At 42.3% G+C, this 57671-nt stretch carries 44 protein-coding genes and 2 tRNA genes (2 of these 46 cut by a window edge); 11 read left to right on the top strand and 35 right to left on the bottom strand.

All coding sequences use genetic code 11. The annotated features are described in order from the left end of the window. From CVU62_12435 to CVU62_12345, 19 genes are all read right to left on the bottom strand, one after another. Window positions 1-1775 carry the 5' portion of an acyl-phosphate glycerol 3-phosphate acyltransferase gene (locus CVU62_12435; GenBank protein ID PKN37042.1) on the bottom strand. 1024 nt of this gene lie to the left of the window's left edge, so the window shows 1775 of its 2799 coding nt (coding positions 1-1775); the start codon lies at window positions 1773-1775; its stop codon lies off the left edge, out of view. A gap of 43 nt (window positions 1776-1818) precedes the next feature. Continuing rightward, complete coding sequence (locus CVU62_12430) at window positions 1819-3144, bottom strand: MFS transporter (protein PKN37041.1); 1326 nt, start codon at window positions 3142-3144, stop codon at window positions 1819-1821. A gap of 512 nt (window positions 3145-3656) precedes the next feature. Continuing rightward, the gene (locus CVU62_12425; protein PKN36899.1) at window positions 3657-5018 is read right to left on the bottom strand and encodes a replicative DNA helicase; all 1362 of its coding nucleotides are present in this window, start codon (window positions 5016-5018) and stop codon (window positions 3657-3659) included. A gap of 2 nt (window positions 5019-5020) precedes the next feature. Then, a complete protein-coding gene (locus CVU62_12420; GenBank protein PKN36898.1) occupies window positions 5021-5470 on the bottom strand; it encodes a 50S ribosomal protein L9 in 450 nt (149 codons plus the stop codon). Between the two features lie 34 nt (window positions 5471-5504). After that, window positions 5505-6470, bottom strand: coding sequence for a hypothetical protein (locus CVU62_12415; protein ID PKN36897.1), 966 nt, complete (start codon window positions 6468-6470; stop codon window positions 5505-5507). 436 nt (window positions 6471-6906) lie between these two features. Then, entirely contained in the window at window positions 6907-7176 is a 270-nt protein-coding gene (gene rpsR, locus CVU62_12410; protein PKN36896.1) for a 30S ribosomal protein S18, read from the bottom strand. A 3-nt stretch (window positions 7177-7179) separates the two neighbouring features. Then, window positions 7180-7656: a 30S ribosomal protein S6 gene (gene rpsF, locus CVU62_12405; protein ID PKN36895.1), complete on the bottom strand. Its 477-nt coding sequence runs from the start codon at window positions 7654-7656 to the stop codon at window positions 7180-7182. Between the two features lie 239 nt (window positions 7657-7895). Then, complete coding sequence (locus CVU62_12400) at window positions 7896-8888, bottom strand: hypothetical protein (protein PKN36894.1); 993 nt, start codon at window positions 8886-8888, stop codon at window positions 7896-7898. 21 nt (window positions 8889-8909) lie between these two features. Beyond that, entirely contained in the window at window positions 8910-10331 is a 1422-nt protein-coding gene (locus CVU62_12395; protein ID PKN36893.1) for a hypothetical protein, read from the bottom strand. A 492-nt stretch (window positions 10332-10823) separates the two neighbouring features. Then, a complete protein-coding gene (locus tag CVU62_12390; protein ID PKN36892.1) occupies window positions 10824-11462 on the bottom strand; it encodes a hemolysin in 639 nt (212 codons plus the stop codon). Between the two features lie 102 nt (window positions 11463-11564). Continuing rightward, entirely contained in the window at window positions 11565-17846 is a 6282-nt protein-coding gene (locus tag CVU62_12385; GenBank protein PKN36891.1) for a hypothetical protein, read from the bottom strand. Between the two features lie 36 nt (window positions 17847-17882). Then, the gene (locus CVU62_12380) at window positions 17883-19763 is read right to left on the bottom strand and encodes a hypothetical protein (protein PKN36890.1); all 1881 of its coding nucleotides are present in this window, start codon (window positions 19761-19763) and stop codon (window positions 17883-17885) included. 70 nt (window positions 19764-19833) lie between these two features. Then, window positions 19834-20358 carry a hypothetical protein gene (locus CVU62_12375; GenBank protein ID PKN36889.1) on the bottom strand — a complete coding sequence of 175 codons (525 nt, stop codon included), beginning with the start codon at window positions 20356-20358 and terminating at the stop codon, window positions 19834-19836. Window positions 20359-20424: 66 nt separating this feature from the next. After that, the gene (locus CVU62_12370; protein ID PKN36888.1) at window positions 20425-21573 is read right to left on the bottom strand and encodes a hypothetical protein; all 1149 of its coding nucleotides are present in this window, start codon (window positions 21571-21573) and stop codon (window positions 20425-20427) included. Window positions 21574-21633: 60 nt separating this feature from the next. Then, window positions 21634-21903, bottom strand: a complete 270-nt coding sequence (locus tag CVU62_12365) for a hypothetical protein (protein PKN36887.1) — start codon at window positions 21901-21903, stop codon at window positions 21634-21636. Between the two features lie 90 nt (window positions 21904-21993). Continuing rightward, entirely contained in the window at window positions 21994-22395 is a 402-nt protein-coding gene (locus CVU62_12360; protein PKN36886.1) for a transcriptional repressor, read from the bottom strand. Between the two features lie 225 nt (window positions 22396-22620). Further along, on the bottom strand, window positions 22621-23544 hold the full coding sequence (locus CVU62_12355) for a hypothetical protein (protein ID PKN36885.1): 924 nt from the start codon (window positions 23542-23544) through the stop codon (window positions 22621-22623). Between the two features lie 52 nt (window positions 23545-23596). Then, window positions 23597-23673 (bottom strand) — tRNA-Arg (locus tag CVU62_12350). A 100-nt stretch (window positions 23674-23773) separates the two neighbouring features. Beyond that, window positions 23774-25327, bottom strand: a complete 1554-nt coding sequence (locus CVU62_12345; protein PKN36884.1) for a methylenetetrahydrofolate reductase — start codon at window positions 25325-25327, stop codon at window positions 23774-23776. A gap of 123 nt (window positions 25328-25450) precedes the next feature. On the opposite strand from CVU62_12345, the gene CVU62_12340 reads away from it, so the two are divergent. Together CVU62_12340 and CVU62_12335 are read left to right on the top strand one after the other, a co-directional pair. Further along, a complete protein-coding gene (locus CVU62_12340) occupies window positions 25451-27007 on the top strand; it encodes a hypothetical protein (protein PKN36883.1) in 1557 nt (518 codons plus the stop codon). Next, window positions 27007-27489 (top strand): hypothetical protein, encoded by a 483-nt coding sequence (locus CVU62_12335; protein PKN36882.1) that lies wholly within the window; start codon window positions 27007-27009, stop codon window positions 27487-27489. Before CVU62_12340 ends, CVU62_12335 begins: the two co-directional genes overlap by 1 nt. Window positions 27490-27520: 31 nt before the next feature. Here the strand turns inward: CVU62_12335 and CVU62_12330 are convergent, their stop codons facing one another. The 3 genes from CVU62_12330 to CVU62_12320 form a co-directional block, all read right to left on the bottom strand. After that, window positions 27521-28339 carry a short-chain dehydrogenase gene (locus CVU62_12330; protein ID PKN36881.1) on the bottom strand — a complete coding sequence of 273 codons (819 nt, stop codon included), beginning with the start codon at window positions 28337-28339 and terminating at the stop codon, window positions 27521-27523. 162 nt (window positions 28340-28501) lie between these two features. After that, window positions 28502-29323 carry a glutaconate CoA-transferase gene (locus tag CVU62_12325; protein ID PKN36880.1) on the bottom strand — a complete coding sequence of 274 codons (822 nt, stop codon included), beginning with the start codon at window positions 29321-29323 and terminating at the stop codon, window positions 28502-28504. Beyond that, entirely contained in the window at window positions 29316-30362 is a 1047-nt protein-coding gene (locus CVU62_12320; protein ID PKN36879.1) for a hypothetical protein, read from the bottom strand. Before CVU62_12320 ends, CVU62_12325 begins: the two co-directional genes overlap by 8 nt. 267 nt (window positions 30363-30629) lie before the next feature. On the opposite strand from CVU62_12320, the gene glyQ reads away from it, so the two are divergent. The 3 genes from glyQ (at window position 30630) to CVU62_12305 (ending at window position 35996) form a co-directional block, all read left to right on the top strand. Then, on the top strand, window positions 30630-31499 hold the full coding sequence (gene glyQ, locus CVU62_12315; protein ID PKN36878.1) for a glycine--tRNA ligase subunit alpha: 870 nt from the start codon (window positions 30630-30632) through the stop codon (window positions 31497-31499). A gap of 19 nt (window positions 31500-31518) precedes the next feature. Then, window positions 31519-33591, top strand: a complete 2073-nt coding sequence (locus CVU62_12310; GenBank protein PKN36877.1) for a glycine--tRNA ligase subunit beta — start codon at window positions 31519-31521, stop codon at window positions 33589-33591. A gap of 107 nt (window positions 33592-33698) precedes the next feature. Further along, the gene (locus tag CVU62_12305) at window positions 33699-35996 is read left to right on the top strand and encodes a pilus assembly protein (GenBank protein PKN36876.1); all 2298 of its coding nucleotides are present in this window, start codon (window positions 33699-33701) and stop codon (window positions 35994-35996) included. A 54-nt stretch (window positions 35997-36050) separates the two neighbouring features. Here CVU62_12305 and CVU62_12300 read toward each other — a convergent pair whose 3' ends face one another. The 5 genes from CVU62_12300 to CVU62_12280 all read right to left on the bottom strand — a co-directional run bounded on the left by CVU62_12300 (window position 36051) and on the right by CVU62_12280 (window position 41131). Next, entirely contained in the window at window positions 36051-36665 is a 615-nt protein-coding gene (locus CVU62_12300) for a hypothetical protein (protein ID PKN36875.1), read from the bottom strand. Between the two features lie 49 nt (window positions 36666-36714). After that, window positions 36715-37263 (bottom strand): AMMECR1 domain-containing protein, encoded by a 549-nt coding sequence (locus CVU62_12295; protein PKN36874.1) that lies wholly within the window; start codon window positions 37261-37263, stop codon window positions 36715-36717. A gap of 110 nt (window positions 37264-37373) precedes the next feature. Then, window positions 37374-38195 carry an AmmeMemoRadiSam system protein B gene (gene amrB / locus CVU62_12290; protein PKN36873.1) on the bottom strand — a complete coding sequence of 274 codons (822 nt, stop codon included), beginning with the start codon at window positions 38193-38195 and terminating at the stop codon, window positions 37374-37376. A gap of 7 nt (window positions 38196-38202) precedes the next feature. After that, on the bottom strand, window positions 38203-40521 hold the full coding sequence (locus CVU62_12285) for a cysteine--tRNA ligase (protein PKN36872.1): 2319 nt from the start codon (window positions 40519-40521) through the stop codon (window positions 38203-38205). 130 nt (window positions 40522-40651) lie between these two features. Next, entirely contained in the window at window positions 40652-41131 is a 480-nt protein-coding gene (locus CVU62_12280) for a DUF1178 domain-containing protein (protein ID PKN36871.1), read from the bottom strand. Between the two features lie 233 nt (window positions 41132-41364). Between CVU62_12280 and CVU62_12275 the strand changes: the two genes are divergently transcribed. Then, window positions 41365-41441 (top strand) — tRNA-Pro (locus tag CVU62_12275). A 166-nt stretch (window positions 41442-41607) separates the two neighbouring features. Here the strand turns inward: CVU62_12275 and CVU62_12270 are convergent. From CVU62_12270 to rfaE1, 8 genes are all read right to left on the bottom strand, one after another. After that, window positions 41608-42816, bottom strand: coding sequence for a pilus assembly protein PilC (locus CVU62_12270; protein PKN36870.1), 1209 nt, complete (start codon window positions 42814-42816; stop codon window positions 41608-41610). Window positions 42817-42936: 120 nt separating this feature from the next. Beyond that, a complete protein-coding gene (locus CVU62_12265) occupies window positions 42937-43683 on the bottom strand; it encodes a 23S rRNA (guanosine(2251)-2'-O)-methyltransferase RlmB (GenBank protein PKN36869.1) in 747 nt (248 codons plus the stop codon). Between the two features lie 27 nt (window positions 43684-43710). Further along, window positions 43711-44460, bottom strand: a complete 750-nt coding sequence (locus CVU62_12260) for an orotidine-5'-phosphate decarboxylase (protein ID PKN36868.1) — start codon at window positions 44458-44460, stop codon at window positions 43711-43713. After that, on the bottom strand, window positions 44441-44710 hold the full coding sequence (locus CVU62_12255) for a DNA-directed RNA polymerase subunit omega (GenBank protein PKN36867.1): 270 nt from the start codon (window positions 44708-44710) through the stop codon (window positions 44441-44443). Before CVU62_12255 ends, CVU62_12260 begins: the two co-directional genes overlap by 20 nt. A 15-nt stretch (window positions 44711-44725) precedes the next feature. Next, a complete protein-coding gene (locus CVU62_12250) occupies window positions 44726-45343 on the bottom strand; it encodes a guanylate kinase (protein ID PKN36866.1) in 618 nt (205 codons plus the stop codon). A gap of 5 nt (window positions 45344-45348) precedes the next feature. Next, window positions 45349-46227: a YicC family protein gene (locus CVU62_12245; protein PKN36865.1), complete on the bottom strand. Its 879-nt coding sequence runs from the start codon at window positions 46225-46227 to the stop codon at window positions 45349-45351. 151 nt (window positions 46228-46378) lie between these two features. After that, complete coding sequence (locus tag CVU62_12240; protein ID PKN36864.1) at window positions 46379-46924, bottom strand: DUF4416 domain-containing protein; 546 nt, start codon at window positions 46922-46924, stop codon at window positions 46379-46381. Beyond that, window positions 46921-47898, bottom strand: coding sequence for a D-glycero-beta-D-manno-heptose-7-phosphate kinase (gene rfaE1 / locus CVU62_12235; protein ID PKN36863.1), 978 nt, complete (start codon window positions 47896-47898; stop codon window positions 46921-46923). The genes CVU62_12240 and rfaE1 overlap by 4 nt, the downstream gene beginning before the upstream one ends. Before the next feature lie 283 nt (window positions 47899-48181). Between rfaE1 and CVU62_12230 the strand changes: the two genes are divergently transcribed. The 5 genes from CVU62_12230 to CVU62_12210 form a co-directional block, all read left to right on the top strand. Next, entirely contained in the window at window positions 48182-48883 is a 702-nt protein-coding gene (locus CVU62_12230) for a hydroxyacylglutathione hydrolase (protein PKN36862.1), read from the top strand. Between the two features lie 123 nt (window positions 48884-49006). Further along, window positions 49007-51277 carry a hypothetical protein gene (locus tag CVU62_12225; protein ID PKN36861.1) on the top strand — a complete coding sequence of 757 codons (2271 nt, stop codon included), beginning with the start codon at window positions 49007-49009 and terminating at the stop codon, window positions 51275-51277. A gap of 289 nt (window positions 51278-51566) precedes the next feature. Continuing rightward, entirely contained in the window at window positions 51567-52319 is a 753-nt protein-coding gene (locus tag CVU62_12220; protein PKN36860.1) for a 1-acyl-sn-glycerol-3-phosphate acyltransferase, read from the top strand. Beyond that, window positions 52316-53131 (top strand): undecaprenyl-diphosphatase, encoded by an 816-nt coding sequence (locus CVU62_12215; GenBank protein PKN36859.1) that lies wholly within the window; start codon window positions 52316-52318, stop codon window positions 53129-53131. Before CVU62_12220 ends, CVU62_12215 begins: the two co-directional genes overlap by 4 nt. A gap of 238 nt (window positions 53132-53369) precedes the next feature. Further along, window positions 53370-57671 carry the 5' portion of a hypothetical protein gene (locus CVU62_12210; GenBank protein PKN36858.1) on the top strand. Its footprint extends 747 nt past the window's final position, so 4302 of the gene's 5049 nt are visible here — the first part of the coding sequence; the start codon lies at window positions 53370-53372; its stop codon lies off the right edge, out of view.

Below are 57671 nucleotides of genomic sequence, written 5' to 3'. Positions count from 1 at the left end.
AGTTTTTCCGTTTGATTGACGGTATCCTTCGCGGCAAAAACAACCACATTGCCTTTTCTGATACCCGCAACCTTTCCTACTGCTTCTTCAAGTTCCTGAGGATAGATGTTTCGTCCCGCGCGGATGATAATGTCTTTTTTGCGTCCTGTAATAAATATGTCACCGCCTGCGATATAAGCCATATCGCCGGAATCCAACCAAGCACCGTCAAAGAGCTTCCTGGTATCTTCGATATTGTGATAGTATCCGCTTGTTGCCGAAGGTCCGCGAAAATGAAGTTTCCCTTCGTATCGTTCAGGCAATTCCCGACCGGCGTTATCTACAATACGTACCTCATGGCCGGGCAACGGACGACCGCAGGCAACAAATCGCAAAACCCGATCGTCAACTTCAGTAGACGGGATGGCATGGCCAGTATTGACAAAAACTTCTCTATTAATTTTATCAATGAGCGGACCGCGATCAAGGGGCGGCAGGGCAAGTCCGACCGAACATTCCGCCAGACCGTATACAGGCATTAATGTCTCGCGTTTAAAGCCATACTTGCTAAAATGCCGGCAGAAATTTTCCACTGTTTCAGGACTTACCGGTTCGGCACCGTTACAGGCAACTCTCCAGGAAGACAGATCAAGTCCTTGAAGATCATCATCCGTTAATCTTTTCAGACATAATTCATAGGCAAAATTAGGAGCAGCTGAAATGGTACCCCGATAGCGATGAATAGCCCACAGCCAGCGCTGCGGCCGCGAAATAAAATTGAGCGGCGACATGACTACAAGCATGGCGGCATAATAAAGACTGGAAAGCCATGTTCCGATCAAGCCCATGTCATGATAGAGCGGCAGCCAACTTACGATAACATCCGTGGATTTCACCTGCACGACTTCACCCAGCGCGTGGACATTGGCCAGCAGATTGGCATGGGTCAGCATCACGCCCTTGGGATTACCGGTACTGCCGGACGTATATTGAAGAAAGGCAGTATCGTTTGCCGCCGAAGTGAATTTATTATACTTGGCCGTGCCGGAAGTTAATTCTTCTATAGTCGCCAGGGTGTGCATACTTTCCACCTGCGCCTTGAGAACCTGGGCAAAGCGCTTGGCCTCCGGAATGATGACCATCATCTTTGCGCCGCAGTTTTTGAGAATGGCGCTGTGCCGTCGCAAATGATCTTCAAGCTGGTTCATGCGAAATGGCGGATAGATGGGAACGGGTATACCGCCCGCCAGTAAAATTCCCATAAAAGTAAAAAAGTATTCCCTACTCGTGGGCAGCATGATGGAAACGGAATCTCCCGGCAGCAGGCCTTTTTCCTGAAGACCGGCGGCTACCGCCCGCGCCCCTTCACCCAACTTTCCATATGTAATGATTTCTCCATCGTCTTCATCGTTGTATAAACGAATGTGGGGTCTGTCCGGATGATTCTCCACATGCCAGTTCAGTACTTCCACTAGTGTTTGGGCATCGAAGGGCAAGTCATGTGTTTCGCCTATTTCCACCTTACTGATTTCCATTGCGGCAACAGGCGTTAAGGAAGGACCGGCATTGATGATTGCCTGCCACAGATTGCGTGGTGTTTCGGCATCGATAAATATTTTCTCTTCAAGTGTTACACCAAAATTTCTTTCGATGCGGGCAAGCAGTTCCACACGCGCCAGGCTGTCCAGTCCCAGGTCCTGTGACAGTAAACTGTCCGGCAATATTTTCCTGGTTTCCGGCCAGGATGGATGAAGCTCCACAACAAGTTCTTTAATGGCCTGAAGCAAAACATTCATCGATTTATCGGAATTAATATTTATTCGACTACTGACCACCTATCTATTCTCCGGCATGTTCACGCGCAATCATCTTGCCCCGTTCTTCATTGACGAAAAGAACGATAACTAATGACATTAAAAAAAATACCAGACAAACAAGTATCGCCTTTTGCAGACCAAAAAGCGTTTGCAATAATCCCAAACCCATCAGTCCGACAATAGCCGAAAGACGACCGGTAAAACTCCATAAGCCGAAAAACTCTCCGGCCTTTGTATCCGGTGAGAAAAGACCGACCATGGCACGGCAGGCGGATTGGGTTGATCCCAGGCCTAATCCGGCTATGAAACCGACAACAAGGAAAACATGCGCCTCTTGCAGAGCAAGGCCCGTCACGCTGTTTACAAAAGCTGTAACTTCAATGACCTCGTAAATCAGGCTTACGGAAACCAGCCAGAGCACAAGCGTCAGAATAAATGCCGGTTTAGCTTTCCATCTGTCCTGAATGACTCCAAAAAGAAATGCGCCTGCCGCTGCTGTAAACTGCGTTATAACGAACATTAATATCTGTATGCTGCTTGACCATTTTATGATCTGGTCTCCGTAAATAAAGGCAAAGGCGATCACTATGGAGAGCCCCGCATAAGCGAAAAAGAATGATGCTAAAAGGATTATCAAATCTTTGTAATCCCGAATATCCAGAAAAGTTTTTTTCAATCGTTTCAACCCGATAGTAATATAATTGTCATTCTGGGAGAGAGGTCTGGGAGCCGTCCGTTCCTTGACCCACAAAAATGTCGGAATGGCGGCTATCAAAAAAAACAAACCTGTCACCGGTCCCACCAGCCGCAGATTTTGGAAATTTTCCATTGTATATACACCGGCACTCAGACCAAATATTACTACTGCTACAGATAAGAGACCGCCAAAATATCCCAGTCCCCAGGCATAGCCAGAAATCTTACCCAGATCTTCAGGCGGACCAAGATCCGGAAGAAAACTGGAGACAAAAGATTCGCTGTAGGAAAAACCGACATTGGATAGAATAATAAGCAGCATTCCCAAAATGATATCTCCAGGACCAACGAAATAAAGAGCCGCGGTAGCAATTACCGTGAGGATGTAGCTCCCAAAGAGAAACTTCTTTTTTAATCCGGTGTAGTCCATGATTGCGCCGAAGAGCGGTGCCGTAAGAAGCACAATCAGATAGCTTATGGACAGGGAAGTACTCCACAGAAGATTACCCAGCCTGTATTCCGGCCCATCTCCGACAATGATTTTGGGGAATATAATACAAAAAACTACTGTGATGATAACAGTCGTATAGGACGAGTTGGCAAAATCAAACATTGCCCAGCCAAACAGTTCTTTTTTTGAAGCCCTTTTAATATCTGCCATAGAATAACCTGCTATACCAATTCTAAATCAAAGCGCTATTTTTGTTGGTCCCGATTCATCGGGATTGTCGGCTTCCTCAACGTATGTAAAAAATACGCCTCGTCGCCTCCGCCTAGCCGCCGCAATATCACCTTTGATTTAAAAATGGTATTATATATTCTTTTATCATATGTAAATTTTGAGTTCAGTCTTTTTTTGATTATTTACAATTGAAGGGTTGTCTATCCATCGAGACTAATGATTTGAGAATTACAAAAAATATTTCATGACTCTTGTTCTATCAATGGATAACGGCCTCTTGCCAAATTACCCCGGCGGAGAACATTTGAGTGTCATTCCCGTCGCGCATGCGCGGGATTCTACTCCGGTGGGAATCTAGGAATTATTGGTTGCCTAAAATCCATTACTGGTGAAAATTTGCGAGATTCTTTAGTGGCAATTGTCAAGAGTAAAGGCGCGCTGATTCTTGCTATTCCTAATCCGGCAATTCTCGGCATGGAATTCTAATTTTCGGGCGTTTCTACATGGGCAAGGTTTTGGAAACTTGTATACTTGTCCACAAAAGCAAGTTTAACAGTTCCGGTGGGGCCGTTTCTTTGTTTGGCGATGATTATTTCCGCAATTCCTTTGTTAATATTATCGTCCGATTTGTCATAAACTTCATCACGGTAAATAAAAGCAATAACGTCGGCGTCCTGTTCGATAGCACCGGATTCTCTTAAATCCGCCATTTGCGGACGGCGGTTAGTGCGGTCTTCCACTTTGCGGTTGAGCTGCGAGAGCGCGACAACGGGCACTCTGAGTTCTTTAGCCAGAGCCTTCAAAGAACGGCTGATTTCCGATATTTCCTGCTCGCGGGATTCGCGGTAACTGCCGGAACGCATCAGCTGGATGTAGTCTACGACGATCAATCCCAGCCCCTGATCGGCTTTGAGCCGGCGTGATTTGGCCTTCATTTCCAAAACGGTAATGGCCGGGGTATCATCAATGAAGAGTGGCGCATCGGAAAGCCGGCCGGCGGCTGTCGTCAGTTTCGGCCAATCGGTTTCTCCCAGAATGCCTTTTCTCAGGCGCTGTGAATCAACTCTGCCCTCGGACGCAAGTAGACGAAAAGCAAGCTGCTCCTTGGACATTTCCAGCGAAAAAATAGCGGCGGGCGTCTGCGCTTCCATAGCCGCGAATAATGCGATATTCAAGGCAAACGCTGTCTTGCCCATGCTGGGACGTCCGGCAATGATTATCAGTTCCGATTTCTGCAAGCCGGAAGTTAAATCATCAATTTTTTCAAAACCGGTAGGAACGCCGGTAATCAGTTCTTTACGGGAATAAAGATCTTCAATCGACCGGAAGCTGTCCTTGACAATATCTCGAATCGGGAAAAAAGCGGGACGCACTTTATTCTCGGAAATTTCGAAAATACTGTGTTCTGCTTTATCCAGAACCTGATCAACATCGGAACCGGTTTCATAGCAACTATTGATAATCTCCGTTGCCGAACCGATTAATCCGCGGAGAATCGCCTTTTCCTTAACAATTTTGGAGTAATTCGCAACGTTAGCCGCAGACGGAACGTTATCGACCAGAGAAGCAAGATATGTTGTACCACCCACTGAATCCAAAAGGTTTTTATCTTTCAGGGCGTTGCTTAAAGTAATAATATCAACCGGCTCGTTTCTTTCGGAAATCTCAATGATAACGCCAAAAATCTTCCGGTGAGCTTCGTTATAAAAATCACCCGGGGATGATATAATTTCCAGCACGCTGTTGATAGCACTGTTTTCCAGCAAAATACTACCGAGGATAGACTGTTCGGCCTCGATATTTTGCGGTGGAAGCTTATATAAAGATGAATCGATATCTCTCATTATTACTCGCCGGTAACGATTAATTTGATTTCGGTTTCTACATCGGCTGTCAACTTTATTTTTACTTTAAATTCACCCAGCGACTTTATATGTTCACCATGTTCATGGACAATCATTTTTCGATTAATGTCGTAACCCTTTTCTTTAAGCGCTGATTCTATGTCCTTGGTTGTTACTGAACCAAAGATTTTATCCTGATCACCGAGTTTACGGGCTATTGTTATAGTTACATTAGACAAAGCATCCGCCAGATCCTGAGCGGACTTGTGCTCCTTAGCCGCTTTCTTCAGGATATTTGTTTTATCATGCTCAAAGAGTTTGATGTTTTTTTCATTGGCCTCGGTAGCCAATCCTTTAGGAATCAAAAAATTGCGGGCATAACCATCATTAACTTTAATTAAAGCCCCCGCCTTACCTAAAGAAGGCACGCTTTGCTTCAAAATTACTTTCATAAAAACCCTCCGTTTTGTAAGAATACTGATGAAATCAAGTGGTTGCCTGATCTTTTTGAAAAAATTTCCTAAAATCAACCCAGATATCGAATAATCCGATGGCTACTATAGGTATCATAAGAATTTGCTGAACTGCAATTAAAAAATAAAAAAGATAGCGGAAAAAGAAAGGTACGTTTTTCTTTTGAAAAAAGAAGCTAACGATCGCAAGGCCTTGCAGTAAATATACAAAACACGTTACCAGAAATATGTTGGAGCTGAAAAAGGTTATGTCTTTATTCTGCACAAAGAAAAGACCGCCGGAAACGATAAAAATCCAGATAATGAATTCAGGAACCTTCCATCGATTTAATGCGGTAAGATTTGGTAAAACGATACCGGCTTTACCGAGAATTCGTTTTCCCAGAAGAATATTTGCCCAAACAATTAATGTCGCGGTTATGACAACCAGTGCCGGAAACATCCGGGTCAAAACATTGGTAATGTCCCGCTTGTTATCTTTAAAGAAATTAATATCTTCTGCTCTGAAAGACAACTGGCTGTAGAGTTTTATATTTTCTTCAACCGCTGCGGCTATATGTCTTTCCACAAGCTGCCACGGATTTATAGAAAGAACCGAACCACCGTAAATGAAATAGATACAAATTGCGGCAATAATAAAAATAGACGGATAAATAACTGTTTTTTCAATTGATCCATTTCGTGCTGCAATCTGGGCAATTAATAAGCCGGCCATCCCCATGGTAAAAATGGCAACAGTAGGTAAATTTTGCTGCAATAAAGCTGATAGAAAAAAAAGAATCAAAAAAGAAATTAAGAAAGCGGCGTTGGTCTTAACTTTGCCATTAACTATACCATTAAAAAATAAAATCACTGGTAACAGAATAAGAGCAACAGAACCGATAACAGGAATAAAAGCTATTGCAAAAATAAAAGCAGAAACAAAAAATAAAAGTTTTAAAAAAGGAATATTGAAAAAGGTTGTTCTGAATCTTTCCAAGGATGATAACCTGCTAACAACAAAATTTTATATAACTACATTTCTCTTGTGAATTACTGCCAACCAGAACGCAATTGCCGGTAATCAAATCAAGAATTTACTTTGAAAAAAGGTAACGCCATATAATATGGGCGTTACCTTATCGATAATCTACGCAGGAGTGATTTGATTTAACTTAAATTTATATAAAATTTCCCCGAAAAATAAAAGCAGCCGGTTTTATTCTTCATAAAAAGAGAAGAACAAATCAGTATATCACGGGCATTCTGCCCTCCGCTTTGCGGGATAATTCGACTAACGCTTTAATGAGCCCTGATTTTTCAAAACGCAGTATATGAAAAATCTTAGAGCGAATTATCCCTTCACCTTTAGGTGATAGGGACAAACTTCATCCCGACAAGTCGGGACTCTTTTTCAGCGAGTCTCATTAAAAAATCTATCTTCCTTCACCGGTAACAAAAGGCATAATTGCAATCATTCGGGAGCGTTTTATTGCTAACGCCAATTCTCTCTGATGGCTGGCACAATTACCGGTAATTCTGCGCGGCATAATCTTGCCTCGCTCTGTTATGAAATTATTCAGGACCATAGGATTTTTATAATCAATTTTCACATTAGAATCTGTGCAAAAACGGCAAAATTTCTTTTTATGAAAAAACTTTTTCTGGGGATATCGATTTGGTTTATCTCCGTTTGGTATGGCCATTGCTTATTCCCCCCTCGTTGAAATTTCTTCTTTATTATAAAGTTTTTTAGGTAAAGGCTTCGTTTCGCCGGAGGCTTTTTCTATCTGATGGACAATTTTTCCTTCCGCTCCCGCTTCTCCTTCTGCCTTCGCCTGGGTACGTTTTGCCTCCGCCGCGGCAATTTCCTGTTCAATGCCTTCGGGGGTGGTTGCACCCTCTTTTTTTACCGTCATGAACTTCAGGATACGGTCATCAATTTTATAATTTCTTTCAATTTCCGCAACAATGGCTCCGTTGCCGGCAAAGTCGATAAGAAAATAATAACCGTCTTTTTGTTTTTTGATTTCATAGGCAAGATGTCTTTTTCCCCATTTGTCGATCTTGGCGACGACACCTTTGCGGTCGGTAATGATTTTTTGGCTGCGTTCGATTAATGCGGTAATGTCTTCGTCACTTAAATTAGCTAAAACTATAGCTATAACTTCGTATCTCTGCAAAATTTTCTCCTTTCGGCTCTAAAGCCTGATTTAACAGGCAAGGAGTCTTAAAAAATTAGTAGGTGTGGCTTTTATATCAAACTATAACAGAAAGCAAGGGTTATTTATCACTGGTTAAAATATTATAATTATTGATGTCTTTTCCTTCTTAAGATTAAGAAAGCCTCCGAAAAAGATTTTCCGCCAGCCGCAAAGACAGCACTGTGATTTAAAATCTGTGCTGTATGAATCAGTTTCCCAGCCTATATACTTACATCCCTGAAAAGCCTTAAACATATATCCACAACATTTGGATCATACTTGGATTCACGATAGCGCTTTATTTCATCAAGAGCATGATTCAAAGGAAGGGCATTCCGGAATGACTTATGAGAAGTCAAGTCTTCAAGGGCATGCGCTACGGCCAGAATCCTGGCTTCGATAAGGATATCATCCTTCTTTATTCCTTTAGGGAATCCGGATCCATCGTAACATTCGCAATGTTGCAGAACAATATCAGCAACGGGCCAGGGGAAATCTATTTTTTCCAAAACGTCGTAACTCGTTTTCGGATAGTTGCGATACAAATCCAGCTTAAGTCCTGTCAACTGTCCGGAATCCTGAATTACACTGAGAGGTACACTCACAAGGCCGATGTCATAAACAAATGCTGCCAAACAAGTCCCATCTATAGAAAAATCGGAAAGTCCCATTTTCCTGGCTATGGCATGTGCAAATTCAGCAACCCTCCGGTGATGACCGGCAGCATAAGGCCCGCGCAATTCAATTGCTTCCGAAACACTTTCAACCGTCCCTCTGTAACATTTTACCAGGCGTTCCAGATACTCTTTGATTTCTTTATCTAACCGGTGTTTATGAAGAGCCATTTCGATATTGGCATACAGTTCCCCCTGCTTAAAAGGTTTGATCAGATAACCGAAAGGCTTTGTCTGCTTTGCACGTTCGATATATTCCTGATTCGTATAAGCAGTCAGATAAATGACAGGTATATTGAACTGTGAAGTGATCTGTTCGGCAGCTTCAATGCCATCCATTTTATTCTTTAAAACAATATCCATCAGGATCAGATCCGGTTTATCCTCTTTCACGTTACTGATAGCTTCATCTCCTGTCGATGCCGTCGAACAAACCATGTACCCAAGATCCTTCAGATTATTGCAAAGCTGATCGGCGACAATCCATTCGTCTTCCACGACCATAATTTTATCACTTTTTCTACTGTTAACACTGTTCATAACTATATCTCCTCCCTCAAATTATAAAGGAAATTTCATACTTATTTCTGTTCCGGCGGCACGTCTAAATTCTATTTGGCCGTCAAGCTGGTTCTTTACCAGCCCGTTCACCAAATGCAACCCCACAGACAGCGGTTGGTGAACATCAACATCGCCTGATAAGCCTAAGCCATTATCCCGGACAACGATTTCTATCTCTGTGTTTTTCGTTTGGCTTATTATAATCGTTAACTCACCATGTCTATTTCCGGGGAAAGCGTGTTTAAGCGCATTGGAAATTAATTCGTTCAAAATCAAGCCGCAGGGAATTGCCTTGTTAATATCTACATAAACATTTCCGTCGGTTTGAACGATCAGATCTATTTTCCCTGGATTGACTTTGTATGATTGAAATAAATCCTGTGACATAGTTCTCACATAACCAGCCAGATCGATTCTTGTGAAATCCTTTGAACCGTAGAGTTTTTCATGTACCAGTGACATGGCCTGGATCCTGTTCTGGCTCTCACGGAACATTTTCCTCCGTTCCTGATTTCCGCTTAACGCTGCCGGAAGATCGAGAAGGCCGGATATCACCTGCATGTTGTTCTTCACCCGGTGATGAACTTCCTTGAGAAGAATATCTTTTTCCCGAAGGGAGGTAAGAAATCTTTCTTCCGCTTGCTTGCGGTCGGTAATGTCGCTATATAAAACTTGAACCTGCTTTTCGCCATTCCATAATACATCTTTGCGTAAGACATGGATATAGCGTACTTCACCGTTTTTCCTTACAATGCCTATATCGTATTCGGAGGGGGTATCATCTTCTCGTTTTCTTTTTTCTCTTCTTATCTGGTACTCGGCAAAACTCTCCGGAGTGTAGCGATTTTCTACAGGAGTTGTTTTTAATTCTTCAATGCTATCGTAACCATAGATATCCAGAATGGCCTTATTGGCATAGAGAGTCTCTCCATCCACGGTCACGATGCGTACACCCAGCGGCAAATCTTCCAGAGAACGGCGGAAGTTCTCCTCCGCCTGCTTTTGCCTGTTTCTATTTACCGCTTCTTCTAATTCTCTGGCTATGGCCGGACAAAGACGGGATAAGTTCCCCTTCATGATATAATCCTGTGCTCCCAGCCGCATACATTCTACGGCAGCATCTTCGCCAATACTTCCGGATACAATAATAATAGGAATATCTATATCGGTTTTCTTTAGAAGAGCAATGGCCGACGGAGCGTTGAACTTCGGCATTGTATAGTCGCAAAGAATAATATCCCATTGTTTATCTTTGATGATTTCTTCCATGGCGATGGCGGTTTCCACCCTTTCATAAGAGGGATTGTATCCGCCTTTTTGCAGTTCACGAAGTATAAGAAGTACGTCGTTTTCCGAATTATCAACCATCAATGTCCGGAGTGATTTCGGATTGCTGATTTCAGATGAAGAATTTTCTTTCATACATCTATCTCTTTGCAATTTTTATACTGGCAACGAAAATAGGTACTAATTTTTTAAATCTTCACTAAAATTAAAGAACAAATAAATTTTTATTATTTGTATTCCATCCCTTTTCCTATTGTCCCAACTTCTTAACCACTTGCCTTAAGGAAGCAATTTTCTGAATAGGGACAAGTCTTGTTTTTGATTAATATTATTTCATCGGGCTGACCCGGTGTCGAATAATCTCGTTAGATAGGAGGGGCAATAAATAATGGGCTACGCGAATTGAATATCCCTCAGCAAAACTACCGGAAATAAAAAACGCTAAATTAGTTTTTTGTCAAGTAATTTTTTTTTGAACCGAAGTTTATTTCAGAGAATAACGAACTTGCCGCGCTCATTATTTAGACGCCAAGCCGGGAATCACGGGTATGCACCCTCCGCTTTGTCCCGACAGCGTCGGGATTCAACTTACCAATTCCGCTACGCTTCGCTTTCGGAATTGGAGTTTCAACAATAAATTCTGTAAATCATTGCATAATGCAGGACTCCGCCAATCAGAACCATGATGTGAAAGAGTTCATGGAAACTGAAGATACCGGTAAACATTCTTGGCTTTTTTACGGCATAAATAATACCCCCCACTGTATAAGCGATTCCACCGGAAAACAGAAGGACTCCCTGGCTTAAAGGCATATTGGCAAGGACCTGTTTAATAACGAAAAGCCCTGACCAGCCCATTGATATGTATATAGCCGCGTATAATTTGCGTGGAGCTTTTGGGAAAAAAATCTGGGACATTAAACCAAAACCCACAAGACTCCATTGGAAGGCAATCATCGACCATCTATATGCACCATCCAGATAAAAATAACACACAGGAGTAAATGTTCCGGCGATCATAAAAAAAATTGCCAGTTTATCCATTCTTCTCCAGAAGGATATCTCATTTTCTTCCTTTTTGAAGGCATGATATAGAGAACTTGCTGCAAAAAGAAAAACTGCAGAGAATCCATAAATAAGAGCCGTAACAAAACCGGACGCCGAATGACTGGCAACAATTAACAGAAAGACGGTTCCGATGACAGCAGCGATCATTCCGGCAAGGTGTGAATAAAAATTAAAAAGCTCCTGGGTTTTGACTTTCATAATTATATCCTTTGAGGGAAAAAATATTTCTCATTTGAGAAGCTTGTTATAAATCTATTTTTTTGACAAGTATTGAATATGCGATATTTGTCCATAAAGAGATTAGCGGCTATTTACTGCGGATGATTTAATTTTCCGCAGAGTTGTTTCGTCAAACTTGAATCGGAGTTTTAAATAGGGTCCTTCGCCATAATAACTGTCACCGGTCAAATCTTCATCAAACCGGTCGAAACAATAACCGAGAGAGAGCCAGAGTTGATCAATAACCCTGTAGCCAACTTCGGCAGAACCGCCATGGAGTCTGGTATTGGTCAAATGAGACGTCAGCATACGGTATTCCACTCCAACATCAAACCTGTCTGTTAAATCATAAAGTATTCTGGCTGCAACTAAATCCGTATAAGAGTTAAAGCTGTCATCTATCTCCAGTTTGCCCGCATATTTACCCATTAGTTGTATTTTCGGATTGAACTGATAAACTCCTTCCGTGGAAACAATAAACGAATTTATTGTATAATTGGGCGATGAAGCCGATTGCCTGTTATATTTATATTCTATCTTGCCCAGAGCGTTGAAACGATCATTGTCAAGCGGACGATAGGCCAAGCCTACGAGGAAACGTGATGTGTGATTATCACTACTACCGTTCTTTTCCAGGAAATACCGTTCACGTAAAAGCAGCGAATAATCGGGGTTAAGCTTGTAAGCAGATGAAATTTCCGCCAGATACGAACTCTTGTCACCGTCAATCTCGTTTCTATGTTCCAATCTGCCGGTGAGTTTGAAATCTTCCTTGGGTAGATATTCCAGTCCTACGGCAGCAGCATAGGCATCCGGCTGATTCGGATTTTTCTGACCGCTCAATGTTGTCAGATATTCCCCGGCAATATTAGCAGTGACTCCTTCCATAACCTGCAATTTATTTTTCAACCCAATGACCTGCTCATTACGGTAACCGGCGGAACCATCGGCCAGACGGTATTCCGTATAAGCTGTGGTATTCTTGACAACCTGCGATTCTGCACCGATTAACGTGCGGGTCTGTGTGCCATCCTGATATTTCGCATATTCTTCACGAATATATAATTTATTCGATTTGTTTAACTGATAATTCAGTCCACCCTGACTTAAGAAATAACCATTCCCGCCAATATCCTGTTTGTGACTGAGAGAAAGAGATAGATCTTTTAGAAGTTCTCTTTCTATCGCAAGTTTTAGGAATGTCGCGCGCTCCGGTGTCTCATAGGAATTAAAGAAAGGAACTCCGTTGAGCAGTCCCCCTGGAGTATACGGAATTTGCGCCGGCGTATCGGTTAGATTGTCGGCAGTTTCATGAGCCAGTTCCGCGCTGACCATGGTTTTAGTAAATTTCTTAGTCGCACCAACTGAAGCCAGCAAGTGCGATGAATTGTTAATCCTGTCTTTTTCATCCAGATATTTGGCCTTCATCGTTAATGTCGGCTGAATTTCATAAGCGGCCTCCAGACCGATCTTGCTTGTGCCGCGGACCGCGTCAGACGCCGATGGATTGCTGAAGTAATCGCTCAGATCGCGATAGTAACCTTTCAGCATCAGTTGTTTCAGTGGTTTACTTTCCAGATCAAACGACCAGCCTTCTCCATCCTGGGGCACATAAGAACTGCTTATATCAAACAAACCGCGTGTTCGGGCATATTCCGCCTTCAGAATAGTAGAACCAGGCAACCTCAAAGTTACGTCACCGCCAAACAGGTTGTAATCACTGATGGAATTTTCTTCTACTATGCCGGTAGCTCCGACTTCCAATTGGTCTGTAATTTTGTAGGCGCCACGTCCTCCGTAAATATAATATTGATCACCATCCTGCCGACTCTCGTAGGTGGTCACTATATAAAGAGGATTACCGTCAGAATCATAACTGGGAATAGCGACATTGAAAAGAATTGTGCCCAGACCATAATCAATTTCGTAGTCAGAACCCCGCGATTTGAGTTCTCTGTTCAGAACACGATCAGGCTGCAGGCGATCACGCGTTTCGATAACCACACGTTCCGAGCCATCGATAATTTGATAATGAGTCAGATAATAATAACCGGATATGCCCTTGCCGGGTAGTGTATCAATAAACTGGCCTTGATCAGTATGCGTTCCGAAAGAACGCAGACGGAATTTTTCTGTATTGACTTCAAACTTAAGTCCGTTAAAGGATCGAGTATATGCGCTAAGTTTTGTTTCTGTAAGGTCAGTACGATAGTCTCCGTAGAGCAGATAAGATTTGCCCTTTTCCAACTTGACATAAAGATTTTCACGGGAAAGAGCTTCATAACCAACCTTGCTTTCATCGCCGTAAATCGGATACTTCTCTTCCGTATCGACGCGGGTATCCGACTCTCTGAACAGTTCGTCTGTTCGCTTCTTGTCGGAGTCATAGGCGGCGGTAAGGAGAACATCCTTATAAATATTTCCTTTCAGGAAGAAAGCCCCGCGCCCGTTAAGGTATGTTCCATCTCCGAAAGTTGACCTGTGTTTAAGATAACTCAAATCACCTGACGAATTGCCGTGTCCTAGTACAATTTCTCCTATACCAACGACAAACATCGGGCGCAGATGCGGAACAAAATAAACATCAACAGATTTATTCAGGTCATTTATCTGTACATTAATCTTAGCGCTTCCCGTCTCACGAGGTGCGATAATTGTAAAATGAGCTATGCCGGCCTGACACATAATCTGATGCCCGTCATTGGCCGGGTCGGCGTCTTTTTCCTGTATTTCACCGGCTGTCACATCCACTGTAATAGCGGCAGCATAAGGGACTATATGTCCCCTGCTGTCCTCAAGGGAAACATTGACTGCAATCTTTGACAGTCCATCGGCTTCAGCTTCGGTCCTATCTGTATTTATGACAACCTGCGTCGGTTCACCTGTGGCTTCCACCCGGATCTGTTTTTTGCCCCGTTCAATACCGAATTGATCTTTGATCTCGGCGGTTATAATATTTTCTTCACCGGCTATGAGCCGTATATCCACAAACTCATAAATCACTACATGGCCAAGCTCATATTTGATCTGTTTGCCTATATGGTTTTTATCTACTATTCCTCCGTTAACAGACAGGGTCAAAGACGTGTCCGTGGAAGCTTTGACCAAAACGCGAATATTTTTCCTTCCGGATATGGAATTATCAATAGGGCTGAGAAATTCCAGATCAGGAGTCATCTTCATTATCTGTTTTTCCAGAGGAAGTTCCAAAACTTCTTCTTTGGCGGCCTGATCATTTGCAACCGGTGTTTCTTTCCGGGCAGTGGCAAGTTCCGGCTGTGCAATTTTTTCATCTTTTGATGAACCAGTCTGAAACACTTCTGCGCTGGCCGGACTCGATGAAGTCACTTCTTTACTATTTTCTAGAGTTGTTTCGTTTGCTTTTTCGTGTTCTTTTTCTTTTAGCCCCGCAGAAACCACCGGTGGTGTTATTTCCGTTTTCTTTACCGGTGAGGTTAATTCAAGATCATCATTCTCTGCATCCGGAGCGGATGGCGCGCTGATCAGCGTTGCTGCTTCTCGCTGTGTCTCTTCTACTTTCCGGTCTGATTGTTCGATGACCGTCGTGGTTTTCTCTTTTACTTCCGCCACAGTTGCAGGTTTATCCAAAGATTCAAAATTTTTCTTATCCACGGCAAAATTGGCCTTAAAGAGTCCGCTTGGCTTCATATCAACGAACTGGGAAGTACCACTGTGCATAAATCGGTTGGAAAGCGGCTTCGGAATCATGCCCTTCGGCAGGCTCGTTTCGTCGAGACGCAGAACATGCGTTCCCGGGACTACTCCGGTGATCGAGAATTTGCCGCTTTTATCCGTAATCACACGTGTCCCATCTTCGAGATACAGTGCCACATCAGGAATACCGGTATTCTTTTTCGCCAAGCCGTCGCCGTCTCGGTCAATAAACACTCGACCGATAATTGTACCTTTGCTGGTGAAAACACCTTCGGTTATTTTTATCTCCACGAAAGCCCTGTTGGAGACAATCGTTTTCCCGAGGCTTGTGCCTGAAGCTGTTACTGTGTTGATTCCTGTTCCCATCTGGGCATCAGGTCCCACAACAGCCCTATAAGTTATTTCTAATGATTTATTGGGAGCAAGGCCGGAATTGCTCCATGTAAAAGTCCTGCCGCTGGAAACTTTTGGATCGGCTGTGGCGTTTCCATTGATTAACGAAGAAGTACTGATATAAGAAATGCCGTGAGGCATGACATCAGAAACCTTTATGTTCGTAACGGGAGCATCGCCCTTGTTCTCCAGCTTTAAAGTATAAATAACAAGATCGCCGATAGCGGCTGATGTTTTATTTACTGTTTTAGTAATAACCAGTCTTCCCAGGGGAGGATCAACCGGAATATCACGAATAAGAGCAGGATCACCTGCGCTCAAAGTGAATTTATCACCCCGGGAACCATTGCCGATCGTAAATCCTGCAGGCAAATCGGCATCGGAAACAGCCGAAGGGAAAGTGTAACCTGCCGGAGGTGTTACCTGGTAACAATAATCTCCTGGCGAAACCAGAGGAAATGCGAATTTGCCGTCTGCTCCTGTTACTGCCGCAGGATTGATCTGACCGGGAGGCAAAGAAGGCCAGCTTGTCAGATCGCACGAATTGTTAATGTTGTTCCAGTTTCTCAATGTTACCACAGCGCCCGAAACCGGTGTACCCTTAATGGAATCGAATACAACACCAAGTGGATCGATCAGGGCTGAAACACTGGAAACCGGTGAAGCATCAAGCGAGTCAGTATATGTGGCCTGAATTCGGGAGTTGCTGGCAACGCTTAAAGTGCCATCGTTTGGTGCTGACGCGCTTGAAGAACTATGCGCAGAACCACAGAAAGTTCCCGTGTTGGAACCGGTTTCCGTAAGTATTACATTTTCTGCGTCCCCTGTTGCAGAATCCGTCAGAACAACCGTAACCGTCTCAGCAACTGCCGGATTAATGTTTTGATCCAAATCAGTTACCTGAATATAAATTGTGTCGCCGCTTGCGTATCCTATAACCGTCTGACCGCCACAAGCGTTCAAAAATTGCATCTGTCCCGCTGTTCTGGCATTTACGCCGGAAACAGCCCTAACCGTCTGAGGCGCCATTTCGTTGGATGTGGCAGTAGCGGTATTCTCAATCAATTGTCCCTGCGTCAGAGTTTTATCTACATTGACAGTTAAAGTAACCGTCTGTTCCTGTCCTGCTGCCAGATCACCGATGTTCCAATTCACCTGCCGGTTGCCGGCCACGGGGATACCGCCGCCGGAGGCGGATACAAAGGTTGTTCCCACCGGAAGAGGATCACTCAACACAATGCCTGTAAGAGGAATTGTGCCCGCATTTTTAACTTGCAGGGTGTAGATTAAATTATTTCCCGCGCGCGCCGGATCGGGGGAATCTATCTTCAACAGCATCAGGGATTGAGATGAAACAACTGTAACGACGGCGTTGGAGGCTTTCGTCTGATTCGTGCTGATTATCGAAGCCTGATTTGTAATCTGCTGGCCGGAAGTCGCCAGAGGAGACACATGAACCTGAAAAGTCAATTCTCCTCTACTTCCCGCCGTCAGATCACCTATATCCCAGGTTAAGGCGCCTCCACTGAGAATTCCCGGGGCAGTAGCGGAACCTGCCACGTAGGCCGTGCCCGGGGGAATCTGGTCGGTAACACGAACTGTTTGCGCTGTCTGATTACCGATATTACGATATGACAAACTATAATTAATAGTGCCGTTGGGCGCTACCGCGGATGGAGCGCCGGATTTTTCCAATACAATATTGGATCCTAAGCCGACTGTTGTCGTCAGGGTTGACGTCCCCGTAATACCTTCTGATGAATTGATGGAGGCATTATTGACAATAGAAGCACCGGCATTAAGATCCGCCTGAACCTGTACCGTAACTGTCAGGTAAGCACCTGTTCCTGAAGGCAGATTGCCGATATTCCAGGTAACAGTGCTAGTTGCCGCCGAATAGATGCCGCCTGCTGAAGCACTCTGAAAAGTCACATTTACCGGTAGTGTATCAACCACCGTAACACCCGTGGCTGAAGTGTTGCCTGTATTTTCGTAGCGCAGAGTATAGGTAAAGACAGCGCCTGGCGCAACAGGATCGGAATCGGCTGTTTTTTCAAGCTTAAGGAACGGAGCACCGGAAATAGGGAATGAAACTTCATTACTTGTCGTAGACAGAGGATTCCCGTTAGCATCACCGTATTGAACGGTGGCCTTGTTGACAATAGGCGTGCCCGCGGGAGGGCTCAACGCCATTGCGCCCGCCGTCCATAAACTAAGGACAAGAGCGAAAGCAATTGCCAAGAGCCTCCCCCGCGGGAAGCCGCTTTCTGCTATATGGTGCAGAAAAGCCTTCATGCGGAAATCCTTACCTTCAAAAAATCTTCATTTTTATCAGTTAACTGTTACTTTAAATTCAACGACCCAGGTACCGGTAGCACCTAAATTTAAGTTACCCGAGCCGCCTACAATAACGGCATTAGAACCTGAATCGTAACGCCCACCGTCTCCATCCGTTGCGTCAGTACGCAAAGTCAGAGAGCTGGTGGTCGCTCCTGTCTTGATGGATCCTGCCACGTATGTTGTGTGCGCGGGTATAAGATCGGTAATCACAAGTGCTGTAGCTGTGCCGTTACCAGAATTGGTAGTCGTTACCTGATAGGTTATGACTGATCCTGGAACAAGAATGCAGGGAGAACCATTAGTCCCGTCAGTTGGTGTGCAGGTCGCTCCGCCTCCCGGTGCCCCAACAGCAGTGATTGCCTTGGTCATGGACAGGACCGGAGCCTTGACCGTTGTCGTAAAGGACAACACATCTGTCTTTGTCGGGTCGAAGACAGAAACTCCGGAAATCGTCAGCACATCCGTTGATCCATTCGCTGTTCCTGGCGGAATAGTCACTACTGCCAACAGATCGATATGACCGTATTGGACCAGGGTTCCGGTATCAATTATGCCGTCCGCATTTGTGTCGGTCAGGACAACATCGCCATCCGTTCCGGGAATACCGTTGCCGTCAACATCATACCAGATTACCCATGTCCAGCCGGATGTGGAAGCGGTAGTCAGGTTGATCTTGTCATCGGCATTTCCGTTATTCGTCGCCATAAAGGGGTAAACAATCTGATCGCTAGGATTACCTGTCTTGTTTGTGGCTGTGGTAGATAAATCTATCCCCGCCAATGTAGCAACAAGTACAGTGTCACCGTTACTCTGCACGGATGCGGTATAGCTTCCGGTAGAGTATGTTGCCGAAGCCTGGTTGGTTATGGCAGTGCCTGAAGGAACACCGGCATTGACCGTAACTTTAATCCTGACATAATAAGTGTAGTTATGTCCGCCAGGCAGATTGTAAGGACTTGGATCACTATTGCCCGGGATCCTGATTCTATGATTCGCCGAATCATAGCAGGGATCCGGTCCATCGTTGCAAGCATCATTCCTTGGCGAAAAATCCGCGTCACCGGGAGCCTTAATTTCAATTGAACCCGGTTTGAACGTAACATTCGTCGGCAGGATATCCTCTGCATTTATGGCCAGCGCATCACCTGTGCCCGTATTGGTCATTGCCACTGTATAAGTAATTTCATCGCCGGGCTTTACGTAAGTAGGATTACCCGTCGGGGTATGACTCTTCACCATGGAAATTGTCGCCGCCTGAACAGTGGATGTGTATGTTCCGGTTGCCGTCTTCGTCGGATCAAAGTCGGACGCTGTGGTTATGGTAATAGTATTATATTGGCTATCGAGTAACCCGCTCGGCGGAACGGTTACTTCTATAAGTACATCATAATCGTCATCAGGAGCTATGAGAACTGCAGCTCCTCCCGTGGTAACCGTCTTGTAGGTCTTCGATCCCGGTGAAGTTTCCGTAAGAAGAATATCTCCCGCATCGTAGACGTGATTATTGTTAATGTCATAGAACATCCTGACCTGTGTGGGATTCCAGTCACCGGAAGAAACATAGCTGAATGTCTGACTATCCGGCCCGTTACCATGGTTGAACAGTTGAACCAGATAGTAGATGACATCACCATGTTTGACAGCCTGTGAACCAGTTGGAGGATCAACGGCCACAGCTGCCACCTGAGAGACTGTCATTGACACCGTATTGGAGTAAACACGGGTCATGTCATTTCCGTTAGCGTCCTTGTAATCACCGTACGCCTGATTGGTAATGGCCGTCCCCGCCACAGTTCCTGCCGCCATTACAGGCGGCGCCGCAATGACTGCCATAAACAGCATCGCGACAATGGTTAAAAATAATTTCCGCATGATTTTACCTCCTTAAAATTATTCTCATTTAAACCTGTTTTTCGACTAAACATTTCTTTTCAGTTGCCTGTTATTTTACAGTCACCTTAAAACTAACCCGGCCGGACTGACCCGAAGCGACTGGTTTTTTGATCATCCATTTGATATGCGTATACCTCTCCACCGAAACCGGCTTTTTTTCTAAAGAACCATCCGGCTTTCTAATTTGCGTTTCTATCGGCGGTGTCTGCCAGGTACGGCCGTTATCCGTACTGTACATGATTTCGGCATCTCTACCTTCGGCCGTATCCGCGATGTAGCGCACGCCTTTAGGGATGGGATCAACAATCACCGCATCCAAGACAGATCCCTTACCTACATTGCTGTAGGTTATTGTATAGACCACAACATCACCGGGGCTTGCCTTATCGATGGGAATCCTTTTTGTCGTCACCTTCCCTTCTTTTCTTACCCTGACCTCCTTTTCTGCTGTCGTCTTTAGATCCAGCTTGGTGTTTTGCTGTTGGGCATAAGACACCCCGGCAAGGAAAAATATTGAAGTCATCAAAACGATGGACATTAAAATCTTTCGGCTCCATAAAACTTTCATATGCATCAACCTCCTTTAAAAACCGTTATTTTATATATTTATAATTACTCCCTTTCGTTTTAAGGATAACTCTCAATTAATTTTTACTTTGAAATAGACCTTGCTTTCGTCAGTACCGGAGTCAGCAACACCGTCGTCACCGGCAATAGTGGTAATGTTAAAAATTACGTTTGAACCGCTCATGTGACCTGCATCGGCATCATCCGCATCGGTAAGAGCTGTGGCTGTTGCGTAAGTCGAAGAGGCGTTTCCGATTTTGAGACTTCCTGCTACATAGGTTGTATTCAGAGGAACCGTATCGACGATGACAAGATTTATCGCAGTGCCCACACCCAGGTTTTTGTAATGGATTGTGTAGATGACTTCCGTTTGCGGCTGGACAGATGAATGATCCGCGCTCTTGACCAGACTAATGGCGGGCGTCAGGGATATAACATATAAGGAATCCGCTCTGACCTGGTTTTGATTGAAAGAAGCATCTATACGGTCAATATATTCAACATTCACCGTCGCGCCAGGCGTGACCTGCAGAATACCATCACCGGAGACGGCGGCACCGGACTGTGTGGTAATCGAACCGGTAAAAATCCCCGTATTGACGCCTGTTTCCGTAAGTGTAACCACGGACGAATCGCCGCTGGTCGCGGAAAGAGTTACGGTAACAGTCTGCAGAGTATTTCTATTGTAGTTCACATCACCATCAATGACCTTGATGAAAATGGTATCGCCAGCTGTAATCTGCACAACATCGCCGTTTCCCGCGAGATCAGCTACAAATTTTACGGAACCGGTTGTAGGAGTCGTTCCTAAAGGAGTTACGACATCAGAAAATCCCGCATAAAGGTCAGAACCGCCGACCAAATCTGCTGCCAGGCTGTTCGCGTTATTGGATGAACCGAAAAAAAGCCTCAAAGGGGAATAATCCGTAAGGCCGGTTGCCGATTTAAAAGTAGAATAAGGAAATCGCCAGTCTAAAAAATAATCTGCGTCACCATTAAAAGACGTGCCAGCCGCAGAAACCTGATAATTTCCTGATAAAGAAATTGAAGATTTAAGAATCTCAGAACTGTCCGACGGATCACCCAGTGTACGTTGAGAAGTATTTTGCCACAAGCCGATTACTTCCGTCTGGGAGATTCCGTCAACCATGATAAGCCATTCATAGTTACCGGAGTTCAGATTAGTATCTAGTTCGACACCCCAGCCGTAAGGCTGAAGCAATCCCTGACCTCCAGTTCCTGTCGGGTCTTTATCCAAACGTAAGCGAAAATAAATGTAGGTTCAGTCATTAAAGATGTAGGCCGCCGGATTTGTCGAATCGGAAACGACATTTCTGGAACCACTGGCATCTCCGTTGGGATCCTGCAAATAAACACCGCCTTTATATACGGGAACCCACTCGCCACTCGCGGGCCAGGCGTAGACATGACCAGCCAAAAGAAACGTGATGAGAAATGAAACTAAAATAATGCGACAAAAGAAAATGGCTATTTTCGATTTACCGTTTATCGACATTTTATTGGGAAAAAGCATGAGGGTCGTTTTAATCATCATTCACCTGAAGTTATAAGAATCAAAATTTTATGATTAAAAATAATTGCTCGTTATCAGGCCGGTTTGTTCAAAGAACCGGTTTTATTTTTACGAACGACGTTTTGACGACGGCTTCTTTTCCTTTTCCGCACAAACTGGACAAATACCGTAGAAATTAACTTCGCTGTCTTTTATAATGAATCCCTGCCTGTGTTCATCGGAAACTCCTAGGTGCAAAGGAAGATGTATATCTGCTATCTCGCCGCAGATACTGCAAATAAGATGAGCGTGTGGTTTGACCTTTTGATCGTATCTTTTGTGACCTAAATTCGTAATGGCCAATTCGCGAACGATACCCTTTTTTTTCATCAGAGACAGCGTGTTGTAAACTGTGGCCAGAGAAATCATACCGTTTTTTTGAGAGACGGCCTCATAAATTTCCCTGGCAGTTGGATGAGATGTGTTGTTTTTAAGATAATTAATAATGGTTTTTCTTTGAGGTGTTTTCATAAAAGACCATTTAAAAATTATTTTTAACTTGGATTTAGAATAATTCTAAATTGTCAATAAGTCAAGATTGTTTAATGAATTTTATGGTTTACCAAGATTTTATTACAAAATCCTAGTTTAATCACTAAAGCAATCTTAACACAGTTAAGTATTTAATATTTTTAATAATAATGATTTTGCGTAATATGGTAGGCGTTTATATGACTTAAAGTTAAAAATTTATCTTCACTTCATCTTTAGAAAACGTCCGGCTAAGCGGGTAATACGCCGGTAAACAGGAAGTGAAGCGTTTATTTTTGCCAGAGACTCTCTGGCAGCTTTTTCTCCCGTCTTAACCAGATCATCTATCCGACTGAAATCCATCCAGTGAAGATCTCCAACCTGTGGACGGATGATAACATCCGCGCTCTCCAGTTCACTGGCCTGAAGAGCACTGCTCGTAATTTCTCCCGCCCGATACAAAACATCCTTTCCCGTTTCAATATTAATGAATGCAGGTTGTTCACGATCCACCGTTACGGCAATGACAACATCAGCTCCCGCCTCTCGCGCAGCATATACGGGAACTACACTGGTAATGCCGCCGTCGGCAAGAATCCATTCACCATGCCGAACCGGTTCAACCGCTCCCGGAACGGAACAACTTGCCAGCACCGCTTGACGCAGTGATCCTTCAAAAAAGACGATTTTTCTGCCGGTAATCAGATCCGTAGATACGGCACGGAAAGGAATTTTTGTTTCACGAATATCTATATCGGGAATAAAATAGTTAATTAAAGATTGGAAATCACCGGTAGGAAGCACAGAAGGCTTGAAGAATGCTTTGACAAACCAGAAACTGTTCAGGACAATGTTTTTCGCCTTTTTGAAAATATTTTTGTTTTCCGGCGAAAAGGTCTGGCCTACTGTTTTAAGGGTTGAAGCTTCAAATTCAGGACTGCGAAGATAAGCGTCAATTTTAGATTGAATGTCCCTGAGCGATTGACCGCTGGCATACGCACCACCGATCAAAGATCCGGCACTTGTCCCCACAATCAAATCGATAGGAATGCCATCTTCTTCCAGAACATTAAGAACGCCGATATGAGAAAAGCCCCGGACACCGCCTCCGCCCAAGGCAAGGCCAACTTTTTTACCTGTCCATTTCATAATATTCCGATTACAATTTCCCTGACTGTAATCAATATACTCAAATTCAAACTGGTGGGCGATGTGAGACTCGAACTCACGGCACCTGGCTTCGGAGGCCAGTACTCTATCCAACTGAGCTAATCGCCCACGCCTCGAACTTCTACACTATCTAAGTTCAATGTTCAATCAATAATCACAATATTTTTGATAAACGATGCATTTTTACAGGCAAGGGCAAAACAGCTTTTTAAGCTCCGGATGAATTACCACTTTGTCTTTTTGATGTATGATCTTTCCCTAAATAGAAATTGATCCAGGATGAGGTTTGATAAAGATCCCAGTTGCAGGGCTCGACAATACCTTTATCCAGTTGCGCTTCCTCTTCGTGTTTCTTCAACCGGGCATAGGCCCGGACATAAACACATTTTTTCTTCCCGGGATAGACTTCGCACCATCCTTCAAAACTTCCGCCACATGCTCCGTTACGCTGGTTCTTCGGGCATTGCGACATCGGACACAGGTAAGCTACATCTATTAGGGCGCAGTCTCCGCAATCCTTGCAGTCAAAGATGACAACCTTGGTCCAGTGTTCCAGTTTATGAAAAATGCTCTCTATTTTTGTTCCTGCCACTTTTCCGCTCAGTCCCTTCATGACGCCGTAAAGTTTCTTCCCCGGCTCGAACATGAGGTTATGGACGAATCGCGAAAAGCCATAGGATAATCCAACTGTCGCATCGAGCGGCCGTGAGTGTCGCGTCGTCGGCTTATCCAGATTGAGGCCGCTTTTGGAATCATGTTCATAGTAATAAAAACCTCCGGGAATCGGATAATCAAAGTACTGGATTAAATCTCTCCATTTAGAGGTCAGCGCTTCACCCTGCAAAATAATATTTTCTACCTGTTCATATTTGATATTGTGACCGCCGATATGAACACCGCTGAAGCCCATCCCTTTCATGATCGCATACATCCTTGCAGCGCGTAGGATTCTGGCCCCTTCTCCTTTATCGGAATCATTTCGCTCCCGCTCCAGTTCCGCCAGAAGTTTATCTGTAACGACGGAACCAGGCAGTTCATTACGATTCATCATTTTGGCCGCACCATACGGGAGAATATAAATATTCCCGATAAGCGGTAAGTTGAAACCGCTTTGTTTCATAAAAAGAAACACTTCATGAATTTTTCGGGCATCGTATCCCAGCTGCGTAACTATGAATTGGGCGCCCGCATCGATTTTCTTTTTCAGTTTATAATACTGGATCATCTGTTCTGCTTCGGTTGCCTTGAAGGGAGAAACGACAGCACCCGGGAAAAAATCGCTGGGTTGATGACGGATATTACCCTTGACTCCCGGATACGTAAGCCCCTTATTCATATCCGACATTAGTCGTAGAGTATGGATCGGATCCAAGTCAAAAACCGGCGCAGGTCTTCCACAGTAACCTGACACCGGGTAATCACCGCTCATAACCAGAATATTCCTGACTCCTGCCCTATCCAGAGCATAAAGCTGACTTTCGATCTGATTGCGATTTCTATCTTTGCAGGTAAAGTGGACGAGTGGTTCGATACCCAGCTTCACAATTTCACCACCCATAAAATCTGCGGACATAGCTGGAGTTCCGCCCGGATTATCCGTCAGGGTAAGGGCACATATTTTTCCGCTTTCAGCGGCCTGTTTGGCTAGGCTCAGGGTTTTTTCCTGAACCGATTCTTTTGCGCCTCTCCCCGGTACTAATTCCCAGGTTACCGGAAACACGGACGGATTCAGCAAAGCTTCTTTAAAAAGATTTTTCCGCATAGATATTATCAGTTATCCATTTTTAATTTTATTTGCTCAGAAAATGACACTATCAACAAAGCTTGTCAATATCTTTTCTATCTAACAGTTGCAGTTCCTCAACAAATTTGCTATTTTTCATACATGATGTGCAAAGGAAACAATATTATAAAGAAATATACTTATTTCCTGATAACTCTAATCTTAAGTTTTATTTCCACCAATTGCTATGCCTCTATAGAAATATTGAATGTTCGTCATTGGGCCGCACCGGATCATACACGAATTGTTCTGGATGTGGATGGCGTGCCTGCTTATGAAGTTAAAGAGAGTGAAAATCTTCTCGTTCTGAATTTCAAGGAATCATCAATACATAAGTCAATACCCGCTAAGGTTATCATTAACCAACCGGGAATTAAAAAGATAATTTTTCATCACACTGACGAAGATATGGTTGAGATCGAATTCTTTCTGGATAAGCACCAAAAAGTTGAAGTTTTTAAATTAAAAAAATTCCAGGATAAGCCTGACCGGGTTGTCGTGGATATTATTTTGGAACAAATTCTCAAAGAAGAAAAGATAACTGACCGGCTACCGGAATCCAGACAGAAAAAAATAATTGTTATTGATCCAGGACATGGCGGTGAAGATCCCGGGGCGATAGGGAAAAAAAGAACCTATGAGAAGAATATTGTGCTTTCAATCGGCCGTGAAATCAAAAAAGCAATTAATAAAATTCCCGGTTACCGCGCAGTCCTGACTCGTGATGGCGATTATTATGTTTCTTTCAAAAAGCGTCTGCAAAAAGCCAAAAATCTCGGTGCCAGCCTTTTCATCAGTGTTCACGCGGACGCGGCCAGGAGCCGTATCGCCAAAGGCAGCTCTGTATATTGTCTTTCTACCGGCGCAGCCAGTAATGAAGCCGCAAAACTGCTGGCCAAAAATGAAAACTTATCGGATATCCTTGGTGGTGTACTCGACAGCGAAGGGAATAATGAATCTAATCAAATTATAATGAACATGTTTCAAACCAATACAATCAATCTGTCGAAAATTTATGCGGGTATTTTAATGAAATACCTCGATGCGGTTAATTGTTTAAAATATGAAAGTGTTCAGGAAGCGCCTTTTCGCGTATTAAAATTACCGGATATTCCGGCAATATTAGTCGAAACAGCATATATATCCAATCCCGATGAGGAAAATTTGCTCAAAAAAAGAAGTTTCCAAACGACGCTGGCAGAATCCGTAGCATCCTCAGTAGAAGAATATTTATCAGGCGAGGCCATCGCTCCTAAAAGCGACAAAGAGTCAAGAACAACTTATTATAAGGTAAAACGCGGTGACACGCTTTTTTCGGTAGCGGCACTTTTTAATACCAAAGTTGCAATCCTTTTAAAGCTTAACGACATGAAACTGGAAGACACGCTTTTTGTAGACCAAAAGATCATTGTGCCTGCGAATAAAGACGAAGATAATGAAAAGATAAGTAGTACAGCACAAGACAAAAAGGACAAGTCTTATGGTAGAAAAAAGGCTTTCAGAATTTATACAGTTAAAAAAGGAGATACTCTTTTTCTTTTAGCGACAGATAATTCAATAACAGTGCAGGAATTACTCAGAATAAACAATATGAAAAGCACTGATCCGTTGTTATATGGAAAAAAGATAAAGCTACCTGAAAAAGCAGGAAATATTTGATGAAGTATATAAAAAAATTCATCGCATTAAATATTATCATATTTATTTTCTGTCTAACGTCAGTGATATCAGCCAACGCCGCCGGATTTATTTTTAGTTGGCAACCTTTTATCGCAGATGCTGCGTTGACATTAGACAACCCCGATAAGAAAATTTTAATAAATAATTTATCTGTTGCAGATATAAACATACCTATTTCTGAAGATTCCAGAGATATATTCCCCTCATCTGCTGATCAAGATAGCATCGCAAAACAAAAATCAGAAAAAAAGTTCCTGTCAGGCAACATTAAATTTACTTTTTACCAGATAAGCGAGTTTATGCCGGATAGATACGAAAAGTATACTAACAGCGAAGATGAACAATTATCAAAAATTACAAATGCCATGACATCTTTGATATATGGTGATTCGAAAATTAAATCATTGGAAACAATTGGCAAAATAATTGAACCGCAGGTAAATTTATATTTCGAATTTTAAAAGTATTTTTGTTAAATTACACAAAATCGCATCAATCTGACGTTCCCCGATAAACCCTCTTAATTCTATAATCAGAAACTGCACGGCTGATAGCCGGTAGCCAGCGGTTACCCCGTTCCAGTAATCGCGAGATGCGTCCGGGAATGATAAGATAACGATCACGCATGATGCCGGTAAAAACTTCGTCGGCTACATATTCGATCGATAAAACAGAGGCAGTATGAGCCATTTCACGATTTTCTGCCGTACGGTAGGTGTTAAGATCATCCACCATTGGCGAATCGAATTCGGGAGGACAAACCAGTTGAACCTTAATATTCATTGGCTTTAGTTCGCAACGCAGGGTTTCTGAAAGACCGACAATAGCGAATTTTGAAGAACAGTAAGCGGTATATCCGAAGCAGCCAAACTTACCACCTAATGAAGCGATATTGACGATTCGGCCTCCGCCCTTTTTTTTAAAAAACGGTAAAACCGCTTTAATGCAATTAAGCGTACCAAAATAATTAATGTCCATGACTGCACGAAAAGTTTCAGACGACAGTTTTTCAAAATAGCCTTCTTTTAGAATGCCTGCAGAATTAACCAATATGTCTATCTTGCCCATACTGCCGATAATATCCTTAAATGTTTTTTCAGTTGCAGAAAAATCAGCCACATCGCAGTTGAATGTCGAAACCTTGCTGTCGTTTCCACAAGATTCCAATAGTTCATTCTTCGCCGCCGCAAGCTTTTGCCTATCCCGGGCAACGAGCGCGACGCTGGCGCCCTTTTTAACAAAACGCTGCGCTAAAGCCTTTCCCAGTCCACTCGAACCACCCGTGATAACAACAACCATGTTTTTAAACATATCACCTCTCCGTTATAAATTTTAAATTCTATTTTCACCTCGCTATAATAAAGATAAATATAGATCAACCATATTAATTGACTGTCAATGTCTTTATTAAATGATGACGGACCAGGTTATTAAAATTTTTTATAATTAACAATGACCACGACACATATGTGTTTAATTCCCACGTGCCTGCGCCTGTTTAATCGCGTTGGCCATACCCAGTTCGTACATCAGCTTTCTTCCCACTACTTCCGTGGGAGCGAAACGACGCACGAAATTGATTTCCGCGTCAGTTGGTCTTTCAGTTTCGGTTACGTTATCCGCCACATTTAAATTCCAGGGAACATCCTTGCGGACACTATCCACGCTCACTCCGTGATGAACCTGGGCAAGATACATTTCCTTTGTTTGCTCATGGAAACGAAAGATACCTTTTGTGGTCAAAAGCATTGTGGGGCCGGAACCGGGCGGAAAAAGCCCTGACTTGTCACGACTGTCGCCGCCTTCAAGATAACCGGGAGAAGTGAAGTAATCCAGTTTATTGACAAACTCTCCACCGCGCATTGTCAGAATGGTACGCTTGGCATAGGAAAGAAAGTCCGGCGCTCCTCCCGCACCCGGCAGGCGCGCCTGGGGATTATAATAATCTCCTACAACTGTAGTGTTGATATTGCCGAACTTATCAATCTGCGCCACACCGAGAAAGCAGACATCCACAAAACCGCGGTAAGTCATGGTGAAGGCGGAAAACAAATCCGTGGCGTAGGAAAAACCGCGGCAGGCGTTGGCGTCCGCGATATGATTGGGAGGAACCAGTGGTTGAAAATCAATGATGCCGGATTCCATCATCAAGGTCGCCTGCGGCGCGTGCAGGGCCTTGGCCATGGCGCCCGCAGTTGTAGGCAGACCAACTCCCAAAATAACATTTTCGCCGTCATGGATTTCGCGCGCGGCTGTTATTATTAGCAGTTCGTCGAGTGTGTATTTTTTAGCCATTGAGTAACCCCCTTTCTTCCAGAATCTTTTCCATTTCTTCCAAAGTTATGCCCATTGTGCGTTCCAGATCATTGTTATCCCAACATGAGACGTAGGCACTGCCGTAGTCAGCCGGCGCCGAAAAATAAGGTTTGGCCTTTATGGCATCCAGTTTCCCCGATCCGTAGGATGCAATATAGTGATCGATATAAGCCTGCCGGTTCGGACAGCCGTAAACCCATTCGTTCATCCATGTTTTCAGGCTGTCACCGGCCATATCCATCAGGAAAAACATCGCGTACATTGTGCGATCGAGATTGTAATATCCCAAAACTTCCGTGGGATGCGCTCCCCATGGCACTTCGACTACCGCGTCCACCCGGTAGGCCGGTATCATGGTCAGATGTGGGCTGGATTGAATAATATCGTGTTCGACAATTTCTTCGCACGAAACTACTATCTTCTTACTGGCAAGCGCCGCGGCCGCTACACTGCCCAAAGCACCCCAATACTGGGCGTTGCCGAACTTGTCCGCTCGCTGGACATGCACAATGCATACATCCGGATTAGCTGCCGGCACAGTCAGTATTTTTTTCCCGGTATAAGGACAGTCAATGACTTTATATTTGTTCTCACCCATAAAGGAACGCTTTTTGAAAAGGTCGGTCACCATAGCTCCTTCCAGCACCTGCATGAATGAAAAACCGTGCATACCGGCCACAAGACGGGCGTTATACTGAAAATTGGTATAGTCCTCCATTAATAATGTTCCGGCTTTCAGCGCGCGTTCCACGGCCGAACCGCCTTCCTTGCCACCGGCACGATAGACATACGTGGATATAAGCCTGTCCACACAGCCCCCTGCTACCAGAACCTCCACATCAAAAACACCGGACTGCGAATAGAGAGTCAGACTTTTTTTCTGTTGGCGGATAACCTCAAAAACAAGTTCGGCACAGGTACCCACTGTGTAGTTGCCAATAACAAGATGATCGCCGTCTTTTACAAAACGGTTGATCGCCTCCTTCGCGCTCATGACTTTATTCTGCACTTTCGCCATTTATACCTCCATAGCGTTTAATTTTCAGTGGCGTTTTTTACAACAATTTAGCTTCTGGAAGAATACTTATACGCTAAAAGAATATGTTTCTAATTATTAGGAATCTTAAGAGAAACATTCATGCATGTCAACGAATTAATCAAGACGTTTTTCTCCTTTTTATATTGACAACATACAACTGAACATGCTACTTAGCCGCTTATTCGTTTTAAGATAAATACTGGCAATATTACTGGAATTTTTCGCTTAAAACACAAGGAGAAAATTGTGACTTTTCAGGAATTAATTTTTGCTCTCGAAAAATACTGGCATTCTCAAGGCTGCGTTATTCAACAGCCCTATGATATGGAAGTCGGTGCGGGCACTTTTCATCCTGCAACCTGCCTGCGTGCACTGGGACCAGAGCCATGGAACGTGGCCTATGTTCAGCCGTCACGCCGCCCTACGGACGGACGCTATGGCGAAAACCCCAACCGTCTACAGCACTATTACCAGTATCAAGTAATCATGAAGCCTTCTCCGGTCAACATTCAGGAACTTTATCTTGATTCGCTCAAGAGTTTCGGCATTGATCCCCTTGACCATGACATCCGCTTCGTGGAGGACGACTGGGAATCTCCAACGCTGGGTGCCTGGGGATTGGGCTGGGAAGTATGGCTCGACGGTATGGAAATCTCGCAATTTACTTATTTCCAGCAGGTCGGCGGTTTTGATTGCAATCCCGTCTGTGCCGAACTGACTTACGGCACTGAACGTATTGCTATGTATATCCAAGGCGTCAACAACGTCTACGATCTCCAATGGACGGATAAAATTAAATACGGCGATGTGCATCACAAAAGTGAAGTGGAATTTTCCACCTACAATTTTGAAGTTGCCGATATTCCGATGCTGCGCAAACTCTTCGATACCTACGAAGAAGAAGCGCTGCGCATAGCTGAAAAAAATCTGGCACTGCCCGCTTACGATTACTGCCTGAAATGTTCGCACACCTTTAACCTGCTCAACGCCCGTGGCGCCATCAGCGTGGCCGAACGTACCAGCTACATCGGCCGGGTGAGAAATCTGGCACGCATCAGCGCGGAATTGTATATGAAACAACGTGAAGAGCTGGGATACCCACTCTTAAAAAGATAATAGAAGATCTGGAGATAAAATGAGTAATGAACTTTTGTTTGAAATTGGCACTGAAGAAATTCCCGCTGGATTTCTATCCAAAGCGATTGTTGATATGGAAGACATTATCCGTAAATCCCTGACGGAAAAACGCATTGCTTTTGAAGGGATCAGGTGTCTGGCCACGCCGCGGCGCCTTGTTCTTTATATCGCCGATTTGTCTCCCCGACAGGAAGATCAGTCTATTGAAAAATTAGGACCGGCGAAAAAAGCAGCCTTTGACGAAAACGGTCAGCCGACAAAAGCCGCTATCGGTTTCGCCAGAGGACAGGGGCTGGAAGTTTCTAAACTGGAGACTATCACAACCGAAAAAGGCGAATATATCGGCGCGCGTAAAACAATTGCCGGACAACCGACAAAAGAACTGCTTCCGGATATTCTCAAAGATTTCATGATGGCTATTCCCTTCCGCAAATCAATGCACTGGGCAGACTACGCTCTGCGTTTCGCCCGTCCGGTCCACTGGATTCTGGCGCTCTACGGCGGTAGTGTTGTTCCTCTGAAGATTGAAAATATCGAAAGCGGCAATACATCTCGCGGTCATCGTTTTATGAGCCCGGCTTCTTTTGCCGTTACCGGTTTTGAAGATTACCTGCAAAAAACCAGAGAAAATTTTGTAATTGCCGATCCTACAGAAAGAAAAAATATAATTCTTGATGAAGCGCAGAAAGCTGCGGCAGAAGTTGGAGGAAAACTTTTTTATACTGACGATCTGCTGGAAACAGTAAGCTTCATCGTGGAATATCCCGTAATAGTGCGCGGCGGTTTCGACGAGGACTATTTAAAAATTCCCAAAGAAGTTCTTACAACGACCATGATCTCGCATCAAAAATACTTCCCCGTTGTCAATAACGAAGGAAAGCTTATTCCTTATTTCATCGCGGTCAGCAACACCAGACCCCGCGACATCACGGTAGTGGCAAAAGGCAACGAAAGGGTCCTGCGGGCACGTCTGGCTGACGCATCTTTCTTTTTTGAGGAAGATAAAAAAGTCTCCCTGGAAGACAGAGTGGAGTCGCTTAAAAAAGTTGTTTTTCATACACTGTTAGGAACATCACACAAAAAGGTCTTACGCTTCCGTAAGCTGGCAGTAAAGATAGCCTCCAAAGTGAAACCCTCCGTTAAGAAAAATGTTGATCGCGCCGCGCTGCTGGCTAAGGCCGATCTGGAATCGCTGATGGTGGGTGAATTTTCCGAACTTCAGGGCATCATGGGGCGTGAATACGCACTTATAGCCGGAGAAACAACGGCAATCGCCAATGCCATCTATGAACATTATTTACCGACTGTCGCAGGCGGTGACCTGCCACAAACAGATGAAGGAGCAATTGTCGGCATTGCCGATAAGATTGACACTATTGCCGGTTTTTTTGGCGTGGGCATGCCGCCGACCGGTACCGCCGACCCCTACGCACTGCGCCGTCAGGCTTTAGGCATCATTAATATTATTTTATCCCGCCGCTATTCTTTAAGCCTGAATTTCCTGATTGACGAAAGCCTTATACAACTCAAGGATGTTCTAAAAAAACCAGCTAATGAGGTTAAAAAGGATATTCTGGAATTCTTCAAAGGACGCCTCCAGAACCAACTTATTACCCAGGGGTACGCTTATGATACCGTAGATGCCGTCTTGTCCACGGATATTGATGAACTTGTCGAGGTTATGGAAAAGGTTAAGGCTCTACAGTCTTTTCGTCAGAATCCTGATTTTGAACCCATTTCCATCGCCTTTAAGCGTGTGGATAATATTTTGAAGGATTTCCAAAACGGTCAGATTGATGTCAACCTGCTTTCCCATGAAGCGGAAATAAAACTCTTTTCTACTTTTGATGATATAAAGACCCGGGTGGAAAAAGGTATAATTGAGAAAGATTTCAGCGCCGCGTTGAATAAACTGGCCGCTTTGCGTCCACATGTGGATGATTTCTTTGATAATGTAATGGTTATGGATAAGGATGAAAAAATTCGTTTTAACCGTCTATCGCTTTTGGCGGAAATATCAGCCCTTTTCCATAAAATAGCCGATTTTTCTAAAATTGTTACGCCAGATTGATTTTTTTCTGATCTCTCCATAAGTTAAAATGTCAGGCGAATTGACATTAATATAAATCCTTGTTAAGATAAAAAACAGTTTTTCGATATTAAGGAAAATTTTACTCCATGAACGATCAGTTAACTCCACCATCCGCAACAAATATTAATGGAACTTCTCGAATACGCAAGGAGCTATTGGATATAACCAACCGTATTCATGCGGCACAGAATATCAAACAAATTCTTATCGATTTAAAGAGCGGCATCCTCAACCTTTTTAACGCTAATTCCATAACGACTTACGTCGTCGATAAAGCACGCAATGAAATTTATTCCATGTTTCTGGCCGGCACACAACTCAAAGAAATCAGATTGCCAATAAATAATAAAAGTATTGCCGGCTACGTAGCGAACACCGGCACAATAATTAACATTGAAAACGCTTACAATCAAAAGGAACTTAAGAGCATCGAAGCGGAGTTAACTTTTGATGACAGCTGGGATAAAAAATCAGGCTTTAAGACCAGGCAGATTCTTGCCGCCCCAATATACCACAGCAGCCAGCTCATGGGTGTCCTTCAAATTATCAACAAGAAAGTTGGTGATGGAAAATTCTCGGAAGAGGAAATTGCATTAGCGCTGGAGATTGCCGAAGTTCTTGGTGTCGCTTTTTACAATCAACAACGTTTTGTTCGTCACCGGAAAACACGGTTTGATTATTTAATCACCCACGATCTTCTTAAAGAAGAAGAACTGGAAAGAGCATGGAAAGAAGCGCGTGAAAAAAAAGAATCAATGGAAAATTTCCTCATGATGAAATACAAAATATCTAAAGAAGACATTGGTCACGCTTTTGAGGAATTTTATAACTGTCATTTTATCAGATATAACGAGAAAATACCTATCCCTGGTCACTTAATTAAAGATTTGAAAAAAAATTATCTGCGCCGTGAACTTTGGGTGCCACTGGAAAAGGTCGGTGACAAAATTCACGTAATCATGGATGATCCGAACAACATTATAAAGAGAGACACCATTGAAAATCTTTTAAAAACCAAGCAGATAAATTATGACGTCGCTCTGGAAGAAGACATAATAAAATACATTAATCTTTTTTATAATACTCCCGATGACGAGCACTCTTTTACAGAAATATTAGGGCGGATGGAGGGTGACGATGCGACGTCAGAAGATGAAGAAGGCGACGAAACGGTCACCGAATCGGATAGTGTTATTATGCAACTCGTTAATAAAATTATTAATGATGCTTATAATCGCCGTGCTTCGGATATACATGTCGAACCCAATGTAGACAGAAAAAATGTGGAGATTCGGTTCCGTGTCGATGGCGATTGTGCTCTATATCAAACGGTCCCTTTCAGTTACCGCGCAGCCCTTATTTCGCGCATTAAAATCATGTCCAATCTGGATATCACCATTAAAAGACTGCCACAGGACGGTAAGATTAAGTTCAGGCGTTCTAATGGAGACGAAATTGAATTGCGTGTAGCGACAATCCCCACTCAGGGAGGTGTGGAAGATGTGGTTATGCGTATTTTAGCTAAAGGCGAGACAATGCCTCTGGAAGATATGGCTTTATCTTCGCGCAATTACAACGAACTAACCAGTATTATTTCCAAACCTTACGGCATGATTTTGTGTGTTGGTCCTACCGGTTCCGGTAAAACAACTACACTGCATGCCGCATTGCACCACATTAATCGTCCGGACAGAAAAATATGGACGGCGGAAGACCCCGTGGAAATCACTCAATACGGTTTGCGTCAAGTACAAGTGCACCCAAAGATCGGTTTTGATTTTGCGGCAGCTATGCGTGCATTTTTACGTGCTGACCCTGATGTCATCATGGTCGGCGAAATGCGCGATTACGAAACAGCAAAGACAGGTGTTGAGGCATCCCTTACCGGTCACTTGGTATTCAGTACTCTGCATACTAACAGTGCCCCGGAAACTATTGTACGCCTGCTGGATATGGGCATTGATCCCCTTAATTTTGCCGATGCCTTGTTGGGCATTCTCGCTCAACGCCTTGTACGAACTCTTTGCAAAAAGTGTAAGGAGCAATATCATCCTACAAAGGAAGAATACGACGAAATCGCTGAAAGTTACGATCAGAAAGAATTTGACAAATTAAATATCCCTTACAATGACGAATTCAAGCTTTACAGGCCTAAGGGTTGTGATATATGCAACAATACTGGCTATAGAGGCAGAATGAGTATTCATGAACTCTTAGTCGCAACCGATGGTATCAAAAGAATGATTCAAAAGCATGAAACCGTAGAAGTCATGCGGAACCTATCCCGGAACGAAGGCATGACGACACTTTTACAAGACGGTATTCTCAAAGCTCTCAAAGGTTTTACTGATTTTAAACAGGTACGCCGCGTCTGTATCAAATAATTATATTATTCTAGATACGTATTTACTCTCCCGAACAAGTAGGATTATTTTAATTTATTTTGACCACGGAAAATAAATCAAGAACCACAGTATTTTACCGTATTCTCTTCTAACTTTTCTCCAATCTGCTGACGATAATTCCCAGAATTTCGCCGGAGCTTTTTCGTAATGTGTCGGCACAAAATAAAAAACGTTATAATTTGTATCAAATACCTTCATCGCAATTAATTTAATACGTCGCATGTGATACGGTGAACTGACAAATATCGCGGAATTCAGTCTGTAATCAGACATTATCTTTTGGGCTTCGACTATTTCCAAATGTGTATCTTCATAAAATTCCGGAGGTGCGGTAACATTCTTTTGATTCGATTTATAAAGATATATGTTTCGTGATAAATATTTCTTCATTTCCATGTCATAAACCCTGAAAACTTTATGATAGGCCGGAATAATCAAGTAATCGGCCATTCCTTCGTTTATTAATTTATAAGCTTCTTTTTGACGTGCCTTGAAATCCGGTCCCAGAATAAGTACGATCGCATTTGCCTTCCTGTATTCCGAAGAATAAAGCAAAAACTTTGGAGAGTATAAAATAAATCCCGTCAGCAGAACTAAAAACAGGATTCCGACAAGATAATATTTACCGATTTTTATCACAAACAATATCCTTCAAATAATTATCTGTATTGAATTTTGAAGACGGAATATTCAGCAATTAATCCGTATCGCCGAAATAATTCGCAGAGAATATAAATATTTCCGTTTCTTTATCTTTCCATGCTTGCGCCGGCAATCCGGCTTTATGGCAAGTCTCCTGGAGGAAGGTTTCTCTGTCCCATTTATACTCGACGGCCACCTGCGGTAATAATAAACCGGCGTTGTGTCCTCGAACAATGTATAATCCGTGTTTTCCTACTTCAATTTCGTTGATATCTTTGATTTGTTTCAACGGACTCAGTACCGATATTTCAAAAGTTAAATCTTTAACTTCTTCCTGTTTTAAGGAAGGAAATCGTGGATCACGAAAAGCGGCAGCCAAAGCCATTTCCTGTACTGTTTCTCCGAGCGGTTTATATGCTTTTATATAACCTATGCAACCGCGAAGATGACCGTTTTTTTTCAGAGTCACAAACGCACCGCTCTTCGATTGTAGGTTTTTTGAATCCATTTTCAGTTCAGGCATTTTTTTATTATTGATTTTGGCCGCAATCGCTTCTTTGGCTATTTCCAGCAGGGTATTTTTTTCTTTCGTTGTTAATTCCATTTTATGCTCCTTTATTCTACACGATGTATTCAGAGGATTAACGACTTTCTAGAAAAGATTCTTTTCAATACCACTAATAAAAAAATTATTCGAAAAATGATAACCTAAAATTATTTACAGTAAACCGCCGCCGCATATCCCACAACCGAACTTTTATCGCCGGTTATATCTCCTGAATTGGCATATTTTAAGAGATGTGCTTTATCAGCTTTCATCATACGTGCAACCGACATTGTCACTGCCATGGGCCCGCCGCCACACGCTTCAACAGTTCCATTCTCCATGGCCTGCAAAAGACCGACGGCATCGCCATTTTTCAAATATCCCAAAGCAACGGCATCCATTTTTTTTGCCGCGTTATAGTTATAAAAATGAGATAAATCGGAGCTGCCTACTATCAATGTTTTTTTGTCGCGTACAGTTTCATATATAGCCGCCGCAAGATCTCGACAGGTATCTATGTCCTGATTGCCCATAACCAAAGGAACAAATGAAAATTCACCCAACGCGACCTGCAAGAAAGGAATCTGAATTTCCACGGAATGTTCCTGACGATGCGCTTCCGGAATATCAGATGTTATCTTACTTAAATTTTTAATTTTCTGCGCAAATTCTTCAACGACAGGCACGACACCAAGAGGTGTTTCATAACCGCCCCTGCTAAAAACGGATACACCATTAAAGGCAACTCTGTGACTTGGTCCTATGACGACAACAACATCATACTTATTACCGCGAATAAGCTTGTAAGCGTTCGCCGCTACTTGTCCTGAGTAAACGTAACCGGCATGGGGGGCAACCAAACCTACAATCTCTCCCGGCAATGTCAAATCAGGAACTGATTCAAAAAAGCTTTCAATATTTTTTTTCAGAATTGACGGATTTCCCGGATACCATGAACCGGCTATTACTGACTTTCTCACGGTATTCATAACTACCTCACTTAAATCGCCAGACTACCCCTTGTGGAGTGTCTAAAACATCAACGCCACGTTTAGCTAGTTGCGATCTAAAGGAATCTGCCTCCTTCCAGTTACGAATTTTTCTTGCCGCTTCTCTTTTATCTATCAACATTCTTATTTCCCCGTCAGCAACCAGCGCCTCAAAATCCATTATGCCCAAGACTTCGTTTATATTTCCCAACGCCGTCAGTATTTTCTGGGCATTATTTTTATTTATCATACCCTGGGTCAGAGGAAAGTTTATTTTACCAATAAAATTAAAAAGCGCAGCCAGTGCTCCGGCAATATTTAAATCATCATCCAAAGCCGCTGTAAAATCATGTTTAAGATCATATATCAGTTGATCAATTTCCGTAAAAGCTTCTTTATCATCGCCATTAACGGCATTTAATCGGCTAATGAACGTATGGATTTTTTTTACCGTATTTTTTGCCGCCATTAAAGCGCCATCTGAATAGTTAACCGGTTTGCGATAATGTACTCCCAGCAAGAAAAGACGGATATCTCTTCCGCTGTAACCACTTTCCCGTAAGTGTGACAGCGGCAGCGCATTATCCAGGGAACGGGACATTTTTCGGCCGTCAACCATCACCAATTCCGCATTAATCCAGTGATTAGGTCCTTTTTGACCGGAAAAAGCTTTATTGATGGCTAAAACATTTTCACAATGGGGAAATATCTCATCGGCTCCGCTTACGTGAATATCATACGTCGCTCCAAGATATTTATTGGAAACAGCCGCGCATTCCATATGCCAACTGGGTCTCACATTCCCCCATACGGTCTTATAATAAATGCCTCTTTTTAATTCGGCCAGACTTGACCTCTTCAATAAAGCAAAATCCGCCGGGCTGTCTTTTTCGTAATCATCAAGATCTATTGATTTCCCCTGTCTTGTTTTACCCAAATCTATATTGGAAAGAGTTCCATAATCGGCCAATTTGGAAATATTATAATAAACTGAATGCAATTTTTCGTAGGCATAATCTTTATCCACTAATTTCTCGACAATTTTTAACATAACGTCAACATTTTCAGACGCTTTCACATAGATATTATCCTTATTAATGTTGAGAAATTGTACATCTTCCATAAACACCTGCAAATATTTCTGAGAATAATCTGCAAGTTCAAGCCCTTTTTTTTCCGAGCTTTTTATTGATTTATCGCCAAAATCAACAATGTCCAGGACATGCTTTACCTTGTAACCTTTATAAATTAAATATCGGTTGATTAAATCTGAGACCACCATGCGCCGGTAATTTCCCAAATGGGGAGTATCATGTATTGTCGGACCGCACGTACGCATGGTTACTTCATCAAGTTTTATCGGATTAAATAGATTTTTCTGGCGCGCAAAAGCATTGTAGAGATTAAACGTAGAAATCTCCTTTTTAAAAGCGAAGAGATCCGTACTTAAATATCGTTCTCCACCATCAGGGAAAATAACGACGATTAACCCTTCCTCCAGAAGCTTCGCCTTCTGAGCAGCCACAAACATAGCCGCACCAGAGCTCATTCCTACAAATATACCTTCTTCACGGGCTAACCGCCGAGACATTTCAAAAGCATCTTCATCTAAAATATTCACTTTTTCGTCGAGCCTGGTTTTATCATATATCCCCGGACGATAAGATTCCCGCATGTTCTTTAGTCCTTGAATTTTATGCTGCAGATAGGGTTCCACACCTATAATCTTAATTTCCGGATTCAGTTCTTTGAGCCGCTTGGAAATTCCCATGGCAGTGCCTGTGGTACCCAAGCAGGATACTACCATTGTAACCTTACCATCTGTTTGTTCCCAAATCTCCTGCGCTGTACCGTAATAATGGGCGGCGATATTATCCTCATTATTGAATTGATCGGTACCAAAATATTTATCGGGATTTTCGCGCAGCATTTTGTAAGCAATTTCAATAGCACCATCGGTACCTTGAGCAGCCGGGGTGAAATACAATTCCGCTCCCATGGCACGCAGAATCTTTTTTCTCTCTTCACTGGCCGATTCTGACATCGTCAGACACAATTTATATCCCTTCGCCGCCGCAATCATTGCCAAGCCGATTCCCGTATTGCCGCTGGTTGCTTCCAAAATAGTTTTCGACGAATTCAGATCACCTCTTTTTTCGGCATTCTCGATCATGAATAATGCGGTGCGATCCTTGATGGATCCACCGGGATTGACACCTTCAACTTTTGCAAAAATCTTTACTTTTTTATTGGGATTAAGCCGAAAGATTTCCACCAAAGGTGTGTTACCGATGCTTTCAATAATGTTTTTGTAAAGTTTATGCATAGATTTATCCTGTAAAATAAAAAACCCGGCTTAAGCCGGAAGATGTTCACTTATGCCGGCAGAAAGCATTCCGGACAAAAAAGTGGAACTCTCGCGGCTGGAGCTGGCTAATTCCAAGTCATTAAATTGATCAACTATCCATTTTGGGTAAAGAAATTTTAATAAACTGAACGCCTTCTTCCTTTAAATTTTCTTCTTCTTGCGGCGTACTTGTCCCTTTGATATTTCGTTTTTCTTCATCTCCGTAATGTATCTTTAATGCAGTTTCTGCAAATTTATTACCCACATCCTCAAAATTATTATCAATATATTGATGTAATATTTTCATGGTTTTAGCTACAGAAAGTTCCGTTTCCTGGTTCTTATCTGCCATCCGTGAATTCTTTCCTATAATCGTTATCGAAGAAGGTATAATTTCGACACTCGAACTATTACACACGGGACAAGAAACCAGTTTTTGTGAATTTTGTAAAATCCAGGCTTGCCGATCTTTAAACCAGCCTTCAAATGTATGTCCTTTTTCGCATTTTAAATCGTAAATAATCACCAGATCACGATCCTTTGCACAATAATTTGTATTACTTATAACATGCCCTTGAATAAAATACAATTATATATAAAAGGATTTATGGCTAAAGAGTTTAGAATTAAATGATTTTTTTATTATACTCTTATTTTGATTGATAACTGAATCACGGACATGAACCCCAAAGCAAGCTTTGGAAACATTCTGCAACAAGCAGCGAGGTATTATACCATCCGCTTCGCGGGATTGTTCAACTTACCAATTCCAATACGCCTATAGTGACCTTTAGGTTATTCGCTTTCGGAATTGGAGTTTCACAAGATGTGGCCCAGCTTGGTAGGGCACTGCGTTCGGGACGCAGGAGTCGCGCGTTCAAATCGCGCCATCCCGACCATTTTAATGAGATCCAAGTTTCAGAAGCGAAGTGTACTGAAACTTGTTGATCGAATTATCCCAGGAGCGAAGCGACGTGGGATTTAAGAGTTAGTGAAACTATTCCCCGTGCATAGCGAAGGGCAATATGCCCGTGATTACATCCTGTTCTGATATAATATCTTTTATTAACCGACAACTGATGCAAGTTTGAAGATCGGCAGATACATAGCTATAATCATACCGCCAACGATCCCCCCCAGGAAAACCATCATTACCGGCTCCAGCAGCGCAGTCATCGAATCCACCGCAACATCAATTTCTTCGTCGTAAAAATTAGCAATTTTACTGAGCATGGAATCCAGAGCACCGGTGGCTTCGCCCACGGAAATCATCTGTATAACCATGGGTGGGAAAATGTCGGTCTCCGCCAATGGTTCTGCTATAGAACGGCCTTCACTGATACTTTGGCGTGTCTTCATTAAAGCATTCTCAATAACTTTATTTCCGGAAGTTTTACTGACAATGGTTAATCCTTCCAAAATGGGAACACCGGAAGTCATCATTGTTGAAAGCGTGCGCGAAAATTTAGACACAGCAACCTTTTTCATCAATAGCCCGAACACTGGAGCTTTAAGGATCAGGGAGTCAATCACCAAGCGCCCTTTCTCCGTTTTATAATATCTCGCAATGGCGATGTAAATGGCAACAAATATGGCTATTATATATAAAAAATAATGTTGGGTAAACTCACTTGCATTAATTAAGAATGCAGTGGGACCCGGCAATTGTCCGCCCATACCTTCAAACATTTGCTTAAATACAGGAATAACCTTGAGCAGCAATAAAGCCACTACAGCAACAGCTATGACCAGAACAGCGATGGGATAAGTCATTGCGCCCTTAACACGTCGTTTTAACTTCAACGCTTTTTCCATGTAATTGGAAAGACGTTCCAAAATAACATCCAGCATACCGCCTGCCTCACCAGCAGCAATCAGATTCACAAAAAGATCATCAAATATCTGGGGATATTTTTTTAAAGCATTGGTTAAACTGGTACCGCCCTCTATATCTTCCTTTATTGATCGAATAATTTTCGCAAAGTTCTTATTCTGTTCTTGTTGAGCTAAAAGGTCCAAGCACTGAATAAGCGGCAGGCCGGCATTGATCATTGTGGAAAAAACCCGACAAAAGACAACCACATTTTTTTCATTTATCTTTGCTTTTAAGAAAGGTAAATATTCAGAAATATCTTTAGGTTTCGACTTAACTTCAATGGATTTATACCCCTGCCGGCGTAAAATACCACGAACGGTAATCTCGTCGACCGCATCCATCTCTCCTTTTTTTACCTCATTCTTTTTTGTTGTACCTTCCCAAATAAAAATCGGCATATTCTAAAATCCTTTTCTTACATTAGAATAACTTTAATCCGTGAATACTTTAAACCAACTTCTATATAAATTCAACAAGTTAAATTAGAAAATTTATTGGAAGCCGCGAGTTGTTTATTTTTAAACTGCTCTGGCCTGACTGCGTTGACAAAATATCTCATACTGAATAATACCGGAAGCCACAGCAACATTTAATGAATCAAAGCTTCCCGGCATGGGAATTGTCAGTAAAAAATCACATTTCTTCTTCACTAAAGGCCTGATACCTTTTGCCTCTCCCCCTAACACCAAAACTACAGGACAATTAAAATCCATCTCGTGCAAATTACTTCCACCGCGAATTTCCGCTCCGAAAACCCAAAATCCTTTATCTTTCAAATAATCAAGCGTTTGCGATATATTAACTACTTTGGCGATAGGTATTTGCGCGATGCTTCCGGCAGAAGCTTTATTAACAGCCGCAGTAACCGGAGCCGCTCTGTCCTCAGGAATTACGACACCGTTTGCGCCTAAACAATGAGCAGTACGAATTATTGATCCCAGATTGTGGGGATCCATGATACTATCAAGTACTAAAATTAAGTCAAAATTGAAAGATTGATTACGGTTTTTTATTAATTTATCTAAATCCGCATAAACAAAAGACTTGCACAGGCCGATAACTCCTTGATGATCAGAAGTTCCTGCCAATTCATCCAGATATTTACGGTGGGAAAACTCAACAGGAATTAATGTTTGTCCAGCTATTTCTATTATTTCTTTTACAGAAGATCCACCCCGTCCGGAAGCAATGATAATTTTTCTTAATCCGCCTTCCCGTCGCCGGAGGAGAGCCATAATGGAATTTATACCGTAAATTACCTCCATGTCCTGCTTTCCATTTTTGCGACTGAATCACCTTGCTGCTATACCATCAGCAATTTCCTGAACAATTTGCCGGCAAGCTTCCAGAGGTTCCTGGGCCGTGCTAATCGGCCTCCCCACGACAATATAATCGGCACCTGTTTTCACAGCTTCATAAGCACTGAGAGTTCTTTTTTGGTCGTCTTTTGTTGTTGCACCAATACTGCGTATACCAGGCGTTACGATAATAAATTTATCGCCCAAACCCTTCCTTAACGCTGCTATATCCTGTGCCGAAGCTACCACACCCGATGCTCCTGCATTTTGCGCCAATCTGGCCAGATGAAGAACCTGTTCCCCGGTGGTTCTAGGAAATCCAATTTCTGCCAAATCAGCGTTATTCAAACTGGTAAGCACCGTGACCGCCAAAACAATTGGCCGCGTTCCGGCAATATTATCAGCACAGGTCCACGCGGCGGTTACTGCTTCTTTAATCATCTGAGTGCCACCCGATGCGTGAACATTAAACATATCAACATTTAACCTGACAGCGGCCTGGGCTGCACGGGCTACTGTGTTGGGAATATCATGAAATTTCAGGTCTAAAAATACCTTTTGGCCTCTCTTTTTGATGCTTTCAATTATTTTCGGCCCAACAGCAGTAAACAATTCCTTGCCAACTTTAAACATACCGACATGGTCCGAGAGTAGCTTCACCCATGACAATGCTTCGTCATAATTGTTCGCATCAAGCGCAAAGATCAGTTTATCGTTCGCCGTTTTATTCGATATATTCTTCATCGCCGATGAACTCTGAGCTATCCGGAATTGGTTTGAAGTCTTCCTTGGTTCCGTTCAAATATTCAGGATTGGCATAAACTACTTTACCTGCGGCAATTTCGCGCAGAGCCAACACAATTTCCCTGTTTTTACTTGTTACTAAAGGTGTTGCCTCTTTCAGTAACTGATGAGCTCGTTTCGACGCCAGCGATACAAGTCCAAATCTGGTTTTGGCAACAAGTAAAGAATCTTCTATTGTAATTCTAGCCATGGATCCAAAATCTCCTTAAAATATATTATTTTTTTTAATAAACTTTTTAATTTCACTTTGCAACCTGCTTCTTTTGCATTTTTGGGCTTTATAAATAGAAATCAATTGATTGACAGCAGTGTCCAAATCTTTGTTAAAAATTACATAATCATACCACGAAATTTCTTTTAATTCACTTTCCGCCTGATCAAATCGATCTTGAATAACTTTATCGGTTTCGCAACCACGTCCTTCCAAGCGCCTTAAAAGTTCGTCACGAGACGGGGGAAGGACAAAAACATAAACACCTCCCTTAAACTTTTTTTTTATTTTTTTCGCCCCCCGCGGTTCGATATCCAGCAACAAATCCTGACCTTTATGAAGAAACGACTCCATAGTTTTCTTTGAAGATCCATATAAGTTACCATAATTTTCTACCCATTCAACAAATTCATTCTGATCAATACGCGCCTGAAATTCTTCACGAGAAATGAAATGGTAATCTTTCCCATTCACTTCACTAGGACGCGGAGGCCTTGATGTATAGGAAACAGAAAATTTAATTTCAGGACAAGCTTCAAGCAGTTTTTGGCAAATACTGCTTTTCCCTGTGCCCGAAGGCGCGGAGACAACTATAAATAATCCTCTTGCCATAGTATTTACTCTATATTTTGCGCCTGTTCACGCAATTTACCCAATTCACTTTTAACTTCAATCACCTGACGAGTTATTTCCACATCGCTGCTTTTTGAACCAATTGTATTAATTTCGCGATTCATTTCCTGTAAAAGAAAATCTATTTTTCTGCCTTCTGTTCCCTCGCTTTGCAACAATTCTTCAAACTGTCCGATATGACTATGCATCCGCACTATTTCTTCCGTAATATCACTTCTTTCCGCCATAATTGCAACCTCTTGATTTAAACGGGCATCTTCAAGCGCGTATCCGGCAGTTAACTCTTTTATTCTTTCCGCCAGACGCTTTTGATACTCGATAACCACCTGTGGGGCACGTAATTTAATGGTTTCCAGAATTTCCGTAATCGCCTTAAGCCTCATATCCATATCTTGAAACATGGCAAGGCCTTCATCCTGCCGCATATTGCTCAGCATCGCCAGCGATTCCAAAAACGTTTTTTCCACCTGATTGAGAAAATCCGGACTCAATTGCACCTCCGACGATGGCGTAAAAATATCACGAAAACCAACCAACGTTTTTAAACTGATGGGAGATTCCAGGTCGAATTCCGCTTTAAGCCGGTTCAAAACATTAAAATAATCACGGGCAATTTCTAAATTGAGATTGACTTTGGATACATCGGCACCTTCGCCTTCCAACCGTATGGATACTTCTATGCGTCCGCGTTTGAATCTTTCACTAATCTTCTTTTTGAACTCCGCTTCCAGAGGAAAAAGCGCTGAAGGCGTCCGCAGAAATATTTCCAGAAAACGATGATTTACAGACTTAGCCTCCACAATAATATTTCTGCCTTCTTGAACTGTTTCTACCCGGCCATAACCGGTCATGCTTTTTATCATTTGTACACCATATACCAATTTAATAAACTTTACGTATTTTTTATTGTGAAGCTCCAATTCCTAAAACAAAGCGTATTAGAATTGATAAGTTGAATCCCGACACTGTCGGGACAAAACGGGGGGCAAGATACTCCTCAGCTTGCGTCAGGGTTCATGCCCGTTTTAACTGTTGTGGCATTTTTAACTGCAATAAATATCTATTCCTGATTTTACCAAGCATTAAGAGTTGCTTTTCATCCGCATAATCAGGGTAAGTCCAGGGTAAAGAGCAAAACTTCTTCCCCTGATAAATCAGGGTCAAGTCGGCATAAATTCCATCCCGCAAATAGGGACGGTGCGTATACGCCTTGCCAGTAGCCAATATCAAATGTGCCTTTGATATATAACCGGGATCAATATTAACCTGCCTCCGAATATCCAATGCCAACCTGTCTTCAATACTGTTTGTTGCCAGCTTTATATCGGGTAATTCCTCTGGCCGGATTAATTTTTCCATGGACAGAAAGCGCCGCACAAGATTCTCTCCCATTTCAGCGCTATAATAATTCGTATAATCAAAGAGCATTTCTTCGCTTACAAAATCCGGCATTCCATATGCTGAGGACAAAATTTTTATCGTCTCGTTTAACAGTGGAGTATCTTTCGCAAAAATGCTGAAGACCAGTTTTACCGGTTCAGCCGAGTTCGGCTTGCTCATAATACTTCTATAAGTTCTTTCTGAGAGACAGTGGCCGTGCCAATTTTTCCGACCACAATACCCGCGGCCAGATTAGCCAGGCATGTCGCCTCTTTTATATTAGCCCGCGCGGCGAGACCCAGGGCAAGCATGCCGATAACTGTATCACCGGCACCGGTCACATCATAAACTTCTTTGGCTTGAGTCGAAAAATGAGTATGAACAATTTTCCGGCCATTTTCAAAAAGACTCATGCCTTCTTCTCCCCGAGTGATGAGCATTGCATGAAAGGCATATTTTTTTAAAAGGGATTCACTTAATCGCTGAAGATCATCGGCATTGGTAATTTCCATACCGGCAGCACGCTGGGCTTCATGATGGTTAGGAGTAATCACATGCACCCCTTTATATATGGAAAAATCGCTTTGTTTCGGATCAAGACAAATGAATATTTTTGAATCTTCCGCTATTTTCTTTATTCCTTCGATAAGCTCGCTGGAAATAACTCCTTTGTTGTAATCGGAAATAACAATGGCTCCGATTTTTCCGCGCAATGATTTTACATATTCCAGAATTTTATCGGTGCTGGATTTAGGAATAGGCTTTCTGTTTTCCTTGTCGAAACGCACCATTTGCTGTCCGTGCGCGACAATTCTCGTTTTCAGAGTAGTCGGCCGTCCCTTTTCCACGACAATGCCTTTTGTGTCAATCTTTCGTCCGTGCAACTCCACAAGCAGTTTTTTCCCTATATTATCGGCTCCGATAACACCGGCCACATAAACTTTACCTCCCATCGCGTAAATGTTATTGAGCACATTGGCACAGCCACCAAGCAAAATGCTGTCTTTTTGGACATCAACTACAGGCACAGGAGCTTCAGGTGAAATACGGGAAACATTTCCCCAGATGAAATGATCAACCATCACATCTCCGACCACAAGAACACCCGCATGGGGGAAATTGGCAATAATCTTCAATGCTCTTTTTTTTGTCATAATTCTTTGCACTGTTTGAAAATCACCCCTGAAATAATTAACCTGAAAATTAAAAAAAGCGCTTATAGCGCCTCCATTGTAAAAAGCCCTGTAATACTATTACCAAGACCTTAATTTGTCAAATGTTTTCTAAAAATGTGAATAGCCTATACGAAATCGATTTTTACGATTACCTTGACACATAAATGCCATTTTCATTATATTCAATACATTAAATAATTAGTCCTGATTAAAATCAATGTCTAGCAATAAAATATTTTAGGACTTTATAATAAGGTTTTATATGTTAAATATTGAGCAATTTCGTTATGGATCTGATAATTTCGCCTACGTAATACATGGGAAAAAACAGGCAATGGCTGTTGATGGCGGTGCATGGGAAGAAATACTGTCTTTTTTGAAAACCACTAACCTGGCGCTTGAATTTGTTACCAACACACATTCGCATTACGATCACACATCCGGCAATGATCACCTGCTTAAATCTACCTGCGCAAAATTTTTAAATTCTGCTACCCTTTCCGACAATCACAAAATTATGATTGATGGAGAAACAGTCCTGGTTTACCGGACTCCCGGACATACGGACGACTCTGTTTGCTTTCATACGGGAAGCATTTTAATCACCGGCGATACTATTTTTAACGGAACAGTGGGTAATTGTTTTTCCGGCAATCAGAAAAATTTTTATCTATCCATTAAGCGGTTGATGGCCTTACCCGATGAAACAATAATTTACGCCGGTCATGATTATATTAACGATTCCCTTGCCTTCGCCAGGCATCTGGAACCAAATAATGAACATATTGATCGCTACCTGAAATCATATAACGGCAATCACGTCTATTCAACCATAGCCGACGAACGCCAGATCAACCCTTATTTGCGCTTTAATGAAGAGGCAATCGTTAATCTACTCAAAAATAATAATCTTCCCTGTGCTACAGAATGGGAACGTTGGAATTCTTTGATGTCTATAGAATAAGATACTTTTTGCTAATTATCACTTATTGATTGACACACATGTTTAATTCTTTTATAATTAAAAGTGTTTAGCACTGTTGCAGAACATCTTCAAGAGTCCACAAAAGACGGACCGGATGGAAGGATGAAGGCAATCAAAACAGCAACGAAGAACTCTCAGCATAAAAAGACCACAACTTCCCGTAAATCATTAGTCGTCAAAACAAAAAAATCGCAAAACATTTCCGCTTCCAAAAATATGAACGTCAAAAAGAATAATTCCCACGAGCGGGAAGATTGGCTGCAAAATTCTAATCTTCTTTTCAAGCTCAACCCTTCATCAATAGTTTTGATGAAAATGCCGGAAGGAACACTGATAGACATCAATGAAACATCCTTGAAAACATTTGCTTTCTCACGGGAGGAAGTTATCGGGAAAACCAGCGATGAACTAAATATCTTTGTACACCAGAACAAGAGAAAGAAAGCCCTGGAAAAGCTGATGAAGCAGGGCCATATTGAAAACTGCGAGATGAAGTTCAGGAGTAAAAACGGAAAAATAATTGACGGCCTTTTTTCTGCGGAGATAATTAATCATCATAAAGAAACATATTTAATTGCCATTATTACAGACATTACCTCCCGCAAGCTTGCAGAAAAAGCTCAACGCGAAAACGAATATAAGTACCGGTCTATTCTTGAAACCACCGAAGAAGGGTACTATGAAATAGACCTTGCCGGCAATTTCACGTTCTTTAACGATTCAGTTTGCAGCCTTCTCGGTTATTCCAGAAAAGAATTAATGGGTATGAACAACCGGCAGTATATGGGTAAAGATACCGCCAGAAAAGTCTTTCAAACGTTTAATAGAGTTTATCGAACAGGAGAATCTACTAAAGAATTCGACTGGCAGATAATAAGAAAAGACGGGACTAAAAGATACATCGAACAATCTGCATTGTTACAGAAAGATTCATCAGGCAAACCAATCGGGTTTAGAGGAATTATACGTGATATCACCGAACGCAGAAAGACGGAAGAGCTGCTGAAACAGAGCGAAGCTCAATACCGTTTGCTGGCCGATCACATGAAAGATCAGGTCTGGCTAATGGATCTGGACCTGAAAATAACGTATGTAAGCCCTTCCGTGGAAAAATTATTGGGATACACAACGGAAGATGTTCTAAAACTCCCCATGTATAAACTTCTCACGAAAAAGTCTTCAAGGATAGCAATGGATACTTTTTCCAGGGAGATGGAAAAGGCGTCGACAGCTCCGTCCTATAAGGTTTTACTGGAACTTGAATGCTGCTGTAAAGACGGCCGCTTTATATGGATTGAAGCCTCGTTTAGTTTTATTATGGACGAAAATGGAAAACCTATATCCATTTTAGGCGAAGGAAGGGAAATCACCAAGCGCAAACAAATAGAGGAATCCTTGCAAAAAAGTGAAGAGAATTTCCGCCACTCCCTTGACAATTCACCGCTGGGAGTACGCATATCAACATTAGAAGGCGAAACAATTTATGCCAACAAGGCTGTTCTGGATATGTATGGATATGACAGCATTGAAGAACTTAAAAAAATACCAATACAGGATCGCTATACGCCGGAGAGTTATACTCAGTTTCTGATAAGAAAGCAAAAAAGATTGCTGGGTGAGTTTGGCCCATCTGAATATGAAATAAGTATCATAAGGAAAAACGGCGAAATACGCCATCTCCATGTTTTTCGAAAAGAAATCTTTTGGAGCGGTAAAAAACAGTCTCAGGTCATTTACGAAGATATCTCTTTGCGCAGACAGGCCGAAGAGAAAATCACTACTATATTGGGGAATTTACGAAAATCTATTAGAACAACTATTCAGGTATTAGGTACAGCATCGGAAGCAAGAGACCCCTATACGGCCGGACATCAGAAAAGAGTCGCCGATCTGGCCCGCATGATTGCCACCGAGATGGGTCTTCCCCAGGATTCAATTGAAGCAATCCGTATGGCCGGCGCCATTCATGATATCGGGAAAATTTCTATACCATCGGAAATTCTGTGTAAACCGACAAAACTGACCGACCTTGAGTACTCTCTTGTCAAGGCTCACACCCAGTATAGTTATGAAATAATGAAAGATGTTGAATCTCCCTGGCCATTAGCCGACATTGTTTACCAACATCATGAGAGAATAAACGGCTCTGGTTATCCGCAAGGGTTAAAGGGTGAAGATATTCTCATTGAAGCCCGCATCCTTGCGGTTGCCGATGTGGTTGAGGCCATGGCATCCTATCGACCTTACAGACCTTCTTTAGGACTGCAAAGTGCGCTCACAGAGATTGAAGATAACGCCGGAATTCTCTACGATAGCAAAGTAGTGGACACTTGTATAAAGCTGTTTAGGGAGAATAGATTCAAACTCGAATGATCAGGCGCCAAATAGTGTCATAGGCGCTTTGAAGAATTGATTGCTAAGTCATTCATTTTATTTCTCAAAAATATATTTCATTATTGACTTCAATAACATTATTAAGTAAATATTTACAAAATAAATTCCAATTTTAATTAAACCTGGAAATGACAAGCGAAGCACAGTAATATCTGTAAGTTGTAATGAGGCTAAAACTTCAGAAGCAATGCGCACTGAAGTTCTTTAGCCGAATTATCCAGTATAAGCGGCATGAATTAAGTAATTTGCCTCAAAAATAAGGGCGTTTATGCTTTATTCAGTACTATTAGTAACGTTAGGTTTAGTTATAACCTTATTTATGTCCTTTTGGTCTATAGTTTTTTCAATCTTCTCCGACGCCGACAATAAAGTGCACAAGGTGGCTAATCTGTGGGCTAAAAGTTTACTTCTTATATGCAATATAAAAGTTAAAGTAATTGGCAGAGAAAATCTTTTGCGCGGCAAACCGCAAATTTTTATGGCTAACCATCAAAGCGATTTTGATATTTTAATTGCTCTGGCCTGCATACCTGTACAATTCCGCTGGATCGCTAAAAAAGAGTTATTCTGCATTCCTATATTCGGCGCGGCAATGAGAAGCGCCGGATACATTGGAATCGACAGGAACAATCGAAAAGAAGCAATGAAAAACATTGACAAAGCCGTTTTGCAAATATGGAAAGGAAAATCAATTATGACCTTCCCGGAAGACATAAGAAGCCGCAAGGACGATATCAAACCTTTTAAACAGGGAGCTTTCTATCTCGCCATTGAATCTGGTGCGCCGATTGTGCCTGTTACTATTATCGGCAGTGATGAAATCATGCCCCAAAAATCGCTGAGAATAATTCCCCGTCCCATAAAACTGATTATCGGCGAACCGATAGAAGTAAATAATTTAAATATTGAAAACCGCCATGAGTTGATTGAAAAAGTAAGAAATACAATCATAAAAAATTATAACTACTGGCAGAATACGGAAAACTTAAATATTAAAGACTTAGAAAGTGAGACTACTTGAACCTCTCTACTGTTATAATTTTAGGCATAGTCCAAGGCTTGACCGAACTTTTTCCTGTTAGCAGCTCCGCTCATCTTGTTATTCTTCAAAGTTTTTTCCCGGATTTTCATCAACCGGGAGTTGCTTTTGACGCAATAGTGCATCTGGGCACACTGTTTGCCGTCGCTTTCTATTTCCGCGTTGATATCTGGAGGATGCTCAAAGCTCTTCTGCCCAACCAATCGGTAACACTTTTCAGTACAAAGGAAATCATCTCTTTAAGAAAGATCTTTATTTTTTTAATTATCGGCACCATGCCTGTCGCTTTTTTCGGTTTCTTATTTAAAGACTATTTACATGGCATTTTCGGATCAGCTCAGGCAGCAGCATTTTTTTTAATCATTACGGGATTCCTGCTATTTTTTTCCGACAAAGTAACGGATGCCCGGCGCGACGGAAAAGATATGAATCTTACAGACAGCATTTTAATCGGGCTCGCCCAGGCTGTGGCCCTTTTACCAGGTATTTCCCGCTCAGGAGCTACTATAACCGCCGGCATTTTTCGCAAGCTAAACCGGTTCACGGCAGCACGTTTTTCCTTTCTGCTTTCCCTGCCGGCCGTTAGCGGCGCCGTAATATTAGAATCCAGTTACTTCAAGCAAATTCCATCTTCGGAAATTTGGCTATATCTTGCCGGTTTCATCTGCTCCATGATAGCTGGTTTTATATCTCTTAAACTTTTTTTTCTTGTCATCCGTGAAGCGCGCTTGAAATATTTTGCTTACTATTGCTGGATTTTAGGATTGTTTACTTTACTTATCGTCAATAAATAGAAATTTTTTATTTGCAGCAGCAAAACTGAAAAAAAGATATTTTCTTCCGTGAAAGAGTCCAAGCTGTAATTCAGCAATAAGTTTAATTAAGAATTTTTATAAATAAATTTCCGCTTGAATTAATTAACAAATTATTTGATACTCAAAATAATTTCATAATCAGAATTGATGTAAAATTTTTCTAGTTATATCAGTGGCTTCATTAAGTAATTCTTTGCAATAGGAAAGATGAAAAATCATGGAAAAATTTGCAAATTACATTCTAACTGAAAAGATACACGAAACCAGAAATTCAATTATTTACCGCGGAAACAAAGAAAATGAAACTCAGCCGTTCATCATTAAACTGCTTAAAACCGCATATCCAACACCTTCGGAAATTGCACGATTCAAACAGGAATATAATCTTGTAAAAAATCTTGATATACAAAACATCATCAAAATATATGATCTTGTTGAGCATGATGACAAATACGCCATTATCGAAGAGGATTTCGGCGGTGAATCGATTAAAGAGACATTAAAAATAGAAAAGTTTGGATTAAAATCATTTTTACAGATTTCAGCAAAAGTATCCGAAACACTGGGATTAATTCACAAGAATAATATTATTCATCTGGATATAAAGCCTGATAATATCCTGATCAATTCGGAAAAGGGTGAAGTCAAGATAACCGACTTCGGTATTTCCGCAATCTTAACACATGTAAATGACGAGCTGTATAATCCTGATGTTATTGAAGGAACCCTGTCATATATGTCCCCGGAGCAAACCGGCAGGATGAACAGGGGCGTGGATTACCGCACGGATATATACTCCCTGGGTGCAACCTTTTACGAAATGCTGACCGGCGAGGTTCCCTTTAAATACAAGGATCCGATGGAACTAATTCATTCGCATATTGCACGCCAGCCTTTGTCTCCCAGTGATGTGAACTCTTCCATTCCGCCGGTATTGTCCGCCATTATTTTGAAGATGTTATCAAAAAATCCGGAGGAGCGATATCAGAGTTGTCTGGGATTAATGGCTGATATCGACGAATGTCTGAATCTTTTGAATCAAAACGGCAAGATTGATGAATTCCCCATAGCAACAAAGGATATTTCCATACGATTCAATATCCCCCGTAGTCTTGTAGATCGTGAAAATGAACGAATTGAATTAATGAGATGCTTTGAGCGAACGTGCAAGGGCTTAAGCGAAATGATGCTTGTGACAGGCCAGCCGGGAATCGGCAAATCAGCTCTGGTTAATGAAATTTACAAACCGATTATTGCTAAAAAGGGTTATTTCATTTTTGGTAAATATGACCCGTTTAGAAAAGATGTCCCTTACAGCGCTATTATTCAGGCTTTTCAGGGACTCATTCGGCAAATAATCTCCGAGAGCGAGGAAAAAATTCAATCGTGGAGGAAAAAACTGCTTTCCGCCCTGGGACCAAACGGGAAAGTCATAACTGACGTCATACCTGAGTTGGAGATTATCATTCATAAACAGCCCGACTTACCGTTACTTGGTCCGGAAGAATCAATGAATAGATTCAACCTGGTATTTCAAAACTTTGTAAATATTTTTACAACTGAAAAACATCCCTTGGTGATTTTCTTAGATGACCTCCAGTGGGCTGACCAGGCCAGCTTAAAGTTCCTGGAAAACTTAATGACCACTTATGAAACAAAATATTTGTTTTTGATAGGAGCTTACCGGGATAACGAAACAAATGATGCCCATCCTCTTACACTCACGCTTAATAATATTCATAAGAAAGGCAGAAATATACACAGCATAACACTTGGCCCTCTGGATGTGACCAGCATCAATATGATCATCATGAATGTGCTTTTATGTGATGCTGAAAGATCCATGCCTCTTGCCGAGCTCATCAACAAGAAAACGGCCGGCAATCCATTCTTCGTTATTCAGTTTCTGAAAAACGTTTACGATAATCATCTGCTGGAACTGAATCCCAAAACCGGATGGGAATGGGATATAAATAAAATACGGGAGATGCAGGTTACCGAAAACGTTATAGAATTTATGGCCCAAAAAATATCCCATTTCCCGAAGAAAACTCAGGAAGTACTAAAGATATGCGCTTGCACCGGCAACAGGTTCGATCTTGAGTCATTGTCTGTTGTTTCCGGAAAATCAATCGACGAAACTCTTGCCGATCTCACCTCCGCGATTCAAGAAGATATGATCAGCCTTCATGGAAACATTTACAAGTTTCACCATGACCGCATTCAGGAAGCGGTATATTCCATGATACCGGAAAAAGAAAAGGCGGCCATGCATTATCGTATCGGCAGTAACGTACTCAAAAAAACCGGAGCTAATAATCTTAACGAAAAAATATTTTATATTGTCGATCAGCTCAACAGAGGAATCCGGTTCATAAGTGGAGCGGACGAAGAAATTATGCTGGCGAAGCTTAATTTGCAAGCCGCGCAGAAATCGAAAAAATCGACGGCATACGCCTCGGCTTCATCTTATTTAAAAACCGCCATCGGACTCCTGCCTGAGTATTGCTGGAAAAGCCATTACGAACTTACCTATTCCATATACAGAGAAGCAATAGAATGCGAGTATTTCAATCTGAACTTCCGTGAAGCCGAAAAAATATTTGATATTGTGGTAAAAAACACAAAATCGAATATTGACAAGGCCAATGTTTATACCTTGATGATAGTACTCTACACAACACAGGGAAACTATGAAGCCGCACTGAGGGTGGGTTTGGAAGGCATGAAAATGGTTGGATACAAGACACCTACAAATCCAAGCGATGTCCGTCTGGGGTGGGAATTGCTGAAGCTTAGATTACGATTCGGCCGTAAGAAGATAGAAGATTTAATCAATATGCAATATATTTCCGAACCGAGAAATCTAAGTCATATGGAAGAATTAGCTGCCGAATATGTGCGGGTGCATCCGTCCATGTCGTTTAAAAATCCTACTCTGGAATTATGGGAAAAGTTATCTTACGCTTACCTGGCAATCCATACCGGCACCGTAGCGTTTTATTATAATCCCAATTTATTTGCATACATCGTCATTACCGGAGTTGATCGCTTGTTAGACTTTGATATCAATTTCGAATATTCTCCCTTCGCCTATATTGCCATGGGTTCCATTGTAGGATCTTCCCTCGGGTTTTATCAGCACGGCTACAGGTTCGGATCAACGGCATTAAAAGTCAATGAAAAGATAGCCGACAAAAAGAACAGATGTCGGGTAGAATTTGCTTTCCCGATGTTTATCCAGCATTGGCAGAAACACGCTAAATACGATCTTGATTACTTCAGAAACGCCTACAAAAACGGGATCGAAAACGGCGACCTGATCTTCAGCGGACACAGCGTAAATCTGATAGGTATGACCCGCATCATGCTGGGAGACAACATCGATGACATTCTGGAGGAATACGGAAAGTACAAAGATTTTCAACTGGGAGGTAAGGATCCTTTTATCGCGCGCAACTACATGGAAAACACAAGTATGTGTCTCTGTCTTAAAGGTCTGACCGAAAGCAGAGGCAGTTTAAATAGAGATGGTTTTGATGAGGAAGAGCAGACTAATTATTATAAAGCTGAAAACAACATGCTCGGCACATTTTACTTCTCCCTGGTCAGATTGAGAATAAATTATCTTTTTGGTGAATACTCAAAATGCCGCAATCTTGTCCGTGATATGCAACGGATTGTGAGAAAAAAAACTGCCCTGGGAAATCTGCATATACCGGAATTCTATTTATACTATTCGCTGACGCTCACAGCATCTTATGCCGAAGCTGATTCACTGAGAAAAGCAAAATATTTGATTTATCTCCAGGCCAACCAGATAAAAATGCTCAGGTGGGCAAAATCCTGTCCTGAAAATTTCCGGCACAAATATGACCTTGTGGCCGCAGAAATGATGAGAATGAGAGGACGCTTCCAGGAGGCGCAGAAACACTATCACGCGGCTATTGAAGGCGCGATGGTCAATGGTTACAAGCAGGAAGAAGCCATTGCCTGTGAACGCCTGGCACTCTTATATCTCGATTCTTCCTGTAAGGATGAGGCCGGGTTTTTCATGCAAAAGGCTCACAAATCCTATTTATCATGGGGAGCTTCAGAAAAGGCCAAAGAACTGGAGGAAAAGTACGCGTCGTTGATCCCTCGAGAACAAAAGCAGCAAGCCACCGGAACTATAACGGTGAGCGGTTCATCGGGCAGCCTGACATTAAGTGGAGCCACCGAAACCACAAGCAGTACAAAAATACTCGACCTGTCCACAGCCATGAAGGTCTCCCAAATTATCTCCAGTGAAATTATGCTGGACCGTCTTCTGCAAAAGATCATGAATGTATCCATTACCAATGCCGGAGCCCAGCGCGGATATCTGATTCTGGAGTCGGATGGTGAACTGACTATTGAGGCCAGTGAAGATATAGATAAAAACGAATCTATGGTTATGCAATCCATGCCGCTAAAAGATTGCTCTGAAATCTGCCGTTCTATCGTCAATTACGTCTATCACAGCGGGGAAGACATTGTC

This window comes from Deltaproteobacteria bacterium HGW-Deltaproteobacteria-2, from assembly GCA_002840505.1.
Classification (GTDB): Bacteria; Desulfobacterota; Syntrophia; order Syntrophales; family Smithellaceae; genus Smithella.
This window is presented reverse-complemented; position numbering and strand designations above follow the sequence as displayed.

What these genes read in the sequence shown, in the direction of transcription:
- amrB (PKN36873.1), bottom strand. Translation starts at nt 38,195, where the DNA reads ATGAATACCGTGAGAAAGTCAGTAATAGCCGGTTCATGGTATCCGGGA.
- CVU62_12355 (PKN36885.1), bottom strand. Translation starts at nt 23,544, where the DNA reads ATGAAATGGACAGGTAAAAAAGTTGGCCTTGCCTTGGGCGGAGGCGGT.
- CVU62_12265 (PKN36869.1), bottom strand. Translation starts at nt 43,683, where the DNA reads ATGGAGGTAATTTACGGTATAAATTCCATTATGGCTCTCCTCCGGCGA.
- CVU62_12240 (PKN36864.1), bottom strand. Translation starts at nt 46,924, where the DNA reads ATGAGCAAGCCGAACTCGGCTGAACCGGTAAAACTGGTCTTCAGCATT.
- CVU62_12395 (PKN36893.1), bottom strand. Translation starts at nt 10,331, where the DNA reads ATGAAAGAAAATTCTTCATCTGAAATCAGCAATCCGAAATCACTCCGG.
- CVU62_12310 (PKN36877.1), top strand. Translation starts at nt 31,519, where the DNA reads ATGAGTAATGAACTTTTGTTTGAAATTGGCACTGAAGAAATTCCCGCT.
- CVU62_12425 (PKN36899.1), bottom strand. Translation starts at nt 5,018, where the DNA reads ATGAGAGATATCGATTCATCTTTATATAAGCTTCCACCGCAAAATATC.
- CVU62_12245 (PKN36865.1), bottom strand. Translation starts at nt 46,227, where the DNA reads ATGATAAAAAGCATGACCGGTTATGGCCGGGTAGAAACAGTTCAAGAA.
- CVU62_12335 (PKN36882.1), top strand. Translation starts at nt 27,007, where the DNA reads ATGAAGTATATAAAAAAATTCATCGCATTAAATATTATCATATTTATT.
- CVU62_12390 (PKN36892.1), bottom strand. Translation starts at nt 11,462, where the DNA reads ATGAAAGTCAAAACCCAGGAGCTTTTTAATTTTTATTCACACCTTGCC.
- CVU62_12330 (PKN36881.1), bottom strand. Translation starts at nt 28,339, where the DNA reads ATGTTTAAAAACATGGTTGTTGTTATCACGGGTGGTTCGAGTGGACTG.
- rpsR (PKN36896.1), bottom strand. Translation starts at nt 7,176, where the DNA reads ATGGCCATACCAAACGGAGATAAACCAAATCGATATCCCCAGAAAAAG.
- rfaE1 (PKN36863.1), bottom strand. Translation starts at nt 47,898, where the DNA reads ATGACAAAAAAAAGAGCATTGAAGATTATTGCCAATTTCCCCCATGCG.
- CVU62_12270 (PKN36870.1), bottom strand. Translation starts at nt 42,816, where the DNA reads ATGCCGATTTTTATTTGGGAAGGTACAACAAAAAAGAATGAGGTAAAA.
- CVU62_12285 (PKN36872.1), bottom strand. Translation starts at nt 40,521, where the DNA reads ATGCATAAACTTTACAAAAACATTATTGAAAGCATCGGTAACACACCT.
- CVU62_12225 (PKN36861.1), top strand. Translation starts at nt 49,007, where the DNA reads ATGAAGGCAATCAAAACAGCAACGAAGAACTCTCAGCATAAAAAGACC.
- CVU62_12320 (PKN36879.1), bottom strand. Translation starts at nt 30,362, where the DNA reads ATGGCGAAAGTGCAGAATAAAGTCATGAGCGCGAAGGAGGCGATCAAC.
- CVU62_12365 (PKN36887.1), bottom strand. Translation starts at nt 21,903, where the DNA reads ATGATTAAAACGACCCTCATGCTTTTTCCCAATAAAATGTCGATAAAC.
- CVU62_12385 (PKN36891.1), bottom strand. Translation starts at nt 17,846, where the DNA reads ATGAAGGCTTTTCTGCACCATATAGCAGAAAGCGGCTTCCCGCGGGGG.
- CVU62_12340 (PKN36883.1), top strand. Translation starts at nt 25,451, where the DNA reads ATGATGTGCAAAGGAAACAATATTATAAAGAAATATACTTATTTCCTG.
- CVU62_12305 (PKN36876.1), top strand. Translation starts at nt 33,699, where the DNA reads ATGAACGATCAGTTAACTCCACCATCCGCAACAAATATTAATGGAACT.
- CVU62_12250 (PKN36866.1), bottom strand. Translation starts at nt 45,343, where the DNA reads ATGGCAAGAGGATTATTTATAGTTGTCTCCGCGCCTTCGGGCACAGGG.
- CVU62_12375 (PKN36889.1), bottom strand. Translation starts at nt 20,358, where the DNA reads ATGCATATGAAAGTTTTATGGAGCCGAAAGATTTTAATGTCCATCGTT.
- CVU62_12345 (PKN36884.1), bottom strand. Translation starts at nt 25,327, where the DNA reads ATGCGGAAAAATCTTTTTAAAGAAGCTTTGCTGAATCCGTCCGTGTTT.
- CVU62_12400 (PKN36894.1), bottom strand. Translation starts at nt 8,888, where the DNA reads ATGAACAGTGTTAACAGTAGAAAAAGTGATAAAATTATGGTCGTGGAA.
- CVU62_12380 (PKN36890.1), bottom strand. Translation starts at nt 19,763, where the DNA reads ATGCGGAAATTATTTTTAACCATTGTCGCGATGCTGTTTATGGCAGTC.
- CVU62_12420 (PKN36898.1), bottom strand. Translation starts at nt 5,470, where the DNA reads ATGAAAGTAATTTTGAAGCAAAGCGTGCCTTCTTTAGGTAAGGCGGGG.
- CVU62_12360 (PKN36886.1), bottom strand. Translation starts at nt 22,395, where the DNA reads ATGAAAACACCTCAAAGAAAAACCATTATTAATTATCTTAAAAACAAC.
- CVU62_12295 (PKN36874.1), bottom strand. Translation starts at nt 37,263, where the DNA reads ATGGAATTAACAACGAAAGAAAAAAATACCCTGCTGGAAATAGCCAAA.
- CVU62_12220 (PKN36860.1), top strand. Translation starts at nt 51,567, where the DNA reads ATGCTTTATTCAGTACTATTAGTAACGTTAGGTTTAGTTATAACCTTA.
- CVU62_12230 (PKN36862.1), top strand. Translation starts at nt 48,182, where the DNA reads ATGTTAAATATTGAGCAATTTCGTTATGGATCTGATAATTTCGCCTAC.
- CVU62_12325 (PKN36880.1), bottom strand. Translation starts at nt 29,323, where the DNA reads ATGGCTAAAAAATACACACTCGACGAACTGCTAATAATAACAGCCGCG.
- CVU62_12260 (PKN36868.1), bottom strand. Translation starts at nt 44,460, where the DNA reads ATGAAGAATATATCGAATAAAACGGCGAACGATAAACTGATCTTTGCG.
- CVU62_12255 (PKN36867.1), bottom strand. Translation starts at nt 44,710, where the DNA reads ATGGCTAGAATTACAATAGAAGATTCTTTACTTGTTGCCAAAACCAGA.